Genomic DNA, 57,671 nt, shown 5'->3' with positions numbered 1-57,671 from the left:
TTATTTGCCGAGGCCCACAGTGATGCTGACGTGCGCGAGGCCATCGCCTATGCCGCCGCACATGCGGTGCCGTTGCTGGTGATCGGTGGCGGCAGCAATTTGCTGCTGACCCAGGACGTTCCGGCGCTGGTGTTGCGTATGGCGACCCAAGGCATTCGTGTGCTGAGCGATGATGGCACGCACGTGGTGGTCGAAGCCGAAGCGGGAGAAGCCTGGCATCCGTTCGTGTTGTGGACCCTTGAACACGGCTTTTGCGGCCTGGAAAACCTCAGCCTGATCCCCGGCACTGTCGGTGCCGCGCCGATGCAAAACATCGGCGCCTATGGCGTAGAGATCAAGGATGTCTTCGCCGGCCTCACTGCCCTGGATCGCCAGACGGGCGAGCTGCGGGACTTCAGCCTCGACGAATGCAAGTTCGCCTACCGTGACAGCCTGTTCAAGCACGAAGTCGGGCGTTGGCTGATCCTGCGGGTACGCTTTTCCCTCAGCCGTGCCACTCACCTGAAACTCGACTACGGCCCGGTGCAACAGCGCCTGGTCGCGCAGGGTGTTACCCACGCCACGCCAAGCGATGTGAGCCGCGCGATCTGCAGCATTCGCCGCGAGAAACTGCCAGACCCGGCAGAGCTGGGCAATGCGGGCAGCTTCTTCAAGAACCCACTGGTGTCCCAGGCCCTGGCGATTGAACTGCAAAGCCAGTATCCGGACCTGGTGGCCTACCCTCAGGCAGACGGCCAAATGAAACTCGCCGCCGGCTGGCTGATCGACAAGGCCGGTTGGAAGGGGTTCCGGGAGGGCGATGCGGGCGTGCACAAGATGCAAGCGCTGGTACTGGTCAACTACGGCACCGCCACCGGGCAAGAGATTGCCCAGCTTGCGCTACGCATCCAGCAAGATATCTTCAAGCGCTTCAAGGTCGAGCTGGAAATGGAACCCAATCAGTACTGAGCTTTATCTGCTCTGAAAATGAAAATGCCCCGTATCTTGCGATACGGGGCATTTTTATTGCTGCGATTGATCAGTCATCGCGGCTCATGATGCCGAAGATCTGCAACAGGCTGATGAACAGGTTGTAGATCGATACATAAAGGCTGATGGTCGCCATGATGTAGTTACGCTCACCGCCGTGGATGATGGCGCTGGTCTGGAACAGGATGCACACCGAGGAAAACAGCACAAAACCCGCGCTGATCGCCAGTTGCAGGCCGCTGATCTGGAAGAACATGCTGGCCACCACCGCCGCCAGCAGTACGAAGAAACCTGCGGTGATGAAGCCACCCAGGAAGCTCATGTCCTTACGGCTGATCAGCACGTAGGCCGACAGACCACCAAACACCAGGGCCGTCATGGCAAACGCCGAACTGACCACTTCCGCGCCGCCGGCCATGCCCAGGTAGCGGTTGAGGATCGGGCCGAGGATAAAACCCATGAAACCGGTCAAGGCAAACGCCGACACCAGGCCCCAGGCCGAGTCACGCAGCTTGTTGGTCAGGAAGAACAGACCATAGAAGCCGATCAACACGACAAAGATATTCGGGTAGCCGACGCGCATCTGCTGGGCCACGTAAGCCATCACGCCGCTGAATGCGAGGGTAAGGGCGAGCAAGCCGTAGGTGTTGCGCAACACGCGGCTGACTTCAAGCTGCTCAGCCTGCGCGTTGCCATTCACTGCGTAATTCTGTTCGCGCATGGCGACACTCCTTCAGTTTTGAAACGTTCAGTCGCAAAGATCATAACAGACGCCTTGTAACAAGCGATGCAGAGAGTTTGACAGTGTGTTTCATTCGGGTATTATGGCGCCCGCTGACACGGGATGGGCTACTATAATCCCGTGATGCACAAGGGAAATTGGCAGAGTGGTTGAATGCACCGGTCTTGAAAACCGGCGGACGTTAATAGCGTCTCCAGGGTTCGAATCCCTGGTTTCCCGCCAAGATTTACACGAAAGCCTCGCGAAAGCGGGGCTTTTGCGTTTCTGGGGTTTGGGTGTGCTGATAATCAAATAAACGCTGTTTTTCGCATTCATACCTTTCAAAGACGAACCACCATTCGTCTAACATCCGGCACTCTCCATCCGTTGCTACCTCTCAATCTTAAGCACGGATATCCCGAGCGATACACGGAGAGCCAGCATGGAAATCAACGAGAAAGCCCCAGGCAACATTTCCCAGCAAGCGGTTACTCGTAACACCGATAATGAGACGGGGCATGACCCGAGGCGCGATGAGGACGATATCCCGCTACCCCCGGATGACGAGGCCCCGATCGAGGAGGACATGTCGGATGTAGACGCGGCGGACTCCGTAGCAAGTGAGCACCCCGCTACCTGAAGACCTCCCGATCAATGAAACCCGGCCCAGCGCCGGGTTTTTATTGCGGTTTTCGGCGCATTTAATTAACCGTAATCCTTAAGTATTGGCATCGCATAATTGTGAATGGCTTCACGATGCCTCTATGATCAGCACGCACTGTATTGGATCGCTGAGCCTCAACCCTTTGAAGGACATGAGCATGGACAAGCATTTCGGTAATTCGGGCCTTTTCAAGAACCCTTCGTATCAAGGCAACGACGCTCACGACGGCTGCAGCACTGCCGACTGGGAGCTGAAAAACAGTGCGCTGAATACGAAGGAGTTTTTGATATGTCCAAAGAATTACTCGGAGTTTTTGCTCTAGGGTTGATGGTGGTCGGTGAGTTTTGTGCAATCTACAGTGAGGTGGTGACCGCCAAGTTGGCCCAGGCCGGCAGTGGTTCCTGGGAGGTCTTTGTACTTCCCGTGGTCTTGATGTGTTTTGCCGGGCTTTGCCTGCTGGGCGCCTATTGGCTGGGGTTTGTGGTTGTCGGTGATATCTGGATTGTCACGGTAGTCTCGGTCACTTCGTTATTGCTTCTGGAGCCTGTGGTGGTCTGGGCGCTGTTTCATGAAGCTCCAGGGCGGGGCGCGTTGATCGGGTTCTGCCTGGGCGCCTTGGGGATGCTTGCGACGGTAGTGCTCTAGCACGCCGGGGAATCAAGTGTCGGGTCAGATCAGCGTCTGTAGTCCGATGCTGATCTGACCCGCACCGCTGCACTTTTTTCCATTCTGCTGATCTACCCTGTCCCAGCCACCCGACTCCCACGGGTGGCCAACAGAATCAGACCCGGTGCCGATGGATCGAACGTCAACTGTTTCCACCTCCCGATGGCCGCTGCTGCTGGCTGCGATATTAACGCTGTGTGCCGCAGGTTGCAGCCAACAACAGGGTCGCGATATCGCCAGGCAGTTCAGCGATGGCAAGCCCGATGAATTCTTCCAGACCAGCGTCGACCGCATGGCCACCCTGGGGATGCGTGACAACCTGCAAAGCCTCTACTTGCTGATGAGCAAGCTCTACCTGCGCAACCCCAACCAGTGGCGTCAATCGGGCTATCCGGAGGCAGTGACCGCCGCCCGGCAAATCCGTCAGGCCATCGAAAATCGCCGTCCCTTGCCCGCACTGGGAGATCGTAGTGACCTGGCTGCCCTGAGTTATTCCTTGAGCCCTGACTTTCGCGGCGACCGCGTCGGCGCGTTCATCTACGCGATTGGCAGCATGCTCGTGACCGCTCACGGCGGGCGTACGCAGTTTTATGTGACTGACTCGATCAATCCGCAGTTTGTCAGCAATGCGGCGCGCAATATCGAAAAGGCCACCTGGCTGCTCAGTCAGCGTCAGGATGCCAACGGCGTGCTGCTGTTGTTTTCCAACGAGATATCAGAGGAGGGCAGTAACCTCAGTTTTGCCGTTGAGTTCGGCAAGATCGTCGCGCGTTTGGACCTGCTGACCCAAATCCTTGATGAGCGCTACCGGCGCATTGGCCTCAATTACGCACAAAGTCTGTTGCTGATGAACTTCCTACCGGTGCAGTAAGGCCATCGCATCGACCAATTGGTGCGGTGTTTCCCTTTCGGCTGTAGGAAGCGGCCTATCTTGCCTCCGGCGGCTTGAAAGGCTTGCCTGCGGGCAATAGCCTCGGATTTTTCTTAAACACGAGGCCCTCCCTTGGGTAAACGAAAAACGGTTTGGCCCACGGATCGCGAAATACGCTTGCGGTTTATCCTCTATGCGGTGATCGATGCCGCGACCGCCCAGGGCGTGTCTGCCGAGTTATTGCTGCCGGCGCATAAGTTATTGCGTGACTCGCCCACGGAGGTCCAGTTGCGCGACACCTTGGGGGAGATTCTCGCCACTGACGAAATGTATGGCTTCCGCTTTCCGCCGGGGTCGGATGCCGATGACCTGATGCGGGCATTGGCAACGCCTGACGACCAAACCTGATCCATCCCTGTTTTTAAAACGCCCCTGTCCGTCATCAAGGAGTGACCTGACGGGCATGCCTGCCTTCCCATCACTGTTCGCGTGGTGGGCTCGGCCCGGCACGTTCCCGGATTCCAAGGACCTGCTCCCAATGCTGCTGCGCCACCCCCCGTTTATTTTTGCCGCCTTGACCCTCAGTTCGCTGGTACAGGCCGAAGGCCTGCAATTGGCGCCGGTTGAAGTCACTACGGCTGAGGCCAGTGCCGCAGAAATCGCCCAGGCGCAGCTCAAAAGCGTGCCCGGCGGCACCAATTACATCGATATGGACAGCGTGCAACAGGGACGTGTCAGCACCAACGAGGATGTCTTCAAGTACCAGGCCGGTGTGTACGCCAAGGCGGCCAATAACGAAGGGGTGAAGGTGTCCATTCGTGGCTCGGGCCTGAACCGCGCCCCCGGTGCCCATGCCTCCGGCCTGTATGAAATGTTCGACGGCCTGCCGCTTACCGGCCCAGGCGGCACGCCCTATGAGCTCAAGGACCCGCTGTGGCAAAGCCGGGTAGAGGTGCTGCGTGGCGCCAACGGGTTCGATCAGGGTGCATTGGCCTTGGGCGGTGCGGTCAACTACGTCACCCGCACCGGCTTGGACGCGCCCAAGCTACAGGTGCGCTATGAGGTCGGCAGTCGCGGCTATGCCCAACGTGAAGTCAGTTCCGGGCAAGTGCTGGGGGACGCCGACTATTACATCAGCCTCACCGATTCGGAGTCCGACGGTTATCAGCACCAAAGCGCTGGTACCGGCAAGGGCATCGCCGCGAACTTCGGCTACCGCTTTAATCCGGACCTGGAAACGCGCTTCTACTTGCGTTACCGCGAAACCACCAACGATTCACCCGGCAGGCTCACGCGTGACCAGATCAGCCATGATCCGCGTGCCGCCAACAGCCTCAATGCCGCCCGCGATTCAAAGCGCCTGCAACCGGGCTCTACCTGGATTGCCAACAAGACCACCTTGCGGTTGGACGATAATGCGCGGGTCGAGGTCGGGCTGGCCTATCACGATTACCCCATGGACCTGCGCGAAGGCACCAACCGCCTCAAAGTTGCCTACACCGATATCAGCGGCACCCTGAATTACATCCGACAGGACAGCCTGCTCGGCCATGCCAGCACCACCACTCTCGGCCTGCGTACTACCCAGGCGATGCCGAACAATGGCGCGTCGGAATACGTCCGCATCCCTGCGGGCAATACTGCCATTTATGCCCCCGGCACCAAGACCCGCGACTACAGCTACCTGGGCTCCGATACTGTGCTGCATGTAGGCAACGAGCTGGAACTGGTGGAGGATCTGTGGCTGACCACCGGCCTTGCCGCCATCTATACGCGCCGCGAAACCCAGGTCACTTACCCCGACGGCCAGGCGCCGCTCAGTCAGCATGATTGGGACTACGCGCCGCGCATTGGCCTGCGTTACGACTTCACCCCGCAGTTGCAGGTCTACGGCAACCTGAGCCGCTCGGTAGAGCCACCGCACGCGTGGTCGATGATCTGGGGCTCGAACAAATACTTTGGCCCGGGCAGTGGGGCAGCCACGGGGTTGCAGCGCGAAGGCGTGAAGCTGCGTAATCAGACCGCCACCACCCTGGAAGTCGGCGGGCGCGGTGAAGCCTGGCTCGGTCAGTGGGACCTGGCGCTCTATCGCTCGGAAGTTCGCCACGAGCTGCTTTCTGTAGAGACCCAGGCCCAGACTGCCACCAGCAACGCTATCATCGCCGAATCCAACGCCAGCCCCACCGTGCACCAGGGCGTGGAACTGAGCCTGCTCAGCCCGCTGTGGGACGGCGGCGGCAGCGGTAAGCTCGAGCTGCGCCAGGCCTACACCTTCAGCGACTTCCACTACCGCGACGACGAGCGTTTCGGCGACAACACCTTGCCCGGCATTCCCAAGCACTACTACCAGGCGCAACTGCGCTACAGCCACCCGACGGGTTTCTACACCAGCCTCAATACCGAACATGCATCACGGGTAGCGGTGGACTACGCCAATTCCTACTACGCGGCGGCCTACACCACCCTCGGCGCCACCTTCGGCTACGACGCGCCCAAGCAGGACTGGCAAGCCTGGGTCGACCTGCGCAACCTCACCAACCGCCGTTACGCCAACACCGTCACGCCGGGCTACGACGACAAAGGCATGGACGCTGCACGCTCCACCCCCGCTGATGGGCGTGGTATCTACACCGGCGTTTCCTGGAGCTGGCGTTAAATCAACCTTCGTGTTGGCGCAGGCGCTTGTACAGGGTGTTGCGACTCACCCCCAGCTCTCGCGCCAGGTGGGAAATATTCCCGCCCACGGCTTCCAGGCGCTGGCTCAGGTCGAGACTTTCATCCAGGTGCTCAGGTTTAGACAGCGGCACTGTCGCCTGCATATCCACAAAAAAATCATCGGGCAGGTGCTCTGCGCGGATCGGCTGCTCTTCGGCCATTGCCAGCGCCACCTGCAACACGCTGCTCACTTGGCGTAAATTCCCCGGCCACGGGTGTTGCTCGAATAGCCTTAGCACCTCGGCGCTCAGCCCGGCCCATTGCGTCGGCTCGCGGTGTTGTTGCCACAGTTGCTGGAACAGCGCCTGCTTGTCGGTACGCTCGCGCAACGGCGGCAATTCAAGGGTCAGGCCGCCGATGCGGTAGTACAAGTCCTCGCGAAAGCGCCCGGCCTGCACCAGCTCGCGCAGTGCGCGGTTGGTCGCCGAGATGATGCGCAAGTCCACCGGGAACACCTCGCTACTGCCCACCGGCTGCACACAGCGCTCCTGCAATACCCGTAACAGGCGGGCCTGGGTGGGCAGCGGCATATCGCCGATTTCGTCGAGAAACAGCGTGCCCTTGTCGGCCTTGCGGATCAGGCCGATGCTGCCTTTTTGGTTGGCGCCGGTGAAGGCGCCTTTTTCGTAGCCGAACAGTTCCGATTCCACCAGTTCTGCGGGAATCGCCGCACAGTTCACTGCGATTAACGCCTGCCGGCTGCGGGAACTGGCCTGGTGCAGGGCTTTGACGAACACCTCTTTGCCCACGCCGGTCTCGCCGTGAATCAACAACGGAATGTCCTTTTCCAGCAGGCGCTCGGCCTGGCGCACGGCTTTTTCCACGCGCACATCGCCAAAATGCAGGGTCTGGAGGTTGATCGAGGTCGGTGCTGGCGGCTGCGGTTGGCTGAACACCCGGGCCTGCACCGGCATCTGCCTGGGGCGCTTCAACAGGCACTGGAACCGATTGCGTCCCGCCGCATGCAAGGCAAAGGGCAGCCCTTCCGGCTGGTTGAGCAACTCCAGCAGCGACACCTTGAACAGACTGTCGATCATCACCCGCGAGAGGCTGATGCCCAGCAGGTTATCCGCACGCCGATTGGCCGACAGCACCTGGCCGCTTTCATCAAAGATCAGCAGGCCGGCCCATTGGCTGTCGAGGTTGCTCAGGCCGGTGTTGAAGGTCAGTTGGAAATGTTCGCCGCGAAACAGGTTGAGGATCAGCCGGTTTTCCACGGTCTGGCTCATCATCTTGACCATGCCCAGGGTGTGGGAGGGCGGCAGGTAACTGTCGCTGGACACGTCCAGCACCGCGATGATTTCGCGCTGGGCGTCGAAAATCGGTGCCGCGGAACCGGTCATGAAGCGGTTGGCCTTGAGGAAGTGTTCATCGTGCTCAATATGCACGGCCTGGGCGCAGGCCAGTGCGGTGCCGATGGCGTTGGTGCCACTGGCGCGTTCCATCCAACTGGCGCCGGGGCTGAAGCCACGGGCCAGCGTGGGTTCGATAAACCGCTGGGTGCCCCACGAGGTCAGCACCTGGCCCTGATTGTCGGCCAGCATGATCAGGCAATTGGAATTGCTGAGGATGTTCTCGTAGTAGGGCAACACTTCCTGGTGGGTGGTCTGCACCAGGGAATGCTGGCTTTCCAGGAGTTGGCGAATGCCTTCGGCGGGCAGTTGGTCAAAGCTGGGGGCGCTCTGGTGGTCCAGGCCGTAGGCGCGGCAACGGCGCCAGGATTCCTGGATAAGGGTGTCGTGGGTCAAGGGTTCGGCCATCGTGCGACCTTCTTTATTATTGTTGTCGGGTCTTGCGCCATCTAATGTCGGACATCGAACAATGTGGGAGCGGGCTTGCCCGCGATGGCAGAGGGTCAGGCACAGCATCTACAAACTGATGCACCGCCATCGCGGGCAAGCCCGCTCCCACATTTGATCTTCGTCGCGCATAAAGTGTTGTTCACAACTGTTCATTGTCAACCCCGGCAGTGTTCAGTTGTTCAGCCGGATTGTTCACTCCTGAACATCATGATTCACCCATCTCCTTACACATCAAGCGCTTGCGGTTTTGGCACGAAACTCGCTCTGACAACGCACCAGATTCATTCCAATAATAAAAAAGGTCGTGTCATGTCATTGACCCTGGAACATGTCTCCCGCGTTGTCGACGGCCAAACCTGGATCGACGACGCCAACCTGCGGTTCGAAGCCGGTTCTTTCAACGTCCTGCTCGGTCGCACCCTGTCCGGCAAGACCAGCCTGATGCGCCTGATGGCCGGCCTGGACAAGCCCGACAGCGGTCGCATCCTGATGAACGGTGTGGATGTCACGCAAAAGCCGGTACGCCTGCGCAATGTGTCGATGGTCTACCAGCAGTTCATCAACTACCCGACCATGACCGTGTTCGAGAACGTCGCCTCGCCGTTGCGCCAGGCCGGTGTGTCCCAGGAGGTGATCCAGAGCAAGGTGCTGGAAACCGCCAAGATGCTGCGCATCGAGAAATTCCTGCAGCGCCACCCCCTGGAATTGTCCGGTGGCCAGCAACAACGCACCGCCATGGCCCGCGCCCTGGTGAAAGATGCCGAACTGATTCTGTTCGATGAGCCGCTGGTCAACCTGGACTACAAACTGCGCGAAGAGCTGCGCCAGGAAATGCGCGAACTGTTCAAGGCGCGCCACACCATCGCGATATATGCCACCACCGAGCCCAACGAAGCCCTGGCCTTGGGTGGCACCACCACCATTCTTCACGAGGGGCGAGTGATTCAGAGCGGCAAGGCCGCCGAGGTCTACCATCAGCCGCAAACCGTCCTCGCCGCTGAGCTGTTCTCCGAGCCGCCGATCAACCTGATGCCAGGGCGCATCAGCGGCAACGAAGTGAGCTTCGCCAATTTCGTGCATTTCCCACTCAATGTTGACCTGCGTCCTATCGGCGAAGGCGAATTCCGCTTTGGCGTGCGCCCCAGCCATATCAGCCTGGTGCCCAGCAACGATGATGACCTGGAGCTGGCGGTGACCGTGGAAGTCGCCGAAATCAGCGGCTCGGAAACCTTCCTGCATGTGCGCAGTGAGCATTTCCTGCTGGTGCTGCACCTGCCGGGGGTGCATGAATACGATGTCGACGCGCCGATCCGCGTGTATATCCCCACCCATAAACTGTTTGTGTTCGATGGTCAGGGCCGCTTGGTCCAGGCCCCCGGACGCCGTGTCGCGAGGGTTGCCTGATGGCCGAGATCCATTTGCGCAACCTGGCCCATAGCTACAGCCCTACGCCTACAGGGCCAGAAGACTACGCCATTCGGGAAATGAATCATGTGTGGGAGCAGGGCGGTGCCTACGCCTTGCTCGGGCCGTCGGGCTGCGGCAAGTCCACGCTGCTCAATATCATTTCCGGCCTGCTCAGCCCGTCCGAAGGCCAGGTGCTGTTCGATACCCAAGTGGTCAACGACTTGACCCCGGAAAAGCGCAATATCGCCCAGGTGTTCCAGTTCCCGGTGGTGTACGACACCATGACGGTGTTCGACAACCTGGCGTTCCCGCTGCGCAACCAGGGCATGGCTGAAGCGAAAATTCACAGCAAGGTGCAGGAAATCGCCGAAGTCCTCGACTTGCAAACCCTGCTGAGCAAAAAAGCCCGCAACCTCACCGCCGACGAAAAACAGAAAGTCTCCATGGGCCGTGGCCTGGTGCGCGATGACGTGTCGGCCATTCTGTTCGACGAGCCGCTGACAGTGATCGACCCGCACCTGAAGTGGAAGCTGCGGCGCAAGCTCAAGCAGATCCACGAGCAGTTCAATATCACCATGGTCTACGTCACCCACGATCAACTGGAAGCCTCCACGTTCGCCGACAAGATCGCGGTGATGTACGGCGGGCAAATCGTGCAGTTCGGTACGCCGCGTGAATTGTTCGAGCGGCCCAGCCACACCTTTGTCGGTTACTTCATTGGTAGCCCTGGGATGAATCTGATCGAGGTGCAGGCCAAGGCTGGCGGTGTAGGGTTCGCCAATACCCTGTTGTCGCTGTCCGAAGCGTCGCAGCAACGTCTCAACGCCACCGACTACAAAAAGCTCCAGGTCGGCATCCGCCCGGAATTTATCCACGTGTGGGACGAGTACAACCCTGACGCCCTGCAAGCCGACGTCGTGCATGTGGAAGATCTTGGTACCTACAAAATCATGACACTCAGCCTCGACGGCGCCACCCTCAAGGTGCGCCTGGCCGAGGACAAGCCGGTGCCGGAAGGGAAGGCCTCGATCAGCTTCCCCGCGCAATGGCTGATGCTCTACGCCGACGATTACCTGCTGGAGGTGGCGCCATGAACAAGGTGCAGAACAACAAGGCCTGGTGGCTGGTGTTGCCGGTGTTCCTGCTGGTGGCGTTCAGTGCGGTGATCCCGATGATGACCGTGGTCAACTATTCGGTGCAGGACATTTTCGACCAATCCAGCCGCTATTTCGTCGGGGCCGACTGGTACAAGCAGGTGCTGCTCGACCCACGCCTGCACGACTCGCTGCTGCGCCAGTTCATCTACTCGGCCTGCGTGCTGTTGATCGAGATCCCGCTGGGCATCGCCATCGCCCTGACCATGCCCACCAAGGGCCGCTGGTCCTCGCTGGTGTTGATCATCCTCGCCATTCCCTTGCTGATTCCGTGGAACGTGGTCGGCACCATCTGGCAGATTTTTGGCCGTGCCGACATCGGCCTGCTGGGCTCGACCCTCAACGCCATGGGCATCAGCTACAACTACGCTGCCAACACCATGGACGCCTGGGTCACCGTGCTGGTCATGGATGTGTGGCACTGGACCTCATTGGTGGCACTGCTGTGCTACTCCGGCTTGCGCGCCATTCCGGACGTGTACTACCAGGCCGCGCGGATTGATCGTGCATCGGCCTGGGCGGTGTTCCGACATATCCAGTTGCCGAAGATGAAAAGCGTGCTGCTGATCGCGGTGATGCTGCGCTTCATGGACAGCTTCATGATCTACACCGAACCCTTCGTGCTCACCGGCGGCGGGCCGGGTAATGCCACCACCTTCCTGAGTCAGACGCTTACTCAAATGGCTGTCGGCCAATTCGACCTGGGCCCGGCGGCGGCGTTTTCCCTGGTGTACTTCCTGATCATCTTGTTGGTGTCCTGGCTGTTCTACACCGCCATGACCCATTCCGACGCCAACCGCTGAGGCCGCCAACATGAGCAAGCGCAAGCTTATTCCATTACTGATCTACATCCTGTTCCTGCTGGTACCGATCTACTGGCTGCTGAACATGTCCTTCAAGAGCAACACCGAAATCCTCGGCGGCTTGACCCTGTTTCCGCAGGATTTCACCTTGGCCAACTACAAGGTGATCTTCACCGACCCAAGCTGGTACACCGGCTACCTCAACTCGCTGTACTACGTGAGTCTGAACACGGTGATCTCCCTGAGTGTGGCGTTGCCGGCGGCCTATGCGTTCTCGCGCTACCGCTTCCTCGGTGACAAGCACTTGTTCTTCTGGCTGCTCACCAACCGCATGGCGCCGCCGGCGGTGTTCCTGCTGCCGTTCTTCCAGCTGTATTCATCCATTGGCCTGTTCGATACGCACATCGCCGTGGCGTTGGCCCATTGCCTGTTCAACGTGCCGTTGGCGGTGTGGATCCTGGAAGGTTTCATGTCCGGCGTGCCCAAGGAAATCGACGAAACCGCCTACATCGATGGCTATAGTTTTCCCAAGTTCTTTGTGAAGATTTTTATTCCGTTGATCGGCTCCGGCATCGGCGTCACGGCGTTTTTCTGCTTTATGTTTTCCTGGGTCGAACTGCTGCTGGCGCGCACCCTGACTTCGGTCAACGCCAAACCCATCGCAGCGGTGATGACCCGTACGGTGTCGGCTTCCGGCATTGATTGGGGCGTGCTGGCAGCGGCGGGGGTGTTGACCATCCTGCCGGGCATGCTGGTGATCTGGTTTGTTCGCAACCACGTGGCCAAGGGCTTTGCCCTGGGCCGGGTCTAGAGGAGTCGATGATGGAATGGATGGCCTGGACCACCCCCACTGCGCTGTTCTTTGGCGGTATTGCCCTGATTCTGGCGGGCATGACCACCTGGGAGCTGCGCTCGCCGAGCATCCCCCGGCGCGGGCTGCTGCCGATCAGCACCACCCGTGGTGATCGCTTGTTTATCGGTCTTCTCGGCAGCGCCTACCTGCATTTGCTGGTGATCGGCGTTACCGACTGGAGCATCTGGGTGGCGTCCGCGCTCTCCCTGGTATGGCTGTTGAGTGTGATGCGTTGGGGCTAGCTGTGCACGGGCTTGTGTGGCGAGGGAGCTTGCTCCCGCTGGAGTGCGCAGCACTCCCAAACCGATAACCGACTCGGATATCTATTTTGGGGCCGCTTCGCAGCCCAGCGGGAGCAAGCTCCCTCGCCACAGCAAGCTCGCTCCTACAAGCCCCGTTTGAAACTAACCTGGAGGTCTCTATGTTGAATAAAAACAATAAGCTGCGACATAGCATTTCATTGGCCGCCGTACTGGCCCTCAGTGGTTTGAGCGCTTCGGCCTGGGCCGATGCGTATGAAGATGCCGCGAAAAAATGGATCGGCAGCGAGTTCAAACCCTCGACCCTTACCGAAGCCCAACAGCTTGAAGAGTTGAAGTGGTTTATCAAGGCGTCGGAGCCGTTCCGTGGGATGAAGATCAACGTGGTGTCGGAAACCCTCACCACCCACGAGTACGAATCCAAGGTGCTGGCCAAGGCCTTCAGTGAAATCACCGGCATCAAGCTGACCCACGACCTGCTGCAGGAAGGCGACGTGGTGGAGAAGCTGCAAACCCAGATGCAGTCCGACAAGAACATCTATGACGGCTGGGTCAACGATTCCGACTTGATCGGTACGCACTTTCGCTACGGCAAGACCGAATCCATCACCGACCTGATGGCCAACGAAGGCAAGGATTTCACCTCGCCCACCCTGGACCTCAAGGACTTTATCGGCCTGTCTTTCACCACCGCGCCGGACGGCAAGATCTACCAGTTGCCCGACCAGCAGTTCGCCAACCTCTATTGGTTCCGCGCCGACTGGTTCGAGCGGCCGGAGCTGAAGGCCAAGTTCAAGGAGAAATACGGCTACGACCTGGGCGTGCCGGTGAACTGGTCGGCTTATGAAGACATCGCCAAGTTCTTCAGCGAAGACGTCAAGGAAATCGACGGCAAGCGCATTTATGGGCACATGGACTACGGCAAGAAAGACCCGTCCCTGGGCTGGCGTTTCACCGATGCCTGGTTCTCCATGGCCGGCGGCGGCGACAAAGGCTTGCCCAACGGTTTGCCGGTGGACGAGTGGGGCATCCGTGTAGAGGACTGCCACCCGGTGGGCTCCAGCGTCACCCGCGGCGGCGACACCAACGGCCCGGCGGCGGTATTCGCCACGCAGAAATACGTGGACTGGATGAAAGCCTACGCGCCACCGGAAGCGGCGGGCATGACCTTCTCCGAATCCGGCCCGGTGCCGTCCCAGGGCAACATCGCCCAGCAGATCTTCTGGTACACCGCGTTTACCGCCGACATGGTCAAACCGGGCCTGCCGGTGGTGAATGCCGACGGTACGCCGAAATGGCGCATGGCACCGTCCCCAGTCGGGCCGTATTGGGAAAAGGGCATGAAGAAGGGCTATCAGGACGTAGGTTCCTGGACCTTCCTCAAGTCCACGCCCGAAAAGCAGAAACTCGCGGCCTGGCTCTACGCGCAGTTCGTGACCTCAAAAACGGTGTCGCTGAAGAAAACCATCGTTGGCCTGACGCCGATTCGTGAGTCCGATATCAACTCCCAGGCCATGACCGACATGGCGCCCAAACTCGGGGGGCTGGTGGAGTTCTACCGCAGCCCGGCCCGTACCGAGTGGTCCCCGACGGGCACCAACGTGCCGGACTACCCGCGCCTGGCGCAACTGTGGTGGAGCAATATCGCCGCAGCGGCCAGCGGCGAGAAGACCCCGCAACAGGCGCTGGACAACCTGGCCAAGGAGCAGGATGCGATCATGACGCGCCTGGAACGCTCCAAGGTGCAACCGGTGTGCGGCCCGAAAATGAACCCCGAGCGTGACGCGCAATACTGGTTCGACCAGCCGGGTGCACCGAAGCCGAAACTGGCCAACGAAAAGCCCAAGGGCGAAACCGTGAACTACAACGACCTGCTCAAGCAGTGGGAGGCGGCGCGTAAGTAACAGCGCCATCTCAACCCCTGTAGGAGCGAGCTTGCTCGCGAAGAACTCACCGACGCCGCGTTTATTCAGGAAGCACGCGTTATCGTTGACGTTTTTCGCGAGCAAGCTCGCTCCTACAGGCATTTTTTGGTTTTGTGAGCCCTGACAAACGACCGCTTATCCCTCCCAACCCAACCTCATTTGAATTTTCCGCACGCCCCGAGGCTCTGCATTTTAGAAGCGCGTGATGTTGAGCGCTCTTGCGGGGCCACCTTGTGGGAGGCCCGTTGTAACGGACTTTGCGGAAACTGCCATCATGACACTCCTTACAGCGCTGTCTGGCCAGCCGGCCTCTCTCACCGACTCGGCCCAGGGCCGCCATCAACGGGTCTACCAACAGCTGCATGGCGAAACCCAAGACGCCACCGAACTGGCGCGTGAATACCTGCACGATCAATTGGCCCTGGTAGAGGCCACCGACTGCAACTTGCCAGAGGCCCCCGAACAGCTGCTGGCCTGGGTCGAGCAGCGCTGCGCCGAGGTGGCCCAGGCCTATGCCGACTATCTGGAACAGCGTCGAAACGGTGGGCCACGGCGGTATTTCCAGAACAAGGCCCATGCGTTGTATTTCCTGCAGTGTGTGGCGCCGACCAAACAGGTCGACGGCGCCTGGCTATACGGCTTGCTGCGCTATTGGCAAGACCAGCGCTTCGACGGCCTGCTCACCACTTACCTGGAAGAATTGGGCGACGGTGAAGCTGCGCAGAACCATGTGGTGATCTACCGCAAGTTGCTCAGCGAGCACGATGCCGACAGCGACGCCGGCCTTGAGGATGACCATTACCTGCAAGGCGCGCTGCAACTGGCGCTGGGCGTTTGCGCCGACGAGTTCCTGCCGGAGGTCATTGGCTTCAACCTGGGTTACGAGCAACTGCCGCTGCACCTGTTGATCACCGCCTATGAACTCAGTGAGCTGGGTATCGACCCTTATTACTTCACGCTGCATGTCACCATCGACAACGCCAGCAGCGGCCACGCGAGCAAAGCGGCGCAATCGGTGCTGAACCTGTTGCCGCTAGGCGAAGGCAGGGCGGATTTTTATCGTCGCGTGGCCGCAGGCTACCGCCTGAACGATCTGGGGCCGGGTACTACGTCTGTGATCAAACAGTTCAACCTGCAGGACGAGGTGGTGGCGATGCTCGAACGCAAGCGCGCCTTCGGCCAGCACATGCATTCGGACTATTGCCGCTTCGAAGGGCAGACCGTCAACCAATGGCTGGCTCAGCCTGGGCAGATCGGCGCGTTCCTCAAGGCCCTCGAAGACAAAGGCTGGATCAAACACAACCAGGACCCCGCCAACAGCCGCTTCTGGCAATTGATCGAGGGCGCTGGCGCCGCGATGTTCGGGGTGTTCAGCGGTTATGAAAAACAACTGATCCATGACTGGATTGCGGGTGAATGGGTTACCAGCGAACGCGTGCCGCCCGTGCGGCCGGGACGCGGCAGCCGGTTTTCCCGCGAGCAGCATCGTCCCGCGGATCCTGATACCCAGGCCCTGGCGGAGTCATTGTGCAACTTGCCCGATGTGCAGCAGCTCAATGCACTGATCCCGTGGCTGTCGGCACGCCGTCACTGCACGCCTGCCGGGCTGTATGCCACTCGCCGCTTTATCCAACTGCGTGCGCGCCTGCGCTAAGGAATGTGCCTATGTCTGCGCAACAACTGGCTGATCGTGCCTTGTTGAATTTGGGCCGGGGGTTGAAGGAGGGTGGTTATCGCTTTATCACGCCAACGCCCTTGACCCATGAGCGTGTCTATCGGCGGCTGGCGACGCCCCTGGCAATGACGCTGCGCGATGTGTTCGGTTGGTCGATGCCGTTCGATCAAGGCTTGTTGCCCGAGGCCCTGCGTGAAGAATTGCAGCAAGCGGATGTGATCGAAAAGCACGGCGCGTTATGGCGCAGCGCAGTGCGTTGGTCGAGCCTCGACGGGCTGCTGTTCGCCCATTCGCCTTATCCCACCGACCAGGCGGACGCGGTGTTTTTCGGCCCCGACAGCTACCGCTTTGCCCACGTGATCGAAGCCTATCTGCAACAACGTTTCGAGCCGCTCAAGCGCGCTGTGGACATTGGCTGTGGCGCCGGCGTCGGTGCGCTGGTGATTGCTAAAGCCCGGCATGACGCCCAGGTGCTGGCGGTGGATATCAACCCCCGTGCCCTGCGCATGACCGCGGTGAATGCCGAGCTGGCCGCGCTGAATAACGTCAGCGTGTACCACAGTGACGTGCTGGCCAGTGTGGAGGGCGAATTCGACCTGATCGTCGCTAACCCGCCGTACATGAAAGATGACCGCCAGCGCGCCTATCGCCATGGCGGCGGCGCCTTGGGGGAGCAGTTGTCGCTGCGCATCGTCAGTGAGTCCATCGGGCGCCTGGCCCTGGGCGGTAGCCTGTTGCTGTATACCGGGGTGGCGATGGTGGCCGGCAGCGACCCCTTCCTGGAGGCGGTCAAGCCGCTGCTGGGCAGCGACGCCTACGGCTGGACCTACCGCGAACTGGACCCGGATGTTTTCGGTGAAGAACTGGAAAAGCCAGGCTATGAACAGGTGGAGCGCATCGCCGTGGTCGCACTGACTGTCACCCGATTGCGCTGAATACCCGATGCTCACCTTTGGCATTGAAGAGGAATACTTCATCACCGACCTGCACAGCCGCCAGATGGTCGGCGAGCCCTCGGCGGCAGTGCTGGCGGCCTGTCGCGAAGCGATTGGCGCGGGCTTCTCGTTTGAGATGTTCCAGGGCCAGATCGAGGCGGCCTCTCCGGTGTTCACCTCCAGCGCCGAAGCGGCGGACTACTTCCGGGCAGTGCGCGGCAACCTGGCGCAATCCCTGGCTGAGTTCGGCCTCGGTGTGGTGTGCGCCGGCAGCCACCCCCTGGCCGATTGGCGTGGGCAGCGGCCAACCGATCAGGCGCATTTCCGGCACCTGTTCGACGATATTCAATATGTAGCGCGGCGCAGTGTGTTGTGCGGGCTGCATGTGCATGTGCAGGTGCCGCAAACGCTGGACCGTATCGCGGTGATGAACCAGGTGTCGCCGTGGTTGCCGTTGTTGCTGCTGCTCAGTTGCTCGTCCCCCTTCTGGGACGGCGCGCCCAGCGGCTTCATGAGCTACCGCCAGGCCGCGTGCGACGAGTGGCCCCGCATGGGCGTGCCGGAACACTTCAGCGATTGGGCCGAGTACCAGCGCTACCTGGCCATGTTACAGCGCATCGGCGCGATCAAGGCCGATGGCAATGGCTGGTGGGGAATCCGCCCAGCGGCACGCTATCCCACCCTTGAACTGCGCATGACCGACGCCTGCCCACGGTTGGCGGACACCTTGGCCCTCGCCACGCTGTTTCGGGTAATGGTCGCCCATGCCTGCGCGATGCAGCGCCCTGGCGCCGGGTTCAGTGCCGAGGCGCGCTGGCTGCTCAAGGAAAATCGCTGGCAGGCCAAGCGTTATGGGGTCGCAGGCACCTTCGCGTTGGACGACGCAGGCACCCTGGGCAGCGCTGAGCAATGGCTGCAGTGCGCCCGGCAGACCTTTGCCGCCACCGCAGAGGCCATGGGCGAGCCGCTGCTGTTCGATACCCTGCAGGCACTGCTGCGACGCGGCAACAGCGCGGCCGAGCAGTTGCGCTGGGAGGCCCAGGCCCAGGCGAGCGGCGCCGATGCGCTTGCCAGCTTGCGCCAGGTAGTCGACCTGCTGTTGGCCCAGACTCGCGGCGACCGTTGATCGGGTCTTGAACGAGGTTGATGGAACACTGATGGTCTTGCTCCGCCCTTAATCAGTAACCCCTCAACGGCAGGAGCGCAGACCATGCGAGCGATGACTTACCAGGGCGCACACAAGGTGCAGGTGGATACCGTGCCCGATCCGATCATTGAACAACCCGACGACATCATTCTGCGGGTCACCGCCACCGCGATCTGTGGCTCGGACCTGCACCTGTACCGGGGCAAGATCCCGACCGTGGAGCACGGCGATATCTTCGGCCATGAGTTCATGGGCATCGTCGAAGAAACCGGCCCGACCGTCACCGCCGTGCAACGCGGCGACCGTGTGGTGATTCCGTTCGTGATTGCCTGTGGCGATTGCTTTTTCTGCCAGCTCCAGCAATTCGCCGCCTGCGAAACCACCAATGATGGGCGCGGTGCGATCCTGAATAAAAAATCCATCCCACCGGGTGCCGCGCTGTTTGGCTACAGCCGCCTGTATGGCGGTATTCCCGGCGGTCAGGCGGAGTGGGTGAGGGTGCCCAAGGCCAATACCGGGCCGTTCAAGGTGCCCGGCACCCTGGCGGATGAGAAGGTGCTGTTCCTCTCCGATATCCTGCCCACCGCTTGGCAGGCAGTGACCAACGCTGGCATCGGCAAAGGCTCCAGCGTGGCCATCTATGGCGCCGGGCCCGTAGGCCTGCTCAGTGCGGCCTGCGCGCAGATGCTGGGTGCCGAGCAGATCTTCATGGTCGACGACCATCCGTATCGTTTGGCCTATGCGCAGAAAATGTACGGCGTGATCCCGATCAACTTCGAAGAAGACGAAGACCCGGCCGACACCATCATCCGCCAGACCGCCGGCATGCGCGGCGTCGATGGTGTGGTGGACGCGGTGGGTTTCGAGGCCAAGGGCAGCACCACGGAAACCCTGCTCACCGCGCTCAAGATCGAGGGCAGCAGCGGCAAGGCGCTGCGCCAGTGCATCGCCGCCGTACGTCGCGGTGGTGTGGTCAGCGTTGCCGGGGTGTATGCCGGGTTTATCCATGGCTTCATGTTTGGCGATGCTTTCGACAAGGGCCTGACCTTCAAGATGGGCCAGACCCATGTGCAGCGGTTCTTACCGGAGTTGTTGGAGCACGTCGAGCTGGGGCATCTGCACCCGGAAGCGATCATCACTCACAGGCTGCCCCTGGAGCAGGCGGCGCGGGGGTATGAGCTGTTTGATAAAGCCGAGGAGGAATGCCGCAAGGTGATCCTGCTGCCGGGTGGGAGCGACCGGCCGCTGACCGAGCCGCTGGACGAACTGCCCCCTGAGTTGCGCGTACAAAGCGTTCCCGGTTTCTAGGCCAATAACCGGAAAAATGTGGGAGCTGGTTTGCCTGCTATAGCGGTGGTTCAGTTGAATATTCAGTGACTGACACGCCGCCTTCGCGGGCAAGCCCGCTCCCACAGGGGATCTGTGCCGGACGCTGATTTTGTGGGCGATGCATGACCAATGTGGGAGCTGGTTCTTCTTTGCTTCGACAGTGGTGCTTCCCACATTAACCGGTGTCAGGCTGCGGCTTGCGGCTGGATGCGCAATTCACCTTCGACATCTTTGACCAACCCGCTGGCGACAAACAGTGGCGCCAGGCGTTTGTGCCACTGTGGCTCGACAAACTCCTTGACCGTATCCAGCGCCAACGTACCACTGAGCGGCAGCTCGGCCTTGGTGTACGACAACCATGCCTTCTTCAACGCCATCAATACATCACTTCCCGCCGTCGAAGCGAAGCGACGGTGCAGGGGCTTGGCGTCGAAGGTGAAGGTGTGTTGGAACTCATAGCCGCTTTCATCGCCGCCGTTGGCCGTGCAGCGCACGCAGGTGCAAGGGCCGTCGCCGAAGGCGCTGCGCAGGTAGGCGTTGAAGTCCACCACGGGCTTGAGTGACAGGCGCTTATCAACCTCGAACAGGTCCCCGGTCATTTTTTCGTCAGTGTTCAACGTCCATTTCCTCGCAGTCGGTTGCTGTGTTTCAAAGCGCGGCACAATAACAGCCGAGCGTGGGTTTGGGGATTATTTGCGTCGTGGGAGGGTCAGCGGAAGAACTCACCGGGGGTGGAATAGAACTGCTGACGAAATGCATTGATAAAGGCTGAGGTCGATTCATAGCCACACCCCAATGCCACATCCGTCACCCGCTCGCCTTGTTCCAGGGCGGGCAGGGCGCTCAACAGGCGCAGGCGCTGGCGCCATGCGCGAAACGTCAGCCCGGTGTCACTCAGGAACACCCGACTCAGGGTCTTTTCACTCACCTCCAGCTTGCGGCTCCACTCGCCCAACGTCGTCTGCTGCTCGGGATGCAGGTTGAGGCTGCGGTAGATCTGTCGCAGCCGTGGGTCGTGAGGCAGTGGCAACATCAAGTCCACCTGGGGCGCGGCGGCGAGCTGATCGAGCAGTACCTGAGCCAGGCGCCCGTCCGGCCCGTCCTCGGTATATTCCACCGGCAATTGGCTGAAGTTGCGGATCAGCTCGCGTAGCAAACTGCTCACCTCCAGCACTTGGCAACGCTCGGCGGCCCAGGCGGTGACGCTGCAATCTAGGTACAAGCTGCGCATTTCCGTATGGGGCGAACTGAACACCCGATGGGGCATGCCGGCCGGAATCCATACGGCGCGCTGCGGTGGCGCGACGAAACGACCGACGCTGGTCTGGATCTCCAGCACCCCGGAAATCGCGTAGGACAGCTGCACCCACGGGTGGCTGTGGCGTCGCGTCAGCGCACGGTTGGGCAAGGATTCAGTACGCCCGTACACCGGCCTCGGCAGGCTGGAAAGCCCTGGGACACTGCGGCGAACGGCTTTTTCAAGTCCTTTAGGCGGCATTTACTGGCTCATTGGCGTTAGTCGGTAACAGGTGGTTACGTTAGAGTCGTCGCGACGCTCTTGGCAACCCCTGGAAGAATTGCTTATGACCCGGCCCCGGTTTCTCCCCGACAACTTCACCCTCACCCTGATCGGCACCGTGATCCTCGCCTCACTGCTGCCCGCCAGCGGCCAGACCGCCGTGGCGTTCGGCTGGGTCACCAACCTGGCCATCGCGCTGCTGTTTTTCCTGCACGGCGCCAAGCTGTCGCGCAAGGCCATCGTCGCCGGTGCCGGCCACTGGCGTTTGCATTTGCTGGTGTTCAGCCTGACCTTCGTACTGTTTCCGTTGCTGGGCCTGGCGCTCAAGCCAGTGCTGTCGCCGTTGATCGGCAACGAGCTGTACATGGGCATGCTCTACCTCTGCGCCTTGCCGGCCACTGTGCAATCGGCGATTGCCTTTACCTCCCTGGCCCGCGGCAATATCCCGGCGGCCATCTGCAGCGCGGCGGCGTCCAGCCTGTTCGGCATCTTCCTGACGCCGCTGCTGGTAGCGCTGCTGCTCAACGTGCATGGGGATGGCGGCTCCACAGTCGATGCGATTGTCAAAATCAGCGTGCAGTTGTTGCTGCCGTTCATTGCCGGGCAAGTCGCCAGCCGCTGGATTGGGGGCTGGGTCGGGCGTAACAAAGCCTGGCTGAAATTCGTCGATCAGGGCTCGATTCTGTTGGTGGTCTACGGCGCCTTCAGCGAGGCGGTCAATGAGGGCATCTGGCACAAGATCCCGCTGTGGGAATTGGGCGGGTTGGTGGTGGCCTGCTGCGTGTTGCTGGCCCTGGTGTTGGTGGCGTCGACGCTGCTGGGCAAGGCGTTTGGTTTTAACCAGGAAGACCGCATCACCATCCTGTTCTGCGGCTCGAAGAAAAGCCTGGCGACCGGCGTGCCGATGGCGCAGGTGCTGTTTGCCGGGGCGAGCATGGGGGTGTTGATTTTGCCGTTGATGCTGTTTCACCAGATCCAGTTGATGGTCTGCGCGGCGTTGGCCCAACGCTATGCCCAGCGGCCGGAGAGCATTCCTGAATTGATGGGGCAGGTAGATCCGTGATGCACCTCTCATTCGCGGGTAAATAAGCTCAAGTTAACCGGCGTGCCGACGACTTACTTCTTAACTAACCCAAGAAGGAGTGTCGGCATGAACGTTCGTCGTGTTGCGGTAATGACTGGCCTCCTGGGCCTGTGGGCAAGTACCTGCGGCGCCGCCCAGACCGTGGGGCAGGGCACCATCAGGTTCAGCGGCGCGATTGTCGAGTCAGGGTGTGCGACAAATGCGCGCAGCGGCTCGGTAATGGAACTGCGCGGTTGCGCCCAATCCAGTCGTGGCAGCCGAATCGAGGTGCGCAGTGTCGCGCCGGTGGTCAGCGTCGACGCACCCCATGTGCGGCTGGTAGCGGACACCGGCGAGGGGCGCTATTACGATCAGCGGTACGTGCTGGTAGACCGCGCCGGCAAGCTGATTCAGTCGGGCAATTACGTGATTACCATGACCTCGCCATAAACCCTGGGGCGACGATCCGCAGCAACAGCGGTGCGAGAAACCTATAGAATGCTCGGCGGCGGCGCTTGTCCTGGGTGGCCGCTTGATCACTGTCAGAGTACCGCGCCCGTCAATGAGCCTTTCAGCCGCAACCCCCCAAGCCAATTGGCAACCGGTCATCGCCCTCGCGCTGGCCGCGTTTGTGTTCAATACCACCGAATTCGTCCCCGTCGGGCTGCTCAGCGCCATTGGTGCCAGCTTTGACATGCCCGTGGCCAGCGTCGGCCTGATGCTCACCATCTACGCGTGGATTGTGTCGCTGACCTCGCTGCCGGTGATGCTGCTGACCCGCAACGTCGAACGGCGAAAATTGTTGATTGTGCTGTTCGGTCTGTTTATCGCCAGCCATATTCTCTCCAGCGTGGCCACCAGCTTCGGCTTGCTGATGGTCAGTCGGGTCGGCATTGCCCTGGCCCATGCGTTGTTCTGGTCGATCACGGCTTCGCTGGCTGTACGCCTGGCGCCAGAGGGCAAGCAGGTGCAGGCCCTTGGTTTGCTGGCCACCGGCACGTCCCTGGCGATGGTACTGGGCATTCCGTTGGGCCGTCTGTTGGGCGAGGCCATGGGCTGGCGTACCACCTTTCTGGTGATCGCCGCCTTCGCCGCCGCCCTTGTGTTCTGGCTGGCGCGCACCTTGCCGCTGCTGCCCAGCCAGAACTCCGGCTCCCTGCGCAGCCTGCCGCTGCTGTTCAAGCGCCCGGCGCTGGTGGCGCTCTACGTGCTGACCGCAATGACCGTCACCGCGCAATTCACCGCCTACAGTTACATCGAACCCTTCGTCGAAGGCGTCGCCGGCCTGGGCGGCAGGGCCGTGACCCTGATTCTGCTGGTGTTCGGTGGTGCTGGCATCATCGGCTCGTTGTTGTTCAGCCTGGTGCATCGCTTCAACCCCCACCTGTTCGTGATCGGCGCAGTGTCTATCCTCGCCGCGTGCCTGGCGCTGATGCTGCCGTTGAGCGGCGCCGAGTCTTACCTGGTGGGGCTGAGCATTTTCTGGGGCATGGCGATCATGGGGTTTGGCCTGGCCATGCAGTCCAAGGTGCTGGTGCTGGCACCGGATGCCACGGATGTGGCCATGGCGATGTTTTCCGGGATCTACAACATTGGCATCGGCGGCGGCGCGTTGATGGGCAGTTGGGTGGGCAGCCACTTCGGCTTCGCCTGGATCGGCGCGGCGGGCGGTTTGCTGGCGGGGCTGGCGTTGGTGGGGTATTGCCTGGCGATTCGGCGGTTTGGGCAGGGTGTGCCGCTTAACAAATGAATTTCACAGGGATTGGTGATTGATGAAGTACTTGATCGTTGCATGTGTTCTGTTAGGGCTCAGCGGTTGCGTTACCAACCAGTTGCACTTCGCGGCGTACTCGACGGAGGCCGAGTTGGCGGCAATCAAAAGTAGTGTTGTACAGGCCGACATCGTGCAAGTGACTGGCGCTGAAAAGTGTACGCGCTGCAAGGAGTCGAGCAAGCTTGTTTGGCATGCTGCTAATTACAATGTCGGCCTTTACGAGGGGTTCGCCAACGTTCCTGTTGACGACTGGACCGAGTTCACCAAACGTGCGGTGGGCGTTTCTCCCTCTTCGACACTCAAAACCAGCGTCGAGATCGACAGAGTCTTCGTCAAGACTTGGAACTCTCCTGACTATTACGCCTGTGAGGTTAGCCTGACGGTGGATATCGCCGGCACGAAATATGCCGGGCATTCCCGGCTCAAGTTGAAGCAGGCGGGGCAAAGCTTGATAGGTGACAAGCTTGCTGCCCTTAACGCGCAGGTATTGGATACTGTAGGCCTGACAGTTAAAGCAGCCTATATGGATGCTTTGGCCAACTATCACAAGGTACGCTGAATAAATGCGGCTTTGCTGATTTGCTGAGTTTATAGAGGGCGACCGTAAGGTCGCCTGTTTTCGGTTACGACATCCTTGCCCTTAGCCTACGCCCGATCACATCCAGTAAATCGCAGCCGTCCCGCAATGGAATACTCAACAGCAACGCGAAGTCCTGCAGCACCACGGTATCGCTGCTGATTTCATCGCGAAGTGCCAGGTTTTCCAGAGCTTGAGTGACTGCCCGAATACGAAAAACTGCTGCGTCATGCAAAGCATCAAGCGGCGCCTGAGTATCGATTAGCAGTGTAGGTATGGTGCAATCGGGGCCCGTTATGGGCATATACCGATCAGATGAGGTCATGGTTCTTGCTCCTATATCTAAGTGAGCCGTCACCTTCTGCCGCCAAGCAGAATTAGGGTGGCGGATTACGCAAGGTTGGCGGACCGGGGATATAGGACCCGGCACTTCCGAAGAAGTCCCTGCGCAACCCGCCATTGCACGAAATCACGGGCGCAAAAAAAGCGCCTGCAATCGTGTTGGGGGCGCCGTTGCGCCTATATCTGGTCGGACCGCCAAGTCCAATCGCAGCACTTGCTGCGAGTTGAAAGAGTAGCCTGCGCGATGCTCCATCGCAACCGGGAAGTGGATGACATCAAAAAAATGGATCGTTCACATCCTGTCATTGTAGTGAGCAACGCGAAGTTCTACGCCACCGGGATCAACGGATCCGCCGCCGCCAACGCCACCTTTCTATCCGCTGCCGGTGGGTAGATCCACACGCTATTGATCTGCTGTTTGAGTTCCTTGGCTTCCTGGCCCACCAGCTTGAGCTGACGGTCCCAGCCTTCGGTGTACACCGCGCCCCAGGCGCCGAGGTCGAGGCAGGTCACGTATTTGGGTTGGCTGTAGGCCATGGGGGCCACGCCGATCAGATCGGCGGCGACGTTGTTGCCGGCGTAGCGGCCCAGCGCGATGGCGTGCTGGCAGGACATGGCAGCGAAGTTACCCAGCGCGTCTGTGGCGGCGTAGGCCACGTCGCCAGCGGCGAAGATGGCAGCCTGGCCCTTGACCTTGAGGTGGGCGTCCACGTGCAGGCGGCCCTGGGGATCGCGGGTGCCCTCAATCTGTTCGGTCAGCGGGTTGGCGCGAAAGCCGATGGTCCAGATCACGGTGCTCGATTCAATCCGCTGCCCATCTGCCAGGGTCACGCCACCGGCATCCACCGAGGCGACCGAGGTGTTCAGTACCCATTCAAGCCCCAGTGCCTGGCTGGCTTCGATGATCGATGGGCGTATGCCATCGCCCATCGACGCGGCAATCTGCGGCCCGCGGTCGACCACGATCACACGGATGTTGGCCGTCTCACCCAGTGCCGCACGCAGGCGCGCCGGCATTTCGGTGGCGGTCTCGATACCGGTGAAGCCGCCGCCGGCCACCACCACGGTATTGCGGGCCGGGGTGTCGGGCAGGTTTTTCAGGGCGTTGATATGGGCTTCAAGGTGCGCGGCGTCTTCGATCTGATCCACATCGAACACATGCTCGATGCCGTCCATGCCGGGGCGGTTCAAGCGGCTGCCGGCGGCCACTACCAGGCGATCGTAGGCGAGGGTGGCCGGGATGCCGGCCGCGTTGCGGTAGGTCACTTGCTTATTAGTGGCGTCGATGCTGTCGGCGGCGCCTTGCACAAAGGTCACGCCCACAGCGTCGAACAGCGCATCAAGCGGAGCCAGCATGGTATGTACATCGGGCTCGTAGAACCGCGGGCGGATACGCAGCTCCGCTTGGGGGGCGAGCAGGCTGATGCGCACATCGTTGCGGTCGTGTTTATCCAGTAGCCGAGCCGCGCTCAAGGCGCTCCACACGCCACCGAACCCGGCGCCAATGATCAGAATGTGTTGTTTCATGGGGTTGCTCCAGAGACCAGATAAGCCGCAAGGCATTGCCGGATCACTGTAAAAGCAGCAGGGTCTGTCCGAAAGGACATATAACCCTGGATGACTGCCACCTCTGCCGGCCTAGCCGGAAAAGCGCTCGCGGTAGTCGCGGGGTGAGATGGCCAGGTGGCGGTGGAAGGTGCAGCGCATGCGTTCCTCATCGCCAAACCCGCAAAGCCCGGCGATCTGGTCGATGCTGCGCTGGGAGTCTTCGAGCATGCGGCGCGCCGCTTCCATGCGAAACAGTTCGATGGCCTTGGCCGGGGTGCGACCGGTTTTTTGCTTATAGACCCGGGCAAAGTTGCGTGGGCTCATATGGCTCTGCGCGGCCAGGCGCTCGACGCTGAGGTCGCTGTCGCGCAGGTTGTCGCTGATCCATGCATGCAGCGCATCAAAGCTGGCGCTGTCGGCGGTTTGCGCTTGCAGCACCTGGCTGAACTGCGCCTGGCCACCGGGGCGCTTGAGGAACACCACCAATTCGCGTGCCACTTGCAGCGCCACTTCGCGCCCGCAGTCAGCCTCCACCAGCGCGAGCGCCAGGTCGATCCCGGCGCTGACGCCCGCCGAGGTCCACACCTGGCCTTGCTGCACGAAGATCGCGTCCACGTCCACCTCGATGCTCGGGAAACGTTGCTTGAGCAGCTCGCACATGGCCCAATGCGTTGCCGCGCGGCGCCCCTCCAGCAAGCCCGCCAGCGCCAGCAAAAACGTGCCGCTGCACACCGAGGCGGTCCGTCGCGCCTGGCCGGAGGCGTTGCGCAACCAGTCCACCAGCGCGGTATTTTCCAGCATGGCTTGCTCAATGGCTGGCGCGCCGGGTACCACCAGGGTGTCGATGGCAGCGGGGTCAAACTGTGCCAAGGCGACGGTGTCGACGCTCAAGCCCTCGGCGGTCGGCATCAGCCCGCCCGCCAGGCTGGCGTTGTGCAACACATAACCTTGCAAACCGCGCTCGGCCATGGCCTTGGTCGCGGCCCAGAACACCGTCTGGGCGCCAGTCAGGTCGAGCAAGCCCATGTGCGGGTAGGTCAGGAACACCAACGTGCGTGGTTGGGCCAAAGCAGAGAGTGCAGTCATGCGCAGGCCAGCAGCTTTTCCAGTTTTTCCTGATCCCGCGCAAACGGCCGGATCCCTTCGGCACGCAATCGCTCGGCGTATTCCGGGATGGCGCAGGCCTTGAGCAGCAGCGACGGGTTGGTGGTGGCGCCCACGGGCCGCGGGCGGCTGATGGCTTCCAGATTGCCGGTGTCGCTGACCACAGTGGTGAATGGCTTGAGTTGTTCAAGTTTGGACGTCATCGCCGCGTTCTCCGGAAAAGGGCACGGCGCTGTTTTACCATGTCCCGCGCACCTTGTTTACCCTGACGCTGTCAGCTCCGGGCCGCCTTGGCATCCACAGAGAGGGGTAACCGCCAGAGTTCGGTGGAACCCTTCAGCCGGGCACTTGTCCCCGCTTCCCATGTCACCCCCCAGCCCACAGATACCTTAATTTTCCAAGCCTGCCGGAAGCCACTCCAGGCCCTCGGCTGCGCCCGCTATTTTTTCCTGGGCGCCCGGCACTGCCGATCCAAGCGGCAAAACTGAATACGGACATTCTCGTCAACCGTGAATTATCAGGCAGGTTACCCATGCAGTTCAGCGACTTACTGGCAGCGATCTCCACCCACGCGATCCGTCTGCAGACCGAAGAGGGCGACCTGATCGTCCTGGGCGATGACGAAGCGTTGGACGACGCGCTCTGGGATCAATTGATCGCGCACAAACCCCAGCTGTTGCAGTTGGTCGCCGAACATGGCGGTGACTGGTTGAGCCCGGCCTACCGCATCACACCGGACATGCTGGCCCTGGTCAACCTCGACCAGCCGGCCATCGACCGCATCGTCGCGGCGGTCCCAGGCGGTGCGGCGAATGTGCAGGATATCTACCCCCTGGCGCCGCTCCAGGAAGGCATGCTTTATCACCATCTTTCGGCGCAGAAGGGTGACCCTTACGTGCTGCACGCGCAGTTCGTGTTCGACAGCCGTGCACGCCTTGAGGCCTTTGCCGAGGCGTTGCAATGGGTCATCGACCGTCACGACATCCTGCGCACCTCCATGGCCTGGGAGTGCCTGGACGAGCCGCTGCAAGTGGTGTGGCGCAAGGCTGTGCTGGCCTGCGAAGAGGTGCCTCTGGACGGTGCTGACCGCCTCGCTCAATTGCTCGCTCGCTATGATGCCCGCGCTTATCGCATGGACCTGGGCCAGGCGCCGCTGCTGCGCCTGGTATTCGCTGACGACCCGGCCAACCAGCGGGTGGTGGCGATGTTGCTGTTCCACCACACCATCCTTGATCACACGGCCCTGGATGGCGTTCGGCATGAAATCCAGCTGTACCTGGCCGGGCAGCAAGCCCAGGCCCCTGCACCGATAGCGTTTCGCAGCTATATCGCCCAGGTGCGCCATGGCGTCAGCGAGCAGGTCCATGAGGCGTTCTTCCGCGACATGCTGGCGGATATCGATGAACCGACGCTGCCGTTCGGCCTGCAAGATGTGCAGGGTGATGGCCAAGGGATCGACGAAGTGCGCATCCCCGTCGACAGCGCTCTGAGCCGCCGCCTGCGCAGCATGGCGCGCCCGCTGGGGGTGAGTGTGGCGAGCCTGATGCACCTGGCCTTGGTGCGAGTGCTGAGTGCGGTTTCGGGGCGGGAGGCGGTGGTATTTGGCACCGTGATGCTCGGGCGCATGGGCGCAGGCGAGGGCGGTGAACGGGCCTTAGGCATGTTCATCAACACCTTGCCACTGCGGGTGGATGTGGGTGAGCAGGGCGTGCGCGCTGCGGTCAAGGTCACCCATGAGCGCCTCACGCGCTTGCTCGATCACGAACATGCGTCCCTGGCGCTGGCACAACGGTGCAGCGGCGTGGCGGCGCCTACGCCGCTGTTCAGCGCGATACTCAACTACCGTCACAGCGCTGCCACCGACATGGCGGCGGTGATCAAAGTCGCCGACGGCATCCAGGTGTTGGGCGCCGAGGAGCGCACCAATTACCCGCTGACGCTGAACGTCGATGACCTGGGTGAAGACTTCGCCCTGACCGTGATGGTCGATGCGTCCATTGGCGCGCAGCGGGTTGCGGGTTATCTGCATACGGCCTTGCAAAGCCTGGCCGACGCCCTTGAACAACGACCGGATATGCCGCTCTGCGGCCTGAACATCCTGCCTGACGCTGAACGCCACCATTTGCTGCACACTTTGAATCATTGCTCCACGCATTACGCCGACACCCAACTGATCCACCAGCAAGTCGAAACCCACGCCGCTGCCCAGCCCGATGCCATTGCGTTGCGCTTCGAGCACCACGCCCTGACCTACCGCCAACTCAACGAACGCGCCAACCAGGTCGCCCACGCGCTCCTGGCCCACGGTGTGTGCCCCGACGCGCGCGTGGCCATTTGCGTGGAGCGTGGCCCGCAGATGATCATCGGCCTGCTTGGCATTCTCAAGGCCGGTGCGGGCTATGTGCCCATCGACCCGGCCTATCCCCAGGAACGCATCGCCTACACCCTGGCCGACAGCCAGCCGGTGGTGGTGCTGGTGCAGGCAAACACGGCGCAGCGGGCCGGCGCACTGGCCCGGATCGACCTGGACCACCTGGGCCCGTTGCCCATCACCAACCCTGGGCTGCACCTGAGCCCGGCCAACCTGGCCTACGTCATCTACACCTCCGGCTCCACTGGCCAGCCCAAGGGCGTGATGATCGAGCATCGCCAGGTCGCACGCCTGTTCAGCGCCACCCACCACTGGTTCGGGTTCAACCCGCACGATGTGTGGGCGCTGTTCCATTCCTTCGCGTTCGACTTTTCCGTGTGGGAAATCTGGGGCGCGCTGATGCACGGCGGCCAGTTGCTGATCGTGCCGCAACTGGTCAGCCGCTCGCCGGATGAGTGCTACGCGCTGTTGTGCGACGCCCGGGTGAGCATCCTCAACCAGACGCCGAGCGCGTTCCGCCAGTTGATCGCGGCCCAGGGCAACAGTGCCCAGTCCCATTCCTTGCGCCAAGTGATTTTCGGCGGCGAAGCCCTGGAACCGGGCATGCTCAAGCCGTGGTACGCACGGGCAGTGAATGCCGGTACGCAACTGGTGAACATGTACGGCATCACTGAAACCACCGTGCATGTGACCTACCGTGCGCTGGAAGCGGCCGACGCGCACTTGGTCGGCGTGAGCCCGATTGGCGTGCGTATTCCCGATTTGCAGTTGTACGTGCTGGATGAGCGCCATGAGCCCTTGCCCCTGGGTGTGGTGGGCGAGTTGTACGTGGGCGGTGCCGGGGTGGCGCGTGGTTACCTCAACCGCCAGGCGCTGAATGCCGAACGCTTCCTTGCCGACCCGGCCACCGGCTTGCGCATGTACAAGACCGGCGACCTCGGCCGCCTGCTGGCCGACGGCAGTGTTGAGTACCTGGGGCGTAACGATGACCAGGTCAAGATCCGTGGTTTCCGTATCGAACTGGGTGAAATCCAGGCGCACCTGGCCACTGCCAGCGGCGTGCGCGATGCGGTGGTGATCGCCCGTGAAGATCAGCCGGGCGACAAACGCCTGGTGGCCTATGTGATCAGCGATGGCGAACTCAACGTGGCCGCCCTGCGTGACCATCTACTGCTGAGCCTGGCCGAACACATGGTGCCCAGCGCCTTCGTGCGCCTGGATACGCTGCCGTTGACTACCAACGGCAAACTCGACCGCAAGGCCTTGCCCGCACCCGATGCCGACGCCGTGGCCCGGCGCGAGTATGCGGCGCCCCAGGGGGCGGTGGAAACCACCCTCGCCATGCTCTGGCAAGACCTGCTCAACGTCGACCGTGTCGGTCGTGAGGACAATTTCTTCGAACTCGGCGGCCATTCGCTGCTGGCGGTCAAGCTGATCGAACGCATGCGCCAGGTCGACCTCAGCGCCGATGTGCGCGTGCTGTTCGGTCAACCGACCTTGGCGGCGCTCGCTGCGGCGGTGGGCGGCCAGCAGACCGTGCAGGTGCCGGCCAACCTTATTCAAGCAGACACGCAGGCCATAACCCCGGACATGCTGCCCCTGGTCGAGCTGGATCAGGCCGCTATCGACCATATCCTTGAGGCCGTGCCCGGTGGCGTTGCCAACGTGCAGGACATCTACGGCCTGGCGCCGCTGCAGGCCGGCATTCTCTACCACCACCTGGCGACCACCGAGGGCGACCCCTACGTGTTGCAGGTGCAGTTGCGGTTTCACGACCAGGGCGCCGTCGACGGGTTTGTCAACGCGCTGCACACGGTGATCGAGCGCAACGATATTCTGCGCACCGCCATCCTCTGGGAGGGCCTGGAAGAGCCGGTGCAAGTGGTGTTACGCCAGGCACCCTTGGTGATCGAACGCCTGGATGCGCTGGGCAGTGATGCACTGGAGCATCTGCAACAGCGTTTCGACCCACGCCACTATCGCCTGGACCTGTCACGCGCCTCGCTGATGCGCCTGGCGTATGCGCAGGACAGCCACGGCTTGGTCGGCATTTTGCTGCTGCACCATATCCTCCTCGACCACACGGCCCTGCACGTGCTGGTCAAAGAGATGAGTGCCAGCCTGCATGGCCACAGCGCACAACTGCCTGACGCGGTGCAGTATCGCAACTACGTGGCCCAGGCCCGCCTCGGTGTCACCCAGGCCCAGCATGAAGCCTTCTTCAGCCAGATGCTGGGCGACATCGACGAGCCGACCCTGGCCTTCGGCTTGCAGGACGTGAACGGTGACGGCAGCGGCATCCATGAAGCGCGCCTGCCGCTGGAGCCTGCGCTCAACCTGGGCTTGCGCGAACAGGCGCGGCAACTGGGCGTGAGCACCGCGAGCCTGGTACACCTGGCCTGGGCCCAGGTGCTGGGCCAGGTGTCTGGCCAGCAGGAGGTGGTATTCGGCACCGTGTTGCTGGGCCGTATGCAGGGCGGCGAGGGCGCGGACCGGGCGCTGGGGATGTTTATCAATACCTTGCCGCTGCGGGTCAGCGTTGGCAGCGTCGGCGTGCAGGCCGGCGTGCGCGCCACCCATGCGCGCCTGGCGCAACTGCTCGGGCACGAACATGCCTCGTTGTCCCTGGCCCAGCGTTGCAGTGGCGTGCCGGGCTCGCTGCCGCTGTTCAGCACCTTGCTCAACTACCGGCACAGCGCAGCCGATGAAGCGCCGGGGGACAACCCCTTTGCCGCTTCCGGTATCGAGATTCTCAGCTCCGAAGAACGTAGCAACTATCCGCTGGTGCTCAACGTTGATGACCTGGGGAGTGGCTTTGCGCTGACGGTGCAAGGCGTCGCGCACCTGGATGTGCAACGCGTGGGTGAGTACATGCTCACCGCGTTGCGCCATGTGGTGAGCGCGCTGCAACATGCGCCGACCACGCCGCTGCAGGCGGTGTCGATCCTGCCGCCTTCCGAGCGTCATCAAGTGCTGGTAGGTTTCAACGCCACCGCCCGGCAATACCCCTCGCAACTTACTGTCTCGCAACTGTTTGAAGCCCAGGCGCTGGCCCGCCCTGAAGCGTCGGCGGCGGTGCAGGGCGAGCTGTCACTGAGCTACCGTGACCTCAATCGCCGTGCCAACCGCCTGGCCCATCATCTGATCAGCCAGGGGGTGCAGCCCGGCGAAAGCGTGGCGATTGCCTTGCCGCGTTGCCTGGATCTGCTGGTCTGCCAACTGGCGATCCTCAAGTGCGCTGCGGTGTATGTGCCGCTGGACGTCAACGCGCCTGTCGAACGCCAGGCCTTCATCGTCAAAGACAGCGGCGCACGCCATGTGCTGGACGACCTGGCGCAGTTGGATCTGGACACGCAGTCGCCCGCTAACCCCGACCCGGCCCAATCCGCGCAGAGCGTTGCCTACATCCTCTATACCTCCGGCTCCACCGGGACGCCCAAGGGCGTGCAAGTGCCCCACCTCGCTATCTCGCGGCTGGTGCTTAACAACGGTTTTGCCGAATTCAATGCCCACGACCGGGTGGCCTTTGCTTCCAACCCGGCATTTGACGCCAGCACCCTCGAGGTGTGGGCGCCGTTGCTCAATGGCGGTTGTGTGGTGGTGGTCGAGCAGGTGCAGTTGTTATCCCAAGCCGCGTTCGCCGAGCTGTTGCGGGAACAGGCGGTCAGCGTGTTATGGATGACCGCCGGGCTATTTCATCAGTACGCCGATGCGTTGATGCCGGTGTTCCGCCAATTGCGCTACCTGATCGTCGGCGGCGACGTGCTTGACCCTCAGGTGATTGGCCGGGTACTCAAGCTCGGCAAACCCCAGCATCTGCTGAATGGGTATGGCCCGACCGAAGCCACCACGTTCTCCACCACGTTTGAGATCACTACCCTTGGCGAGGGCGCTATTCCGATTGGTCGACCGATTGCCAACGCTCAGGCCTATGTACTGGACGCGCGCCAGCAACCGCTGCCCGTGGGTGTGACCGGCGAGCTCTATATCGGCGGTGCGGGCGTTGCGAAAGGCTACTTGAATCTGCCTCAGCTGAGCGCGGAAAAATTCGTCCCGAACCCATTCGGCGATGGCCAACTCTACCGCAGCGGTGATCTGGCCTGCTGGCGAGCCGACGGCAATTTGATGTATCTGGGGCGCAATGACCTGCAGGTGAAGATTCGTGGCTTTCGTATCGAACCCGGTGAAATCGAAGCGTGCCTGTGTGCCTGTGCCGGGATCAGGGACGTTGTGGTATCGGTTCGCGAAGACGAGCCTGGCCACAAACGGTTAGTGGCCTATTACACCGCCGACGCAACGTTGGATATCGCAACCCTGCGAGCTCATGTGCAAGGCCGGTTGCCCGATTACATGGTGCCTTCGGCTTATGTGTGGCTGGCGCAGTTGCCGCTCACCGCCAACGGCAAGCTCGACCGCAAGGCATTGCCGGTACCCGACCAGGCTGCCTTGATCAGCCGTGGCTACGAAGCCCCACAAGGCGAGGTGGAAAGCCTGCTGGCGCAGATCTGGCAGGACGTGCTCAAGCTTGAACGCGTGGGGCGCCATGATCACTTCTTCGAATTGGGCGGGCATTCGTTGCTGGCGGTCAGCCTGATCGAACGCATGCGCCAGGTGGGCCTGAGCGCCGATGTGCGCGTGTTGTTCAGCCAGCCAAGCCTGGCCGCGCTGGCGGCAGCCGTGGGCAGCGGCAGAGAAATCGTGGTGCCGGCCAATGGCATCCCCACCGGCTGCATACAGATCACACCGTCGATGCTGAGCCTGGTGCAACTCACCCCGCAGGCCATCGCGCGGATTATCGCCAGCGTGCCGGGTGGTGCAGCGAATATCCAGGATATCTACCCGCTGGCGCCGCTACAGGAAGGCATTCTCTACCACCACATCAGCGCCGAGCAGGGCGACCCGTACCTGCTGCAATCGCGCATGGCCTTTGACACTGCCGAGCGCCTGCACGGTTTTATGGGCGCGCTGCAACAGGTGGTGGCGCGCCACGACATTCTGCGTACCGCTGTGGTGTGGGAAGGGCTCGAAAGCCCGGTGCAAGTGGTGTGGCGCACCGCCCATTTGGGGGTGCACGAGGTGATGCTCGACCCGGCACACGGCGACGTGATGGCGCAACTGCATGAGCGTTTCGATGCGCGTCACTACCGCCTGGACATTACCCAGGCGCCCTTGCTGCGCATGGTCTATGCCCAGGACCCGGCGCACAACCGGGTCGCGGCGATCCTGCTGTTCCATCACCTGGCGCTGGACCACACCGCCATGGAAGTGGTCGGCCAGGAAATGCGTGCCTTTATGTTCAACCAGGCCCAGGATTTGCCCGCCGCCGCGCCGTTTCGCAACTATGTGGCCCAGGCGCGACTGGGCGTCAGTGTGGCGCAGCATGAGCAGTTTTTCCGCGACATGCTCGCCGAGGTCGACGAGCCCACCTTGCCGTTTGGCCTGCAGGATGTGCAGGGCGATGGTCGTGCAATCGAAGAAGCCGAGGTGCACCTGGAAGCGGGCCTGGCCCAGCGCGTACGCCAGCAGGCGCGCCAACTGGGGGTCAGCGCCGCCAGCCTGATGCACCTGGCCTGGGCCCAGGTGTTGGGCCTGGTCTCGGGCCGCGACGAGGTGGTATTCGGCACGGTGCTGATGGGCCGTATGCAAGCCGGCGAGGGCGCAGACCGTGCGCTGGGGATGTTTATCAACACCTTGCCGCTGCGGGTCGATATTGCAGCCGGCGCAGCGCAGGCGGTCAAAGCCACCCATGCACGCTTGAGCGCCTTGCTCGGGCATGAGCATGCGTCACTGGCCCTGGCCCAGCGTTGCAGCGGTGTGCCGACCAGCACGCCGTTGTTCAGCGCCTTGCTCAATTACCGCCACAGCAACCCAGGCGAAATGGCCCGCGACGGCCACGGCATCTGGGAAGGCGTGCAACTGCTGGGCGGTGAAGAACGCAGCAACTATCCGCTGACCCTGAGCGTGGATGACCTGGGCGCAGGCTTTGGCCTGAGCGTGCTGGCCGTGCCGCAAATCGGCGCGCAGCGCCTGTGCGACTACATGCTCAGCGCCGTGGAGCAACTGGTTGCCACCCTTGAGACGGCGCCCCACCGCGCGCTGCGCCAGTTACCGATTCTGCCCGCCGCAGAGCGCGACACGGTGCTGCGCGAGTTCAACGCCACTGCCCACGACTTCCCCCGTGGCCAGACGGTCCACGGTGCGTTTGAGGTGCAGGCCGAGCGCCAGCCCCATCGCATTGCCGTGCAGCAAGGCAGCGAGGCGCTGACGTATCAGCAGCTCAATCAACGGGCCAACCAGTTGGCTCATCACTTGCTGGAACTCGGCGTGCAAGCCGATGACCGCGTGGCATTGTGTTGCCGTCGCGGCCCGCAGATGCTGGTGGGGCTGTTGGGCATTCTCAAGGCTGGCGCGGGCTATGTGCCGATCGACCCGGCGTACCCCGCCGAGCGTATCGCCTACTTGTTGCAAGACAGCGCGCCCGTGGCGGTGCTGGCCGAGACCAGCACGCGGGAGCTGCTGGGGCCCGTCGCCGTGGTCGATCTGCAGGACCCCGGTTGGCAGCGCCACGCCGTCAGCAATCCGCAACTGCCCGCCCTGACGCCCGCGCACCTGGCGTATGTGATCTACACCTCCGGCTCCACCGGCCTGCCCAAGGGCGTGATGGTGGAACACCGCACCGTGGAGAACCTGGTGCATTGGCACTGTGAGGCCTTTGGTCTGACAGCGGTGAGCCACACCAGCAGCGTGGCCGGCATGGGGTTTGATGCCATGGCCTGGGAAGTCTGGCCGGCCCTGTGCGTCGGCGCGACCCTGCACCTGCCACCCGCCGACATCGGCAACGAAAACATCGATGAACTGCTGGCCTGGTGGCTGGCACAGCCGTTGGACGTGAGTTTCCTGCCCACCCCGGTGGCCGAGTACGCGTTCAGCCTGCCCCAGCAGCACCCCACCTTGCGCATCCTGCTGATCGGCGGTGACCGCCTGCGTCAGTTCACCCAGGAGCGGCGCTTTGCGGTGGTCAACAACTACGGCCCCACCGAAGCCACGGTGGTTGCCACCTCCGGCCGCGTGCGGGCCGGGCAGGTGTTGCATATCGGCCGGCCCATCGCTAATGCCACCAGCTACGTGCTGGATGCGCACCTGCGTCCGGTACCGGTGGGTGTGGCCGGTGAACTTTATGTGGGCGGCAGCGGCGTGGCGCGGGGTTACCTGAACCGTCCCGAGCTGACGGCCGAGCGCTTCCTGCAAGACCCGTTCAACCCAGGGCAGATGTACCGCACCGGTGATCTGGTGCGTTGGCTGCCCGATGGCAACCTTGAGTACCTGGGCCGTAACGACGACCAGGTAAAACTGCGCGGCGTGCGGGTGGAACTGGGTGAAATCGAAAGCCGCCTGGCGGCACTGGACGGCATCCGCGAGGCCGTGGTGCTGGTGCGCGAAGGCCGCCTGTTGGCCTGGTTCACCGAACAGCGCCCGCTGCAGATCGAGACCTTGCGTGCGCACCTGCAGGCCCAACTTCCCGAGGCGCTGGTGCCGGTCGCCTACATGCGGGTTGATCAGTTGCCCCTGACCGCCAACGGCAAACTGGACCGCAAGGCATTGCCAGAGCCAGACCAGTGCGCCTTGCTCAGCCGTGAATACCAAGCCCCCCAGGGTGACGTCGAAACCACCCTGGCGCGGCTGTGGGCCGAGGTGTTGCAGGTGGAGCAAGTGGGTCGCCATGACCACTTCTTCGAACTGGGCGGCCATTCATTGCTGGCCGTCAGCCTCATCGAGCGCATGCGCCAAGCCGGCCTCAGCGCCGATGTGCGCGTGCTATTCAGCCAGCCAACCCTGGCCGCGCTGGCCGCCGCTGTCGGCAGTGGCCGCGAAGTGCAGGTGCCGGCCAATCGCATCAGTGCCGGTTGCCAGCGCATCACCCCGGACATGCTGGCCCTGGTGGACCTCGACCAGTCGGCGATCAACCAGGTGGTGGCCCAGGTGCCTGGCGGCGCTGCCAACGTGCAGGACATCTACCCGCTGGCGCCGTTGCAGGAAGGGATTTTCTATCACTACCTCACGGCGGCGCAGGGCGATCCTTACCTGCTGCAATCACACCTGGCGTTTGACGGTGTGGAGCGCCTGCAGGCCTTTATGCGCGCACTGCAACAGGTGATCGACCGCCACGACATCCTGCGCACCGGGGTGGTGTGGGAGGGCCTGGCGCAACCGCTGCAAGTGGTGTGGCGCCAGGCGCAGTTGTGCGTGCAGGAACTGCAACTGGAAGGTGACGTACTCGCCGGCCTGCACGAGCGGTTTGATGCGCGGCGGTATCGCCTGGAGATCAGCCAGGCGCCGCTGATCCGCCTGATGTACGCCCAGGACCCGGCCAACCAGCGCGTGGTGGCGGTGTTGCTCTATCATCATATCGTGTTGGACCACACCGCCTTCGACGTGGTGTTGCGCGAAATGCAGGGCCACCTGTTGGGCCACGCAGCGCCCACCGCCGCGCCAATGCCGTATCGCAACTATGTGGCCCAGGCCCGTTTGGGTGTCAGCGAACAGGAGCATGAGCAGTTCTTCCGCCAGATGCTGGGCGATGTCGACGAACCGACGTTGCCGTTCGGCTGGCAGGACGTGCGCGGCGACGGCAATGCCATCGACGAACACACCCTGCAACTGGACAGCCAGCTCAACCGCCGCCTGCGCAGCCAGGCACGGCTGCTGGGGGTCAGCGCTGCCAGCCTGTTCCATCTGGCCTGGGCGCAGGTGCTGGCCGCGGTATCGGCGCGCCATACGGTGGTGTTCGGCACGGTACTGGTGGGCCGTCTGCAAGGCGGCGAGGGAGCCGACCGCGCTCTGGGCGTGTTTATCAACACCTTGCCGCTGCGCCTGGATATCGACGACCAGGGCGCCCGCGCCGCCGTGCGGGCCACCCATGCGCGGCTGACCGAATTGCTCGGCCATGAACACGCCTCCCTGGCGTTGGCCCAGCGTTGCAGTGGCGTAGCGGCCCCGGCGCCCTTGTTCAGCTCGATGCTCAACTATCGCCATCGCGGCGCCGCCACCCGCTCGGCGGATGCGCAGTTGGCATGGGAAGGCATGCAGACCTTGGTCAATGACGGGCGCACCAATTACCCGCTGACCTTGAACGTGGATGACCTGGGCGACGGCTATGCATTCACCGCCCTGGCCCAGATGGATGCGCAACGGGTGTGCGGCTATATGCATAACGCGTTGAGCGGCCTGGTCGAGGCTCTTGAGCAGGCACCGCACCAGGCGCTGAACCGCCTGCCGGTGCTGGGGCTGCAAGAGCGGCAACAACTGCTGGTGCAGTTCAACGCCACCGAGGTGAACTACAACCTCGACCAGACCCTGCACGGGCTGTTTGAAGCCCAGGTTGTACGTACCCCGCAGGCAGTGGCGGTGAAGGCCGGCGAGCACACCTTGAGCTACCAGCAACTCAATGAACGCGCCAACCGCCTGGCCCATCACCTGCGTGACAGCGGTGTGCGCCCGGATGCACGGGTGGGCATCTGCGTCGAGCGCGGCCTGGACATGGTCGTCGGTTTGTTCGCCATCCTCAAGGCCGGCGGTGCCTATGTGCCGCTGGACCCGGCGTACCCGCCAGAGCGCATCGCCTACATGCTGCACGACAGCGCGCCGGTGGTGGTGCTGGCCCAAAGCGCCACCCGCAGCCTGCTGGGGGACGTGGCGGTAGTCGACCTCGACCACAGCACCTGGCAACACCAACCCGCCATCAACCCGCAAGTACCGGACCTCATTGCCCAACACGCGGCTTATGTGATCTACACCTCCGGTTCCACCGGCCAACCCAAGGGCGTGATCAACGAACATGCGGGGGTGGTCAACCGCTTGTTGTGGATGCAGGACGCCTATAGCCTCAAGGCTCACGATGCGGTGTTGCAGAAAACCCCGTTCAGCTTCGACGTGTCGGTGTGGGAGTTCTTCTGGCCGCTGTTCACCGGCGCGCGTCTGGTGATGGCGCGCCCTGAAGGGCACAAGGACCCGGCGTACCTGTGCGAGGTGATCGCGGCGGAGCAGATCACGACCCTGCACTTTGTGCCGTCGATGCTCGATGTATTCCTGGCCCACGGCGATGTCAGCCAGGCGGCGGGGTTGGTGCGGGTGATGTGCAGCGGCGAGGCCTTGCCGGGCAGCCTGGTGCGGCGTTTCAAGCAGCAGTTGCCGGGGATTGGTTTGTACAACCTGTATGGCCCCACTGAGGCGGCAGTGGACGTGACGGCCTGGAACTGCGCACGGCCCGAGGTGCCGGACAACACCCCGATCGGCAAGCCGATTGCCAACACCCGCCTGTATGTACTCGATGGGCAGTTACAGCCGGTGCCGCTGGGCGTGGTCGGTGAGCTGTTCATCGCCGGCGTGCAAGTGGCGCGGGGTTACCTGAACCGTCCTGAGCTGACCGCCGAGCGCTTCCTCGACGACCCGTTCACCCCCGGGCGCATGTACCGCACCGGTGACCTGGGCCGCTACTTGCCCGACGGCACGCTCGAGTACCTGGGGCGCAACGACGATCAGGTGAAGATCCGTGGCCTGCGCATCGAACTGGGGGAAATCCAGGCGCGCTTGATCGAGCATCCGGCGGTCAAGGACGCCGTGGTCGTCGCCCGTGACCAGCGCCTGGTCGCGTATTACACCGGCGCGCCCACCGATATCGAAAGCCTGCGCGCCCAACTGTTGCAGCACCTGCCTGACTTTATGGTGCCGGCGCTGTTCATGCACCTGGACGCCTTGCCCCTGAGCCCCAACGGCAAGCTCGACCGCAAGGCCCTGCCTGCACCCGGTATGGACGCCTTGCAGGTACGTGAGTACGCGGCGCCCGAAGGCGACACCGAGATCCTCCTGGCCCAGCTCTGGGCCGAGCTGCTCAAGGTGGAACGGGTAGGGCGCCACGACAACTTCTTTGAACTGGGCGGGCACTCGCTGCTGGCCGTGAGCTTGATCGGGCGCCTGCGCCAGGAAGGCATGGAAGCCGATGTGCGGGGCTTGTTCGAACAACCGACCCTGGCCGGCTACGCCGCAATGACCGAACGAATGGAGATCGTCCTGTGAACATCCTCGAGCTGCTGGCAACCCTGAAAACCAAGGATGTGCAACTGGCGCTCAAGGGCGAGCAGTTGTCGGTGAACGGCAACAAGCAAGCCTTGAGCGACCCGTCGATCTTGGCCGCCTTGCGTGAACACAAGCCGGCGCTGATCGAGCTGATCAAGGCCGGTGAATACACCGCGACCAAGGCCGGTGAGGTGCAGGTGCCGGCCAATGGCATCCCGGCCAATGCCGAGCGCATCACCCCCGACATGCTGACCCTGTCGACCCTGAGCCAGGACGAGATCGAGCGTATTGTCGCCACGGTGCAGGGCGGCGTGGCGAATATTCAGGACATCTACCCGTTGGCGCCGTTGCAGGAAGGCATCCTGTTCCACCATGTCAGTGCCGAGCAGGGTGACCCCTATGTGATGCAGTCGCAGTTCGCCTTTGACAACCTTGCGCGTTTCGATGCGTTTGCCCAGGCGCTGCAACGGGTGATGGACCGTCACGACATCCTGCGTACCGGGGTGGTCTGGGATGGCCTGACGCAACCCTCGCAAGTGGTGTGGCGCCAGGCACGCCTGCCGGTGCAAGCCTTGATGCTGGACCCGGCCGATGGCGATATCGCCGCGCAACTGCACGACCTGTTTGATGCCCGCCACTATCGCCTCGACGTCACCCAGGCGCCGTTGCTGCGCCTGGTGCGCGCTGAAGACCCGGCCAACCAGCGCATCGTCGCCACCCTGTTGTTCCATCACATGGCGCTCGACCACAGCGCCCTGGACGTGGTGTGCCACGAAATGCAAGCGTGCCTGTTGGGCCAAGGCGCGACCCTGGGCCAGACCGTACCGTTTCGCAACTATGTGGCGCAGGCGCGGTTGGGGATCAGTGAGCAGGAGCACGAACGTTTCTTCCGGCAGATGCTCGGCGATATCAGCGAGCCCACCTTGCCGTTCGGTTTGCAGGACGTGCAAGGTGATGCGCGGGGTATCGCTGAAGTCAGCCTGCCATTGGCGCCGGCACTGGCCCAGCGCTTGCGCGGGCAGGCGCGCCAACTGGGCGTGAGCGCCGCCAGCCTGTTTCACCTGGGTTGGGCCCAGGTGCTGGGGGTGTTGGCCGGCAAAGCCCAGGTGGTGTTCGGCACCGTATTGATGGGGCGCATGCAGGGCAGCCATGACACCGACCGCGCCCTGGGCATTTTCATCAATACCTTGCCGTTTCGCGTGGACGTAGACGCCCAGGACGTACGCACCGCAGTCAAGGCCACCCACGCACGTCTGACCACCTTGCTGCGCCATGAGCACGCGGCGTTGGCCCTGGCCCAGCGTTGCAGTGGCGTGCTCGCGCCGACGCCGCTGTTCAGCGCGCTGCTCAACTATCGCCACAGCGCGCCCGCCGCCAGCGCCGAGGCGGTGTCGGCCTGGCACGGTATCACCGCACTGCGCGCCGAGGAGCGCACCAACTACCCGCTGACCCTGAGCGTGGACGACCTGGGTGAGGGCTTCGGCCTGAGTTTGCTGGCCAGCACCCTGGTTGACCCTCAGCGCGTCTGCGCCTACCTGCACACCGCGCTGGAAAACCTGGTGAGCGCACTGGAGCAGGCCCCCCATACCGCGCTTGATCAACTCTCGGTGGTGCCCGCCGCCGAACAGCGCTTGCTGCTGGAACAGTTCAACACCACCCAGACCGTTTTCCCCCAAGGCACCACCCTGCATGGCCGCGTCGAAGCCCAGGCCGCGCTCACGCCGCACGCGATTGCCGCTGTGCATCAGGGCCGGCAACTGACTTACGCCGAATTGAACCAGCAAGCCAACCTGCTGGCGCATCATCTGCTGGCGCTGGGGGTCAAGCCCGACGACCGCGTGGCCATTGTCGCGCGGCGCGGCCTCGACACCCTGGCCGGGTTGCTGGCGATTCTCAAGGCCGGCGCCGGTTATGTGCCGGTGGACCCGTCCCACCCGGCCGAGCGCCTCCACTATTTGCTCAGCGACAGCGCGCCGGTGGCGGTACTCACCCAGCATGCGTTGCTGACGCGCCTGCCGGTGCTGGAAGTGCCGGTGATCAACCTGGACCGCTTCACCTGGCAGCACCATTCGGCGAGCAACCCCACAATCGCCGTCGGCCCGACGAATCTCGCCTATGTGATCTACACCTCCGGCTCCACTGGCTTGCCCAAGGGGGTGATGGTGGAACACCACAGCGTCGCCAACCTGGTGGACTGGCATTGCAGCGCCTTCGACCTGCGCGCCGGGCGGCATACCGCCAGTGTTGCCGGTTTCGGCTTTGACGCGATGGCCTGGGAAGTGTGGCCGGCGCTGTGTGTGGGCGCCACCTTGCACCTGCCACCGGCCCATGAGGGCGGCGAAGATATCGACGCACTGCTGGCCTGGTGGTGCGCGCAGCCACTGGACGTGAGCTTTCTGCCGACGCCGGTGGCGGAATACGCCTTCAGTCAGAACATCGAGCACCCGACCTTGCGCACCTTGCTGGTCGGTGGCGACCGCCTGCGCCAGTTCGGGCGGGCGCAGCGCTTTGAGCTGGTCAACAACTACGGCCCCACCGAAGCCACGGTGGTGGCCACTTCCGGCAAGGTCGAGGCGGGCCAGCCGTTGCATATCGGCAAGCCCATGGCCAATGCCAAGGTCTACGTGCTCGACCCACACCAGCGTCCGGTGCCGCTGGGGGTGGCGGGGGAGTTGTACGTGGGCGGCAAGGGCGTGGCACGCGGTTACCTCAACCGCCCGGAACTGACTGCCGAGCGCTTTGTGCGCGACCCGTTCAACGAAGGACGCATGTACCGCACCGGCGACCTGGTGCGCTGGCTGCCGGACGGCACACTCGATTACCTGGGGCGCAACGATGACCAGGTGAAAATCCGTGGCGTGCGCATCGAACTGGGCGAAATCGAAACCCAGCTCAACCAGTTGCCCGGGATTCTGGAAGCGGTGGCGGTGGTGCGTGAAGAACGGCTGGTGGCCTACTTCACCGAAAACCCACAACTGGACCCGCTGACGGTGGCCCAGATTCGCGCCCACCTGGTGGCGCATCTGCCGGACTACATGGTGCCCGTCGCGTTCATGAAACTCGACGCACTGCCACTGACGGCCAATGGCAAGCTTGACCGCAAGGCCCTGCCGGCGCCGGACATGGCCGCCGTCTTTACCCGCGAGTACGCCGCGCCCCTGGGCGAAATCGAAACCGTGCTGGCGCAGATCTGGGCCGAGGTGTTGCAGGTGCAGCGCGTGGGGCGCTATGACCATTTCTTTGAGCTGGGTGGGCATTCGCTACTGGCCATGCGCATGGTGTCCCAGGTGCGCCAGCGGCTGGGCGTCGAGTTGGCGCTGGGCGACCTGTTTGCCAACGCCGAACTGGCGGCGGTCGCCGAGGTACTGGCCCAGGCCGGTCGCAGCACCTTGCCGGATATCTTGCCGGCCAACCGTGATGAGGACGTGCCGCTGTCCTTCGCCCAGCAACGCCTGTGGTTCCTGGCCTTGATGGAAGGAGCCAACACCGCCTACAACATTCCCATCGGCTTGCGGTTGCGCGGGCAGTTGCATGTGCAAGCGTTGCAACGGGCCCTGGCGCGCATTGTGGCGCGGCATGAAACCCTGCGCAGCCGCTTTGCCCAGCAGGGTGACCAGGCCCAGGTGCTGGTCGTGCCGGCCGAAGAGGTATTGCCGCTGCAAGTGCAGGACCTGCGTCGCCATCCGCAGCCGCAACAGGCCCTGGACGCGCTGATCCACGGCGAAGCTTCGGCACCGTTCGACCTTGAGCGCGGCCCGTTGCTGCGCGGGCGCCTGGTGGTGATGGCCGATGATCACCATGTGCTGTTGCTGACCCTGCACCATATCGTCTCTGACGGCTGGTCCATGGGCGTGCTGACCCGCGAGCTGATGGCGCTGTACCAGGCTTTCAGCCACGGCCACGCCGACCCGCTGCCGCCCTTGCCGATCCAGTACGCCGACTTTGCCGTGTGGCAACGCCTGTGGCTGAGCGGCGAGGTGCTGCAGCGCCAAAGCAGCTACTGGCAACAGGCGTTGGCCGGTGCGCCGGCGTTGCTGACCCTGCCCACCGACCGCCCGCGCCCGGCGCAGCAGGACTACGCTGGCAGCAGCGTCGAAGTGCGCCTGGATGAACGCCTCACCGCCGGGCTCAAGGCCTTGAGCCAACGCCATGGCACCACCTTGTACATGACCTTGATGAGCGCTTGGGCTTCGCTGTTGGCGCGCTTGTCCGGGCAGCCCGAGTTGGTGATCGGCACGCCGGTGGCCAACCGCATGCGCACCGAAGTCGAAGGGCTGATTGGCCTGTTCGTCAACACCCTGGCGCTGCGTATCGACACCTCGGGCGAGCTGAGCACCGAGGCGTTGATGGCGCGGGTCAAGGCGCTGACGCTGCAAGCCCAGGCCCATCAGGACTTGCCCTTCGAGCAGGTGGTGGAAATCACCCGGCCGCCGCGCAGCTTGGCCCACAGCCCGCTGTTTCAGACCCTGCTGAGCTGGCAGGACAGCAGCGCGCCGACCCTGGCCCTGGGCGACCTGGCCCTGGAGAGCATTGTCGAGAACAGCCATTTCGCCAAGTTCGACCTGTCGTTGAACCTGGGGGAAGTGCAGGGCAGCATCCTCGGTGCGCTGGAATATGCCGTGGCCCTGTTTGACGAATCGACGATGCAGCGTTACGTCGGTTATTTCACCCGCGTGTTGCAGGCCATGGTCGATAATGACCAGGCGGTGCTGGCGCAGGTGCCGCTGGTGGATGCGCGCGAGCGTCGGCAACTGCTGGTGGATTTCAACGCCACCGCCGTTGAGTACAACCTCGACCAGACCCTGCACGGCCTGTTTGAAGCCCAGGTACTGCGTACACCCCAGGCCATTGCCCTGAAGGCGGGCGCGCAGCAACTGAGCTATGCCGAACTGAACGCGCGCGCCAACCAGTTGGCCCATCACCTGCAAGCCCTGGGTGTGCAGCCCCAGGCGCGGGTGGCGATCTGCGTGGAGCGTGGCCTGGACATGGTCATCGGCCTGTACGCGATCCTCAAGGCCGGCGCCGCCTATGTGCCGCTGGACCCGGCCTACCCGTTGGAACGCATCGCCTACATGCTCCACGACAGCGCGCCGACGGTAGTGCTGGGCCAGTCCAGCACCCTCGGGTTGCTGGGCGAGGTGCCGGTGGTAAACCTGGATTCGCCCACCTGGCAGCATCAGCCCGCCCATAACCCGCAGGCGGCCAGCGTGGCGGCCTACGTGATCTACACCTCCGGTTCCACCGGCCAGCCCAAGGGTGTGATCAACGAACACCCTGGAGTGGTCAACCGCCTGCTGTGGATGCAAGACGAATACGCGTTGACCGCCAGCGATACGGTCTTGCAGAAAACCCCGTTCAGCTTCGACGTGTCGGTGTGGGAGTTCTTCTGGCCGCTGTTCACCGGCGCACGCCTGGTCATGGCTCGTCCTGGTGGGCATAAAGACCCTGACTACCTGTGCCAGGTGATCGAGGCCGAGGGGGTCACGACGCTGCATTTTGTGCCGTCGATGCTTGACGTGTTCCTGGCCCACGGCGATGTCAGCCAGGCCGCCGGGCTGGTGCGGGTGATGTGCAGTGGCGAAGCCCTGCCGGGCAGCCTGGTACGGCGCTTCAAACAGCAATTGCCGGGGGTTGGCTTGTACAACCTGTATGGCCCCACCGAAGCGGCGGTGGATGTCACCGCGTGGGACTGCGCAGGCGCCGTGGTGCCGGATAACACCCCCATCGGCAAGCCGATTGCCAATACGCGCCTGTATGTACTGGACGAGCAGTTGCAGCCGGTGCCGTTGGGGGTGGTCGGTGAATTGTTTATCGCCGGCGTGCAGGTGGCGCGGGGTTACCTCAACCGTCCTGAGCTGACCGCCGAACGCTTCCTCGACGACCCGTTTACCCCGGGGCGCATGTACCGTACCGGTGACGTGGGTCGCTACTTGCCCGACGGCACTCTCGAGTACCTGGGGCGCAATGATGACCAGGTGAAGATTCGTGGCCTGCGCATCGAACTGGGGGAAATCCAGGCGCGTCTGACCGAGCATCCAGCGGTGCAGGAAGCTGCCGTGATTGCCCGCGAGCAGCGCCTGATCGCCTATTACACCGGCGTGCCGAGCGACGTCGAAAGCCTGCGCGCCCACCTGCTGCAACACCTGCCGGAATTCATGCTGCCGACGAGCTTTATGCACCTTCAGGCGCTGCCGCTGAGCCCCAACGGCAAGCTCGACCGCAAGGCACTGCCGGCGCCGGGCCTGGACGCGTTGAGCGTGCGCGACTATGAAGCGCCCGTGGGTGATACGGAAATCACCCTGGCCGCACTGTGGGCCGAATTGCTCAGCGTGGAGCGCGTGGGTCGGCATGACAATTTCTTTGAATTGGGTGGCCACTCATTGCTGGCAGTCAGCCTGATCGGGCGCATGCGCCGCCTGGGCTTGTCGGCGGATGTGAAAGTGCTGTTCGGCCAACCGACCTTGTCCGCCCTGGCTGCGGCCTTGGGCGGTGGGCGTGAAGTGACGGTGCCGGCCAATCGCATTGCGGCCGATTGCACCCGGATTACGCCGGACATGCTTGCGCTGATCACCCTGGACCCCGCTGCCATCGAGCGCATCGTTGCCAGCATCCCCGGCGGTGCGGCGAATGTGCAGGATATTTACCCGCTGGCACCCTTGCAGGCCGGCATCCTGTATCAGCATCGCGCCGTGCAAGGTGACGATGCCTATGTGCTGCAGGCGCAGTTTGCCTTCGACAGCCGCCTGCGCCTGGACGCCTTTGCCCATGCCTTGCAGGCGGTGATCCAGCGCCATGACATCCTGCGTTCATCCTTCCACTGGGACGGGCTGGAGGAGCCGGTGCAGGTGGTATGGCGCACCGCCTCATTACGTGTTGAAAACGGCTCGGTGCCGCCACGCCTGGACCTCGCCCAGGCACCTTTGATGCGCCTGGTGTATGCCGAGGAGTCGCAGCGGGTGGTGGCGACGTTGCTGTTCCACCATCTGGTGATGGACCACATTGCGTTGGACATCCTGCAACACGAAATGCAGGCCTTCCTGTTGGGCACGCAAGACACCTTGGCCGCGCCCGTGCCGTACCGCAACTACGTGGCCCAGACTCGTCTGGGCGCTGAGGACCACGAGCCGTTTTTCCGCGAGATGCTCGCTGAGGTCGACGAACCCACCGACGTACCGCACCTGGGTGCCGATGAGCGCGTGAAGGTGAGTCTCGACCTGGGGTTGAGTCGGCGCCTGCGCAACCAGGCGCGTCAAGCGGGAGTCAGCGCCGCCAGCCTCATGCACCTGGCCTGGGCCCATGTGCTGGGCACGGTCTGCGCCCGTGAACAGGTGGTGTTCGGCACGGTGATGCTCGGTCGCCTGCAAGGCGGCGAAGGTGCCGAGCGCGCCATGGGTGTGTTTATCAATACCTTGCCGCTGCGAGTCGACCTGGGTGAACACTCGGTACTGACCGCGCTGCGTGCCACCCATGGGCGCCTGACCCAACTGCTCAGCCATGAACACGCGCCCTTGGCGCTGGCCCAGCGTTGCAGCGGCGTACCCATGGCCACGCCGTTGTTCAGCGTGCTGTTCAACTACCGCCACAGTGCGCTCCAGGCCGGGGGCGTGGCCGAGGCGTGGCAGGGGATCGAGGTGCTCAAGACCGAGGAACACACCCACTACGGCGTGTCGATGAGCGTGGATGACCTGGGTGAAGGTTTCAGCCTCACGGCCATGGGGCAGGGGGCCCGACGCTTGGGCGACTACCTGCATAACGCCTTGGTGCAGGTGGTGCAGGCACTGGAAGAGCGCAGCGACATCGTCCTCAGTGGTTTGCCGATCCTGCCCCTGGCTGAACGCCAGCAACTGCTTGAGGGCTTCAACGCTACGGCTCGTGCGTTCCCACGTGAACACAGCGTGCAGCAGGTGTTCGAAGCCCAGGCGCAGGCGCGCCCCGACGCGGTGGCGGTGCTGCACGGCGAACAACGGATAAGCTATGGCGAACTCAACCGCCGCGCCAACCGCCTGGCCCATCACCTGCTCGGCCTGGGTGTGTGCCCCGGCGATAACGTGGCGATCCTGCTGCCACGCTCGGTGGCGTTGCTGGTCAGCCAACTGGCGATTCTCAAATGCGCCGCCGCCTATGTACCGTTGGACATCAGCGCGCCGGCCGAACGCCAGGGCTTCATGCTGCAAGACAGCGGCGCGGCCTGGCTGTTGACCGGTAGCGACTGCAGCGTGGAGAGCGCGGCGCAGCGCCTGGACCTGGACACCCTGGCCCTTGACTCACACCCCGACCACAATCCGGGCCTGCTGCAGTCCTCGCAGAGCGTGGCGTACATCATGTACACCTCCGGCTCCACCGGCATGCCCAAAGGCGTATTGGTGCCTCACCGTGGCATCACGCGCCTGGTGCTCAACAACGGCTACGCCGATTTCAGTCCCAATGACCGAGTGGCCTTCGCTTCGAACCCGGCCTTCGATGCCAGCACCATGGACGTCTGGGGGCCGTTGCTCAACGGCGGTCAGGTGCAGGTGATCGACCACGCCACCTTGCTCGACCCGCTGGCGTTCGGCGCGGCACTCAACGGCGTGACGGTGCTGTTCGTCACTACGGCGCTGTTCAACCAGTATGTGCAACTGATTCCCCAGGCCCTGGCCGGCTTGCGTATTTTGCTGTGCGGCGGCGAGCGTGCCGACCCGGCGGCGTTCCGCAACCTGCTGGGGCTGGCTCCGGGGCTGCGCCTGGTGCATTGCTACGGGCCGACCGAGACCACCACCTACGCCACCACTTTTGAAGTGCGCGCCATTGCCACTCAAGCCGACAGCGTGCCGGTAGGGCGACCCATTTCCAACACGCAGGTCTACGTGCTGGATGCGCAGTTGCACCTGCTGCCCCTGGGGGCGACCGGCGAAATCTGCATCGGCGGCGACGGTGTCGCCCAGGGCTACCTGAACCGCCCTGAGTTGACGGCGGAAAAGTTCGTGCAAAACCCGTTCAACCCAGGCGCCTTGCTGTACCGCACCGGCGACCTCGGACGCTGGACCGCAGACGGCATGCTGGAGTGCATCGGGCGCAATGACGATCAAGTGAAGATCCGCGGCTTTCGCATTGAGCTGGGTGAGATCGAAGCACGCTTGGCGACATTCTCCGGAATCCGCGAGGGGGTGGTGCTGGCCCGCGAAGACGTGCCGGGGGACAAACGCCTGGTGGCCTATTTCACCTGGGCGGGCGAGCCGGTCGGCATCGAGCCGGTGCGTGCTTATCTGCAGGCGCATTTGCCGGCCTACATGGTGCCGTCGGCCTTTGTGATCCTTGAGCAACTGCCGTTGACGGCCAATGGCAAGGTCGATCGCAAAGCCTTGCCGGTACCGACGTGGGACGCTTCGGCCAGCGGCACATTTGAAGCACCGGTCGATGCACTGGAGCAGACCTTGGCCCAGCTGTGGGCCGAGGTATTGAAGCTTGAGCAGGTGGGGCGCCATGACAGTTTCTTCGAACTGGGCGGGCATTCCTTGTTGGCGATTCGCCTGGTCCATCGGCTGGACGAGGCCGGGTTGCCGGTGTCGCTGGCCGAGCTGTTCGAGCATGCCAGCGTGGCCTCGGTCGCGGCGCTGCTGCGCCTGCGCGGTGACGATGTGCTGCCTGAGGCGGCGGTGATCACAGTGCGTAGCCGCGGGGCGCAGGCACCGTTATTCCTGGTGCATGAGTTCAGTGGCATGGACGTGTACTTCCCGGCGCTGGGCCAGCACCTGCCTGGCGATTACCCGATTTATGGCCTGCCGGGCATGGCCCTGGGCGAGGCGCATCTGGACAGCATGGAAGGCCTGGCCGCGCGCATGGTCGGGCTGATTCGCCAGATCCAGCCCCACGGTCCTTACCGGCTGGCGGGGTGGTCCTTTGGGGGTGTGCTGGCCTATGAAGTTGCCATGCAGTTGCTGGGGCAGGATGAGGCCGTGGCGTTTCTGGGCTTGATCGACAGCTACGTGCCGCGCATGACCGACCAGGGCAAGTCACGCTGGAGCGGGCCGGATGCCCTCAAGCGGCATTTGTTGTTGCAGTGCACGGCCTATTGGAAGGCACAGGGAGGTGTGGATGAGCTGGCGAACCTGGAACAACTGGAGGCAGGCCTTGGACAGCTGGACTTTGCGGCTCTGCTGCAACGCTGTCGCGATCAAGGTTTGCTATACGCGCAAATGGCAGCGGCGACGGACGCCGACCTGCTGAGCTTTTTGCAACGGGAAGTCGGGCATGGGCATGCCCTGGCCCACTACAGCCTGTTCCCGCTGCCGATTCCGGTGCACCTGTTCAGCGCCGAGCAGCGGCCCACCGAACTGTCGCGGCGCAGTGCCGCGCTGGGTTGGGACACCGCCCTGGCGCCTGGGCAACTGCGCCAGGTGCAGGTGCCGGGGGATCACCAGAGCATGATGCAGGCGCCGCATATCCAGAGCCTTGGCCAGGCCATGAGCCGAGCGCTGGCGGCGAGTACTCCGGTGAGTTGCGCGGCGCACTCATCCTTGCTGCGTATCCAGAGCGGGCGCGCCGGTTATGCGCCGGTGTTCTGCGTGCCAGGCGCGGGAGACAGCGTCACCGGCTTTGTGGGTTTGAGCGAAGCGCTGGGGCGCGACTGGCCGCTGTATGGCTTGCAGCCGCGGGGGCTGGATGGCGAGGCGGTGCCCCATAGCCAGGTGGAAGCGGCGGCCCAGTGTTACCTGGCGGCGCTGGAACAGGAGTGCCCCGAAGGGCCAGTGCATCTGGTGGGGCATTCGTTCGGCGGCTGGGTGGCACTGGAAATGGCGCTGCGCTTGCAGGCAATGGGGCGTGAGGTGGGGTCGTTGACGGTGATCGACAGCGAGTCGCCGGGGCGTGCGGGCAAGGCATATACCTCGACGGCGGCGTTGTTGCGGTTGATCGAGGCGATGCAGTTGGCGGCTGGGAAGTCGCTGGGGATTGATCCTGTGGACTTTGCCGGGCGCGATGAGGTGGCGCAGCGACAAGCGTTGCATGGGGGGATGGTGAGCGTGGGGTTGTTGCCGGCGCGTGCGGCGCTGGAGGCGATGGATGGGCCGGCGCGCACTTACGCGGCGGCGTTGCGCACGGTGTATCAGCCGCAAGGGCGGTATGACGGGGTGGTGCGCCTGGTGTTAGCGCAGGACCCGGCGTTGGATTCGGCGGGGAACCAGCGTGAGCAGGGGGTGATGATCGAAGGCTGGCGAGGGCAGGGCGGTGGGTTGGAGGTTTGGTATGGCGGGGGGAATCACTTTACGTTGCTCAAGGCGCCGAATGTTTTGGGGTTGGCCAGGTGGTGGTTGGAAGTTGTTGGGGTTGGGGAGGTGGTGTCTTGAGGGGTGTGCACCGATCCAGATGTGGGGGCAACAGGGGGGGGGCTGCGTACATATCCGTTCCTGCGGTAACGGCCACTTATGGTTCCGCTCTTACAGCGGGTCACTTTTGGAAAGGCCCAAAAGTAACCAAAAGGCCTTCGCCCCACCACTCGGCACCTCGCCCAGGCTCGGTGTGCCCGAACGCAGGCTTTGCAGCGTGGGCCGCCGCAATGGGCCATCCCTGGCCCAGTGCGGCTAACCCGGCGTCCTGCCGGGTTACCCACGCTGCAAAGCCCGCGTTCGGCCAGCGTGGTTTAACGGGGCGATTTCAGATCAAAAGCAGAGCGCGGCGGCCTTATAGCCGACCGGTTTTTGAGGGTGAACTCAGTGAGACATTTGGGGGCAAGCCTGCCCCCGGTAACCACGATGCGAAGCGAGCGGCTTTTGATCTTGATCTGCTTTTGATCTTAGGCGCCCCGTTAAACCACGCTGGCCGGAATTCGACAGGGATTTGGGGGGTAAACCGGCAGGGATGCCGGTTTAGCCGCCCCGCGCCATGGATGGCGCGTGGCGGCGGCCCCCCAAATCACTGGCGGATTACGGGCACACCGAGCCTAAGCGAGGTGCCGAGTGGTGGGGCAAGAGCGTTTTGCTTACTTTTGCGCTTTTCAAAAGTGAGCCGCTGTAAGAGCGGAACCCTAGGTGGCCGTTACCGCAGGAATGGATATGTACTCATTCCAACCCAGCTAAATGGTCGACCAGAAGGCCGCCATCGCAGGCAAGCCAGCTCCCACATTTGGACCGAGGAGCGTCAGGTAGACAGGGGTCGGCTGTCAGGTCTTTACCCAGGCCAGCGTCAGCGCGCAACCATATTTGTACTCAATCAAGAAGCCAACCATGCAAACGTCTAAATTCCGCAAAATCGGCATTCTGGCTTCAGTGGCCGTCGCAATCGGCTTGGCCATCTACACCGTAAACGCCCCCGCCGACGCCCCCCAATACCTCACCGCGACCGCCGAACGCGGCGATATCGAAAACGCGGTATTGGCCACCGGCCTGCTCGAAGGCGTCAAACAAGTCGACGTCGGCGCCCAGGTCTCTGGCCAGCTCAAGTCGCTGAAAGTCAAAGTCGGCGACAAGGTAAAGAAGGGCCAATGGCTGGCTGAAATCGACCCCTTGATCCTGCAGAACACCCTGCGCAAAGCCCAGGTCGATGAAGAAAACCTCCAGGCCCAACGCCGGGCGACAGCCGCGCAGCTCAAGCAGGCCAGGTCCGTATATGAGCGCTACAAAGGCTTGCAGGCCGACGAGTCGGTGTCACGCCAGGATTTCGAAGACGCCGAATCGACCTACCAGGTGCAGCAGGCCAACCTGCTGTCCCTGGACGCACAGATCAAAAGCGCGCACATCGAGATCGACACCGCCAAGGTCAACCTGGCCTATACCCGCATCAACGCGCCCATCGACGGCGACGTGGTGGGCATTGTCACCCAGGAAGGCCAGACCGTGATCGCCAGCCAGTTGGCGCCCGTGCTGCTCAAGCTGGCAGACCTGGACACCATGACCGTCAAAGCCCAAGTGTCGGAAGCGGATGTGATTCATATCAGCCCCGGCCAGCAGGTGTACTTCACCATTCTCGGCGAGGCGGACAAGCGCTATTACGCCAAGCTGCGCGGCACCGAGCCGGCGCCGCAGAACTTCCTGGAAACCCAGACCGCCGGCACGCCGAAGCAAAACACCGCGGTGTTTTACAACGCGTTGTTCGACGTGCCCAACCCAGAGCACCGCCTGCGCATCGCCATGACCGCCCAGGTGCGCATCGTGCTCGACACCGCCCAGGCCGCGCTGATGGTGCCCGTGGCGGCGCTGGGCGTGCGCAATGCCGATGGCCGCTACGAAGTGCGGGTGCTGGATGCCAAGGGCAAGGCGGTCGCCCGCACGGTGAAGACCGGTATCAATAACAACGTCAAGGTGCAGATCCTGGACGGCCTGGCCGAGGGCGACACCGTGGTGATCGGTGATGCTACACCTGCCGTGGCGGGGAGTTGAGTCATGACCCAGCCTCTGTTGGAACTCAAGGGCATCACCCGCAGCTTCATGGCCGGCGAGCGTGAGTTCATCGCGCTCAAGGGCATCGACCTGACCATCCATGCCGGGGAAATGCTGGCGATCATCGGCGCCTCCGGTTCGGGTAAATCGACCCTGATGAACATCCTCGGTGGCCTGGATTACGCCACCGCCGGCAGCTACAAGATCAATGGCATCGAAACCCGCTCCCTGGGCGATGAGCAACTGGCAGAGCTGCGGCGCGATTACTTCGGGTTTATCTTCCAGCGTTACCATTTGCTCGCGCACCTGAGCGCTTTGCACAACGTGGAGATGCCGGCGATCTACGCCGGCACCCCGCAAAGCCAGCGCCATAGCCGCGCCGGGGAATTGCTGGCACGCCTGGGCCTGTCGGGCCACACCAGCCATCGGCCCAGCCAGCTGTCCGGCGGGCAACAGCAGCGGGTGAGTATCGCGCGGGCCTTGATGAATGGCGGTGAAGTGATCCTGGCCGACGAACCCACCGGCGCCCTCGACACCCACAGCGGCAAGGAGGTGATGCGCATCCTCGCCGAACTGCACGCGGCGGGGCACACGGTGATTATCGTCACCCACGACCCCAAGGTCGCGGCGAACGCCCAGCGCATTGTCGAGGTGTGTGATGGCGAGATCATCAGCGACAAGGCCAACGACAGCGTCGGCCTGGAATTGCCCGTCGAGGCGCCGGTCGAGCCCCGACGCAGCGGGGCGCGGCGCCTGGTGGCGAGCCTGGGGCTGTTCAAGGAAGCGTTCAACATGGCGTGGGTGGCGCTGATCTCCCACCGCATGCGCACCTTGCTGACCATGCTCGGGATTGTCATCGGCATCACCTCGGTGGTGTCGATCTCGGCCATCGGCGAAGGCGCCAAGCGCTATGTGCTCAAGGACATCCAGGCGATTGGCAGCAACACCATCGATATCTTTTCCGGCACCAGCTTTGGCGACAGTCGAGCCTCGGCGATCCAGACGCTGATGCCCTCGGATGTGGACGCGCTGAACCAGCTGTATTACGTCGACAGCGCCACGCCGGTGGTGGGCCGCAACCTGATGCTGCGCTTTGGCAACATCGACGTGGATGCACAGGTCAATGGTGTCAGTGACCGCTACTTCAAGGTCAAGGGCCTCAAGCTTGAAGCCGGCATTGCCTTCAGCGAAAGCGATGCGCGGCGCCAGGCCCAGGTGGTGGTGATCGACCACAATACCCGCCAGCGCCTGTTCGGGCCCAACATCGACCCGCTGGGCCAGGTGATCCTGATAGGCAACCTGCCGTGCACGGTGATCGGGGTGACGGCGGACAATAAAAACATGTTCGCCGCCAGCAAGGCCCTGAACGTGTGGGTGCCATACGAAACCGCGGCGGGCCGTCTGCTGGGCCAGCGTCATCTGGACAGCATCACCGTGCGCATCAAGGACGGCCAGCCGAGCAAGGTGGTGGAAGACAACGTCAATAAGCTCATGCTGCAACGCCATGGCACCAAGGATTTCTTTACCAACAACCTCGACAGCATCATGCAGACGGTGCAGAAAACCAGCCGCTCCCTCGCGCTGTTGCTGTCATTGATTGCGGTGATTTCTTTGCTGGTGGGCGGTATTGGTGTGATGAATATCATGCTGGTGTCGGTCACCGAGCGCACCCGTGAAATCGGGATTCGCATGGCGGTGGGGGCGCGGCAATCGGATATTCGCCAACAGTTTCTAGTGGAGGCGGTGATGGTGTGCCTGATCGGCGGGATCATCGGGATCTCCTTGTCCTACGCCATCGGCTACCTGTTTTCGCTGTTTGTGAAGGAGTGGGAGATGGTGTTTTCGGTGGGCTCGATCATTACCGCGTTTGCCTGTTCGACGTTGATCGGCATTGTGTTTGGTTTTGTACCGGCGCGGAATGCGGCGCGGTTGGACCCCATAGAGGCACTGGCCCGGGACTGACCTGAGGGAGCTGCTGATCGTTCCCTCACTCTGCGTGGGAACGCCGCCATGGACGCTCTGCGTCCACGGTGACGCAGAGCGTCACGGGATCCATTCCCACGCGGAGCGTGGGAACGATCTTAGTCTTCGGTCGAGTACATCCACCGCAACAACGAGTGCCGCCCGCTGATCCCCAACTTGATCGCCGCACGCTTGAGGTAGCTCTCGATGGTGTTGACCTTCAACGCCAATTGCTCGGCCAACTCCGGCGCGGTGCGCCCGGCCAGCAGGCCTACGCACACTTCCAGTTCACGGTTGGACAAGGTCAGCTCCGATTGCAGCAGGCGCTCCTGGATGCGTCGGCGCAAGGTGTCGATGCCCCGGGGTTGAGGCACTGCGCATGGGCTGTCCGGGAGCGAGGGCTGCAGCGCGGTGATGTGTTGATCGTTCCCACGCTCCGCGTGGGAACGCCGCCATGGACGCTCTGCGTCCACAGTGACGCAGAGCGTCACGGGATCCATTCCCACGCGGAGCGTGGGAACGATCTTAGTCTTCGGTCGAGTACATCCACCGCAACAACGAGTGCCGTCCGCTGATCCCCAACTTGATCGCCGCACGCTTGAGGTAGCTCTCGATAGTGTTGACCTTCAACGCCAATTGCTCGGCCAACTCCGGCGCGGTGCGCCCGGCCAGCAGGCCTACGCACACTTCCAGTTCACGGTTGGACAAGGTCAGCCCCGATTGCAGCAGGTGCTCCTGGATGCGTCGGCGCAAGGTGTCGATGCCCTGGGGTTGAGGCACTGCGCACGGGCTGTCCGGGAGCGATGGCTGCAGCGCGGTGATGTGTTGATCGTTCCCTCACTCCGCGTGGGAACGCCGCCATGGACGCTCTGCGTCCACGGTGACGCAGAGCGTCACGGGATCCATTCCCACGCGGAGCGTGAGAACGATCTTAGTCTTCGGTCGAGTACATCCACCGCAACAACGAATGCCGCCCGCTGATCCCCAACTTGATCGCCGCACGCTTGAGGTAGCTCTCGATGGTGTTGACCTTCAACGCCAATTGCTCGGCCAACTCCGGCGCGGTGCGCCCGGCCAGCAGGCCTACGCA

At 62.8% G+C, this 57,671-nt stretch carries 32 protein-coding genes, 1 tRNA gene and 3 pseudogenes (2 of these 36 cut by a window edge); 25 read left to right on the top strand and 11 right to left on the bottom strand.

Annotated features, from left to right (window positions below):
* Positions 1-948, top strand: partial view of a UDP-N-acetylmuramate dehydrogenase gene (gene murB / locus ACP7CZ_RS00895; protein ID WP_294183045.1) — the 3' portion only. It extends 72 nt beyond the left edge of the window; only the last 948 of its 1,020 coding nucleotides appear in the window; its start codon lies beyond the left edge, outside the window; the stop codon is at positions 946-948.
* 70 nt (positions 949-1,018) lie between these two features.
* Here murB and ACP7CZ_RS00890 read toward each other — a convergent pair whose 3' ends face one another.
* Complete coding sequence (locus tag ACP7CZ_RS00890; RefSeq protein WP_003192030.1) at positions 1,019-1,690, bottom strand: Bax inhibitor-1/YccA family protein; 672 nt, start codon at positions 1,688-1,690, stop codon at positions 1,019-1,021.
* A 152-nt stretch (positions 1,691-1,842) separates the two neighbouring features.
* Between ACP7CZ_RS00890 and ACP7CZ_RS00885 the strand changes: the two genes are divergently transcribed.
* The 6 genes from ACP7CZ_RS00885 to ACP7CZ_RS00860 all read left to right on the top strand — a co-directional run bounded on the left by ACP7CZ_RS00885 (position 1,843) and on the right by ACP7CZ_RS00860 (position 6,547).
* Positions 1,843-1,933: transfer RNA gene (locus ACP7CZ_RS00885), tRNA-Ser, on the top strand.
* A 199-nt stretch (positions 1,934-2,132) separates the two neighbouring features.
* Entirely contained in the window at positions 2,133-2,330 is a 198-nt protein-coding gene (locus ACP7CZ_RS00880) for a hypothetical protein (RefSeq protein WP_032900739.1), read from the top strand.
* A 312-nt stretch (positions 2,331-2,642) separates the two neighbouring features.
* On the top strand, positions 2,643-2,999 hold the full coding sequence (locus ACP7CZ_RS00875) for a hypothetical protein (protein WP_083544052.1): 357 nt from the start codon (positions 2,643-2,645) through the stop codon (positions 2,997-2,999).
* Positions 3,000-3,150: 151 nt separating this feature from the next.
* Positions 3,151-3,891 carry a hypothetical protein gene (locus ACP7CZ_RS00870; protein ID WP_294183019.1) on the top strand — a complete coding sequence of 247 codons (741 nt, stop codon included), beginning with the start codon at positions 3,151-3,153 and terminating at the stop codon, positions 3,889-3,891.
* A 132-nt stretch (positions 3,892-4,023) separates the two neighbouring features.
* The gene (locus ACP7CZ_RS00865) at positions 4,024-4,299 is read left to right on the top strand and encodes a hypothetical protein (RefSeq protein ID WP_054898274.1); all 276 of its coding nucleotides are present in this window, start codon (positions 4,024-4,026) and stop codon (positions 4,297-4,299) included.
* A 130-nt stretch (positions 4,300-4,429) separates the two neighbouring features.
* Complete coding sequence (locus tag ACP7CZ_RS00860; RefSeq protein WP_294183438.1) at positions 4,430-6,547, top strand: TonB-dependent receptor family protein; 2,118 nt, start codon at positions 4,430-4,432, stop codon at positions 6,545-6,547.
* Position 6,548: 1 nt separating this feature from the next.
* Here ACP7CZ_RS00860 and ACP7CZ_RS00855 read toward each other — a convergent pair whose 3' ends face one another.
* Entirely contained in the window at positions 6,549-8,366 is a 1,818-nt protein-coding gene (locus tag ACP7CZ_RS00855) for a sigma-54-dependent Fis family transcriptional regulator (protein WP_054898272.1), read from the bottom strand.
* Between the two features lie 351 nt (positions 8,367-8,717).
* Between ACP7CZ_RS00855 and ACP7CZ_RS00850 the strand changes: the two genes are divergently transcribed.
* The 10 genes from ACP7CZ_RS00850 to ACP7CZ_RS00805 all read left to right on the top strand — a co-directional run bounded on the left by ACP7CZ_RS00850 (position 8,718) and on the right by ACP7CZ_RS00805 (position 19,875).
* Entirely contained in the window at positions 8,718-9,812 is a 1,095-nt protein-coding gene (locus tag ACP7CZ_RS00850) for an ABC transporter ATP-binding protein (protein WP_426173531.1), read from the top strand.
* The gene (locus tag ACP7CZ_RS00845) at positions 9,812-10,909 is read left to right on the top strand and encodes an ABC transporter ATP-binding protein (RefSeq protein WP_200583077.1); all 1,098 of its coding nucleotides are present in this window, start codon (positions 9,812-9,814) and stop codon (positions 10,907-10,909) included. The genes ACP7CZ_RS00850 and ACP7CZ_RS00845 overlap by 1 nt, the downstream gene beginning before the upstream one ends.
* Positions 10,906-11,772 carry a carbohydrate ABC transporter permease gene (locus tag ACP7CZ_RS00840; RefSeq protein WP_005789024.1) on the top strand — a complete coding sequence of 289 codons (867 nt, stop codon included), beginning with the start codon at positions 10,906-10,908 and terminating at the stop codon, positions 11,770-11,772. Before ACP7CZ_RS00845 ends, ACP7CZ_RS00840 begins: the two co-directional genes overlap by 4 nt.
* Positions 11,773-11,782: 10 nt before the next feature.
* Positions 11,783-12,583 carry a carbohydrate ABC transporter permease gene (locus tag ACP7CZ_RS00835; RefSeq protein WP_003232361.1) on the top strand — a complete coding sequence of 267 codons (801 nt, stop codon included), beginning with the start codon at positions 11,783-11,785 and terminating at the stop codon, positions 12,581-12,583.
* A gap of 11 nt (positions 12,584-12,594) precedes the next feature.
* A complete protein-coding gene (locus ACP7CZ_RS00830) occupies positions 12,595-12,867 on the top strand; it encodes a DUF2160 domain-containing protein (protein WP_014718862.1) in 273 nt (90 codons plus the stop codon).
* A 179-nt stretch (positions 12,868-13,046) separates the two neighbouring features.
* Positions 13,047-14,789: an ABC transporter substrate-binding protein gene (locus ACP7CZ_RS00825; protein ID WP_003192009.1), complete on the top strand. Its 1,743-nt coding sequence runs from the start codon at positions 13,047-13,049 to the stop codon at positions 14,787-14,789.
* Positions 14,790-15,084: 295 nt separating this feature from the next.
* On the top strand, positions 15,085-16,464 hold the full coding sequence (locus tag ACP7CZ_RS00820; protein WP_294182793.1) for an iron-containing redox enzyme family protein: 1,380 nt from the start codon (positions 15,085-15,087) through the stop codon (positions 16,462-16,464).
* An 11-nt stretch (positions 16,465-16,475) separates the two neighbouring features.
* A complete protein-coding gene (locus ACP7CZ_RS00815) occupies positions 16,476-17,420 on the top strand; it encodes a methyltransferase (protein ID WP_038450491.1) in 945 nt (314 codons plus the stop codon).
* A 7-nt stretch (positions 17,421-17,427) separates the two neighbouring features.
* Positions 17,428-18,546 carry a carboxylate-amine ligase gene (locus tag ACP7CZ_RS00810; RefSeq protein WP_294182774.1) on the top strand — a complete coding sequence of 373 codons (1,119 nt, stop codon included), beginning with the start codon at positions 17,428-17,430 and terminating at the stop codon, positions 18,544-18,546.
* 84 nt (positions 18,547-18,630) lie between these two features.
* Entirely contained in the window at positions 18,631-19,875 is a 1,245-nt protein-coding gene (locus ACP7CZ_RS00805; protein ID WP_294182772.1) for a zinc-dependent alcohol dehydrogenase, read from the top strand.
* A gap of 206 nt (positions 19,876-20,081) precedes the next feature.
* On the opposite strand, the gene ACP7CZ_RS00800 is transcribed toward ACP7CZ_RS00805, so the two are convergent.
* Positions 20,082-20,513 carry a hypothetical protein gene (locus ACP7CZ_RS00800; protein WP_054917143.1) on the bottom strand — a complete coding sequence of 144 codons (432 nt, stop codon included), beginning with the start codon at positions 20,511-20,513 and terminating at the stop codon, positions 20,082-20,084.
* A gap of 92 nt (positions 20,514-20,605) precedes the next feature.
* A complete protein-coding gene (locus ACP7CZ_RS00795; protein ID WP_294182769.1) occupies positions 20,606-21,394 on the bottom strand; it encodes an AraC family transcriptional regulator in 789 nt (262 codons plus the stop codon).
* 85 nt (positions 21,395-21,479) lie between these two features.
* Here ACP7CZ_RS00795 and ACP7CZ_RS00790 point away from each other — a divergent pair, with 85 nt between their 5' ends.
* The 4 genes from ACP7CZ_RS00790 to ACP7CZ_RS00775 all read left to right on the top strand — a co-directional run bounded on the left by ACP7CZ_RS00790 (position 21,480) and on the right by ACP7CZ_RS00775 (position 24,811).
* A complete protein-coding gene (locus ACP7CZ_RS00790; RefSeq protein WP_294182767.1) occupies positions 21,480-22,478 on the top strand; it encodes a bile acid:sodium symporter family protein in 999 nt (332 codons plus the stop codon).
* Between the two features lie 87 nt (positions 22,479-22,565).
* Entirely contained in the window at positions 22,566-22,928 is a 363-nt protein-coding gene (locus ACP7CZ_RS00785) for a type 1 fimbrial protein (RefSeq protein WP_034127749.1), read from the top strand.
* A gap of 112 nt (positions 22,929-23,040) precedes the next feature.
* Entirely contained in the window at positions 23,041-24,228 is a 1,188-nt protein-coding gene (locus tag ACP7CZ_RS00780; protein WP_294182762.1) for a sugar transporter, read from the top strand.
* A 22-nt stretch (positions 24,229-24,250) separates the two neighbouring features.
* Complete coding sequence (locus tag ACP7CZ_RS00775) at positions 24,251-24,811, top strand: hypothetical protein (RefSeq protein WP_198790514.1); 561 nt, start codon at positions 24,251-24,253, stop codon at positions 24,809-24,811.
* Between the two features lie 64 nt (positions 24,812-24,875).
* Here the strand turns inward: ACP7CZ_RS00775 and ACP7CZ_RS00770 are convergent, their stop codons facing one another.
* The 4 genes and pseudogenes from ACP7CZ_RS00770 to ACP7CZ_RS00755 all read right to left on the bottom strand — a co-directional run.
* Complete coding sequence (locus tag ACP7CZ_RS00770) at positions 24,876-25,133, bottom strand: hypothetical protein (RefSeq protein ID WP_294183436.1); 258 nt, start codon at positions 25,131-25,133, stop codon at positions 24,876-24,878.
* A gap of 365 nt (positions 25,134-25,498) precedes the next feature.
* A complete protein-coding gene (locus ACP7CZ_RS00765; RefSeq protein WP_057974888.1) occupies positions 25,499-26,698 on the bottom strand; it encodes an NAD(P)/FAD-dependent oxidoreductase in 1,200 nt (399 codons plus the stop codon).
* Positions 26,699-26,809: 111 nt separating this feature from the next.
* Positions 26,810-27,805 carry a GlxA family transcriptional regulator gene (locus tag ACP7CZ_RS00760; RefSeq protein WP_294182757.1) on the bottom strand — a complete coding sequence of 332 codons (996 nt, stop codon included), beginning with the start codon at positions 27,803-27,805 and terminating at the stop codon, positions 26,810-26,812.
* 62 nt (positions 27,806-27,867) lie between these two features.
* Positions 27,868-28,026, bottom strand: a pseudogene (locus ACP7CZ_RS00755) (transaldolase); the annotation flags it as partial.
* Positions 28,027-28,355: 329 nt separating this feature from the next.
* Here ACP7CZ_RS00755 and ACP7CZ_RS00750 point away from each other — a divergent pair.
* From ACP7CZ_RS00750 to ACP7CZ_RS00735, 4 genes are all read left to right on the top strand, one after another.
* Positions 28,356-41,267: a non-ribosomal peptide synthetase gene (locus tag ACP7CZ_RS00750; RefSeq protein ID WP_294363372.1), complete on the top strand. Its 12,912-nt coding sequence runs from the start codon at positions 28,356-28,358 to the stop codon at positions 41,265-41,267.
* Complete coding sequence (locus tag ACP7CZ_RS00745) at positions 41,264-52,591, top strand: non-ribosomal peptide synthetase (RefSeq protein ID WP_294363370.1); 11,328 nt, start codon at positions 41,264-41,266, stop codon at positions 52,589-52,591. The genes ACP7CZ_RS00750 and ACP7CZ_RS00745 overlap by 4 nt, the downstream gene beginning before the upstream one ends.
* 876 nt (positions 52,592-53,467) lie before the next feature.
* On the top strand, positions 53,468-54,619 hold the full coding sequence (gene macA, locus ACP7CZ_RS00740; RefSeq protein WP_072445987.1) for a macrolide transporter subunit MacA: 1,152 nt from the start codon (positions 53,468-53,470) through the stop codon (positions 54,617-54,619).
* A gap of 3 nt (positions 54,620-54,622) precedes the next feature.
* The gene (locus ACP7CZ_RS00735) at positions 54,623-56,581 is read left to right on the top strand and encodes a MacB family efflux pump subunit (RefSeq protein WP_034127385.1); all 1,959 of its coding nucleotides are present in this window, start codon (positions 54,623-54,625) and stop codon (positions 56,579-56,581) included.
* 119 nt (positions 56,582-56,700) lie between these two features.
* Here the strand turns inward: ACP7CZ_RS00735 and ACP7CZ_RS00730 are convergent.
* From ACP7CZ_RS00730 to ACP7CZ_RS00720, 3 genes and pseudogenes are all read right to left on the bottom strand, one after another.
* Positions 56,701-57,006 (bottom strand): annotated as a pseudogene (locus ACP7CZ_RS00730) (helix-turn-helix domain-containing protein); the annotation flags it as partial.
* A 100-nt stretch (positions 57,007-57,106) separates the two neighbouring features.
* Positions 57,107-57,412 (bottom strand): annotated as a pseudogene (locus ACP7CZ_RS00725) (response regulator transcription factor); the annotation flags it as partial.
* Between the two features lie 100 nt (positions 57,413-57,512).
* A protein-coding gene (locus ACP7CZ_RS00720; protein ID WP_426173521.1) for a LuxR C-terminal-related transcriptional regulator crosses the window boundary here: on the bottom strand, positions 57,513-57,671 show its final stretch. Its footprint extends 642 nt past the window's final position; only the last 159 of its 801 coding nucleotides appear in the window; the start codon falls outside the window, past its right edge — the gene reads right to left on this strand; it ends in the stop codon at positions 57,513-57,515.

This window comes from Pseudomonas sp. DWP2-2 (assembly GCF_049897065.1).
Taxonomy (GTDB): Bacteria; Pseudomonadota; Gammaproteobacteria; order Pseudomonadales; family Pseudomonadaceae; genus Aquipseudomonas; species Aquipseudomonas paracarnis.
Note: the sequence above shows the minus strand (reverse complement) of the source record. Positions and strands in the feature narration are given on the sequence as shown.

What these genes read in the sequence shown, in the direction of transcription:
- ACP7CZ_RS00835 (WP_003232361.1), top strand. Translation starts at nt 11,783, where the DNA reads ATGAGCAAGCGCAAGCTTATTCCATTACTGATCTACATCCTGTTCCTG.
- ACP7CZ_RS00875 (WP_083544052.1), top strand. Translation starts at nt 2,643, where the DNA reads ATGTCCAAAGAATTACTCGGAGTTTTTGCTCTAGGGTTGATGGTGGTC.
- ACP7CZ_RS00760 (WP_294182757.1), bottom strand. Translation starts at nt 27,805, where the DNA reads ATGACTGCACTCTCTGCTTTGGCCCAACCACGCACGTTGGTGTTCCTG.
- ACP7CZ_RS00815 (WP_038450491.1), top strand. Translation starts at nt 16,476, where the DNA reads ATGTCTGCGCAACAACTGGCTGATCGTGCCTTGTTGAATTTGGGCCGG.
- ACP7CZ_RS00820 (WP_294182793.1), top strand. Translation starts at nt 15,085, where the DNA reads ATGACACTCCTTACAGCGCTGTCTGGCCAGCCGGCCTCTCTCACCGAC.
- ACP7CZ_RS00735 (WP_034127385.1), top strand. Translation starts at nt 54,623, where the DNA reads ATGACCCAGCCTCTGTTGGAACTCAAGGGCATCACCCGCAGCTTCATG.
- ACP7CZ_RS00765 (WP_057974888.1), bottom strand. Translation starts at nt 26,698, where the DNA reads ATGAAACAACACATTCTGATCATTGGCGCCGGGTTCGGTGGCGTGTGG.
- ACP7CZ_RS00750 (WP_294363372.1), top strand. Translation starts at nt 28,356, where the DNA reads ATGCAGTTCAGCGACTTACTGGCAGCGATCTCCACCCACGCGATCCGT.
- ACP7CZ_RS00790 (WP_294182767.1), top strand. Translation starts at nt 21,480, where the DNA reads ATGACCCGGCCCCGGTTTCTCCCCGACAACTTCACCCTCACCCTGATC.
- ACP7CZ_RS00860 (WP_294183438.1), top strand. Translation starts at nt 4,430, where the DNA reads ATGCTGCTGCGCCACCCCCCGTTTATTTTTGCCGCCTTGACCCTCAGT.
- ACP7CZ_RS00810 (WP_294182774.1), top strand. Translation starts at nt 17,428, where the DNA reads ATGCTCACCTTTGGCATTGAAGAGGAATACTTCATCACCGACCTGCAC.
- macA (WP_072445987.1), top strand. Translation starts at nt 53,468, where the DNA reads ATGCAAACGTCTAAATTCCGCAAAATCGGCATTCTGGCTTCAGTGGCC.
- ACP7CZ_RS00890 (WP_003192030.1), bottom strand. Translation starts at nt 1,690, where the DNA reads ATGCGCGAACAGAATTACGCAGTGAATGGCAACGCGCAGGCTGAGCAG.
- ACP7CZ_RS00825 (WP_003192009.1), top strand. Translation starts at nt 13,047, where the DNA reads ATGTTGAATAAAAACAATAAGCTGCGACATAGCATTTCATTGGCCGCC.
- ACP7CZ_RS00880 (WP_032900739.1), top strand. Translation starts at nt 2,133, where the DNA reads ATGGAAATCAACGAGAAAGCCCCAGGCAACATTTCCCAGCAAGCGGTT.
- ACP7CZ_RS00775 (WP_198790514.1), top strand. Translation starts at nt 24,251, where the DNA reads ATGAAGTACTTGATCGTTGCATGTGTTCTGTTAGGGCTCAGCGGTTGC.
- ACP7CZ_RS00805 (WP_294182772.1), top strand. Translation starts at nt 18,631, where the DNA reads ATGCGAGCGATGACTTACCAGGGCGCACACAAGGTGCAGGTGGATACC.
- ACP7CZ_RS00845 (WP_200583077.1), top strand. Translation starts at nt 9,812, where the DNA reads ATGGCCGAGATCCATTTGCGCAACCTGGCCCATAGCTACAGCCCTACG.
- ACP7CZ_RS00785 (WP_034127749.1), top strand. Translation starts at nt 22,566, where the DNA reads ATGAACGTTCGTCGTGTTGCGGTAATGACTGGCCTCCTGGGCCTGTGG.
- ACP7CZ_RS00855 (WP_054898272.1), bottom strand. Translation starts at nt 8,366, where the DNA reads ATGGCCGAACCCTTGACCCACGACACCCTTATCCAGGAATCCTGGCGC.
- ACP7CZ_RS00870 (WP_294183019.1), top strand. Translation starts at nt 3,151, where the DNA reads ATGGATCGAACGTCAACTGTTTCCACCTCCCGATGGCCGCTGCTGCTG.
- ACP7CZ_RS00795 (WP_294182769.1), bottom strand. Translation starts at nt 21,394, where the DNA reads ATGCCGCCTAAAGGACTTGAAAAAGCCGTTCGCCGCAGTGTCCCAGGG.
- ACP7CZ_RS00780 (WP_294182762.1), top strand. Translation starts at nt 23,041, where the DNA reads ATGAGCCTTTCAGCCGCAACCCCCCAAGCCAATTGGCAACCGGTCATC.
- ACP7CZ_RS00850 (WP_426173531.1), top strand. Translation starts at nt 8,718, where the DNA reads ATGTCATTGACCCTGGAACATGTCTCCCGCGTTGTCGACGGCCAAACC.
- ACP7CZ_RS00830 (WP_014718862.1), top strand. Translation starts at nt 12,595, where the DNA reads ATGGAATGGATGGCCTGGACCACCCCCACTGCGCTGTTCTTTGGCGGT.
- ACP7CZ_RS00770 (WP_294183436.1), bottom strand. Translation starts at nt 25,133, where the DNA reads ATGCCCATAACGGGCCCCGATTGCACCATACCTACACTGCTAATCGAT.
- ACP7CZ_RS00840 (WP_005789024.1), top strand. Translation starts at nt 10,906, where the DNA reads ATGAACAAGGTGCAGAACAACAAGGCCTGGTGGCTGGTGTTGCCGGTG.